Below are 54804 nucleotides of genomic sequence, written 5' to 3' on the forward strand. Positions count from 1 at the left end.
AAAAAACCAGTCATGTGACTGGTTACTCTGCGGAAAGAGGGACTTGAACCCTCACGACCTAAAGCGGTCACAGGATCCTTAGTCCTGCGCGTCTGCCAATTCCGCCATTTCCGCTAACAACATTAGTTATTATATCAAGATTGACAACTCGTGTCAATACTTTTTTGAAAGTTTTTTAATAACTTTCTCTTGTCTCTTTCGAAACAACTATTATATAATACCATTTATTGTTTGCTGACGTCAATACTTTTTTGACTTTTTTTAAATTTTTTAGCAAAAACTATCTATCATATCTCTTGTCAAAGGTTAAGCTAAACTCTTATTCAGCCTATCTAATTTCTCTCTAAGGGGAGCTAAGTAAACTTCTTCTCCAAAACCACGCAATTTTAAGCCATCCTCAGCACAAGACAATAACGATTCTGTCAAAGGTAAAATCATTTTGAGGTCTGTAGCAGAAATATCTTTTTTCGAAAATAAACGACGAATTCTAGGGTAATCACAGTCAAATGCTTCAAAAAAAGGTGAGTCATTCAAAATATTTTCTAGATTTACCAAATTGACTAAAAGACCAAGGTGAAAGGATGCTGGCGCAAAGGTTGATGAGAAAGGTTGGGTACATACACTACGAAACTCAATAGTCCCTCGTGTCGTTAAATCTTGGAATTGATAAGAACGATGAGTCTTAAAATCTTCCTCACTTGGTTCAATAGTGACTACTTCGCCACGAATAGAGTGTGCTTTAATAGATGGCGTACTTAGATAGTCTTTAGCACGTATTGGTTCAAAATAGTAGGTTTCGTCACCACGCTTAGCAGTAAAAATGGCTGTCTCAGACAAGTAAGAAAAATAGTCATCTTCATTCTTAAATACCTTAGGAAATACTCCTGCATTTTCCTCAAACACACCATGCATGGAATTCTCCCAGAAAACATCACGGGAAAGCGCTAAATCCCAATCAGAACCCCAAAACTCAGAGTTTGCCAATAATACTGCCTTGGGTCCCTCTATTTGGTTAAAAGCATTTAAGACTCTTAAATAGGACGTTTTTGAAACATCTAATTGTACCTGACTCCCACAGATGAAAGAAGCATATTCTGGATAATCATGAAAGAAAGGATCGTTCTTTGCTTTAGATAGCTCGAGAAAATCCATAAGCATTTCATAACGAGGAGATTTAACAGGTCTGTTGTCATTTTTTGCCCAGTTTGGATTCACTCCCCAACCTTGCAACTCATGATTATGATTCTGAAGATAGGGTTGGATTATACTGAGGTAAGTATCCAGACGTTCCTCAACCTCAGAAATTCTCTCAGCCTTCGTAAAAGCAAACTCGATCGTATTGTACGAAACTTCAAAAAGAATCATGTCTCCAGAAGCTTTATCGATAAGCTGAATAGGATTATTATCAGAATCATACTTATCAGCTTGAAAATCAAAATTATCCAAAAGATAGACTAGTAACTGTTTTGTAAGAGAGACATCTGTAGCATTACCACTCAAATTAACAACTGGGTATTCCAACTCAATCCCCACAAATAATTCGGGTTGCTCCTTAATTGGCTCATAGTACCTTTGCTTAAGCAATTCCTTGGCTGTTGTCAAAATAATGTCCCCCTTTTTAAAATAAGCTTATTCCATTATATCAAAATATTCAGACGATTTATAGACAAAAAAACGCCTGCTTACGAAAAATAACCGTATTACCTTTCGTAAACAAGCGTTACATGCTTATTTATTCCCATTTTTATGATGAGTGTTCCCGCTAGGCGTATGCCCAGCGGTAGACCAGAGCTAGACTAAGAAAAGCTAAGCTATTCCATCATCATAACACTCAACAAAATTGATAAAAATTAAACAAGTTCGATGATTGCCATTGGGGCAGCATCGCCACGACGTGGTTCTGTTTTAAGGATACGAGTGTATCCACCGTTACGTTCAGCATAACGAGGTGCAATTTCTGAGAAAAGTTTTTGAAGAGCAGTTGTTGATGTATATTTATCAGTTGCTTCATCATAGCTTTCAGTTGCAATTTCGTTACGTACAAATGCAGCTGCTTGACGACGTGCGTGCAAATCACCACGTTTACCAAGAGTGATCATTTTTTCAACTGTTTTACGGATTTCTTTAGCACGTGCTTCAGTTGTAACGATTGCTTCGTTAATGATAAGATCTGTAGTCAAATCACGAAGAACCGCTTTACGTTGTGAGCTTGTGCGTCCAAGTTTACGGTAAGCCATGTTATCCTCCTATATTATTATTTATCGTTTTTGAGTCCAAGTCCAAGATCAGCCAACTTAACTTTGACTTCTTCAAGAGATTTGCGACCTAGGTTACGGACTTTCATCATTTCAGGCTCAGTTTTTTCTGTCAAATCATGAACGGTATTAATACCGGCACGTTTCAAACAGTTATATGAGCGTACAGACAAATCAAGTTCTTCGATGGTACGGTCAAGCACCTTTTCACCGTTCACTTTTTCAGTTTCTTTCATTACATCAGTAGCTTTAGCAACATCAGTAAGGTCAGTAAACAAGTTCAAGTGTTCAATCAAAACGCGAGCCGAGAGACCGAGGGCATCTTCAGGGATGATTGTTCCGTTTGTCATGATTTCGATTGTCAATTTATCAAAACCATCATTGCTACCTACACGGGCAGGTTCAACTTGATAATTGACTTTTTTCACTGGTGTGTAGATTGAATCTACAGCCAATGTTCCCACTGGTGCATCGTCTTTCTTGTTTTCATCTGCTGGAACATAACCACGGTTTGTAGCTACTGTCATAGTCGCTTTCAAAGAAGCGCCGTCAGCGATAGTGAAAAGATAATGATCAGGGTTAACAATTTCAATGTCGCTATCAGTCAAGATGTCTCCAGCAGTAACTTCAGCTGGACCTTGGACATCAAGTTCAATTGTCTTTTCGTCTTCGACGTAAGATTTTACAGCAAGTCCTTTAATATTAAGGATGATTTGCATCACGTCTTCACGGACGCCTGGTACGGTATCAAATTCGTGGAGTACTCCATCAATCTTAATTGATGTTACGGCAGCACCTGGAAGTGATGACAAAAGTACACGACGAAGAGAGTTACCCAAAGTTGTACCATAACCACGTTCTAGTGGTTCGATGACAAATTTGCCGTAATCTTTATTTTCATCAATTTTTGTTATTATTGGTTTTTCAAACTCAATCATTTATTATACTCCCTCGAAACGAACCTTGTGTACTATTGTTATTAAAGATTACACACGACGACGTTTTGGAGGACGACAACCATTATGTGGTACAGGTGTTACATCACGGATTGCTGTTACTTCAAGACCTGCAGCAGCAAGAGCACGGATAGCAGACTCACGACCTGAACCAGGACCTTTAACAGTTACTTCAACTGTTTTAAGACCATGTTCTTGTGCAGATTTAGCAGCAGCTTCTGAAGCCATTTGTGCAGCAAATGGTGTAGATTTACGAGAACCTTTGAAACCAAGAGCACCAGCTGATGACCATGCTACAGCGTTACCATGCACATCTGTAATCATAACAATAGTGTTATTGAAAGTAGCGTGAATGTGAGCAATACCAGATTCGATATTCTTTTTCACACGACGTTTACGTGTTGGTTTAGCCAATGTTTTTACCTCCTATTTTATTTTAGTTATTTTTTCTTACCTGCAATCGCAACAGCTTTACCTTTACGAGTGCGGGCATTGTTTTTAGTGTTTTGTCCACGGACAGGAAGTCCACGACGGTGACGGATACCACGGTATGAACCGATTTCCATCAAACGTTTGATGTTAAGGTTAACTTCACGACGAAGGTCACCTTCAACTTTGATTGCATCCACTTCGCGACGGATAGCGTCTTCTTGATCATTTGTCAAATCTTTAACGCGGATGTCTTCAGAAACGCCTGCAGCAGCCAAGATTTTCTTAGATGTTGCAAGTCCGATACCGTATACGTAAGTAAGTGAAATTACTACACGTTTATCGTTTGGAATGTCAACTCCAGCAATACGAGCCATGATTTCTCCTTTCTATATTATCCTTGACGTTGTTTGTGTTTTGGATTTGTTGGACAAATTACCATAACACGACCGTTACGACGAATAACTTTACAGTATTCGCAAATTGGTTTAACCGATGGTCTTACCTTCATGTTTCAATCCCTCCAATTATTTCGATTATTTAAAGCGGTATGTGATGCGTCCACGTGTCAAATCATAAGGACTCATTTCAACAGTCACACGGTCACCGACCAAAATACGAATGTAGTTTTTACGGATTTTACCAGAAACTGTCGCCAAAATTTGGTGTCCATTTTCCAATTCAACAGTAAACATAGCATTAGGCATAGTTTCTACAACTTTACCTTCAATTTCAATCACGTCTTCTTTTGCCACGCAAAAGTACCCCCTAAAATTTCGATTTGATTTCCTCTGAGCACAGAGGTAACAATTATAAGTCAGACTAAAGTATTATAACATGCTTAAGTCTGATACGCAAGTAAGATTATATAATTATTTAATTGCTGCAATCGCTTTTTTAACATCAGCGAATACATCGTCGATATCTTGGTTACCTTGAATATCAGATACAAGACCAAGCTCACGGTAATGTGCAATAATTGGCTCACCTTGAGCAATATTCACATCCAAGCGGCGTTTCACTGTTTCTGGTTTGTCATCTTCACGTTGGTAATAGTCTTCTTCCTTGTAGTCAGCTGGTGGGTTGAATACTTTATGGTAAGTTTCACCTGTTTCGCGGTGAATAATACGACCACTCAAGCGTTCAAGAAGGCAAGATGGATCCACTTCGATATTGATTACTCCATCAAGCTCCAAACCAAGATCAACCAAGATTTGATCCAAGGCATGAGCTTGTTCGATTGTGCGAGGAAAACCATCCAAAAGGAATCCTTTTTCCTTAATGTCGTCTTGAGCCAAACGCTCTTTAACGATTCCGTTTGTTACTTCATCTGGTACCAATTCACCTTTATCGATGAATGATTTGGCCAAAACACCCATTTCAGTTTGGTTAGCCATAGCAGCACGGAACATATCACCAGTTGAGATGTGAGCTACACCAAATTCTTCAACAATTTTTGCAGCTTGAGTCCCTTTACCAGCACCTGGTAGACCCATAATTAAAAGATTCATCTTACGAACTCCTTATTTTTGTTTTCAAATAACTCTATCAAGGTTTTAACACATTGGTAGAGTTATCAAAAAACAAAAGAGAAGGGACAGAAAGTAACCTTTCTTTCCCTCTCAATTGTTCATGAGAAGACTTAGTCTTCAAGATTCATAAATCCAACGTACTGACGTTTCAATAGGTAACCTTCGAGTTGTTTCATACCTTCGATACCAGTTGAAATCAAGATCAAGAGAGATGTACCACCAAGCGCGATTGAGCTTGTAAGGTGCATAAACTGTTGAGCCGCAATTGGAGCCAATGAAATAAACGCGAGAAATACAGCCCCGATTGTTGCCAATCTCTTAAGCAATGAAGACATGTACTTTTCAGTCTCACGACCTGGACGAACACTAGGAATGTAAGACCCATTCTTTTGAAGATTTTCAGCAGTTTTTTCAGGATTTACTTGGACAAATGTGTAGAAGAATGAGAATAAGATAATCAATATCGCATAAGTAATCATTCCACTAGGTGTATTATACGAGAGTAGTCCTTGTAAGTGTGATAACCATGTAACCTTCGAGAAGAATGGAAGAATAGTACTAGGAATTGTTGTAATCGAGCTAGCAAAGATAACGGGAATAACACCAGCTGGATTTACTTTCAATGGAAGGTAAGAACTCGTTGGAGCCCCTTGAACCAATTTAGTATATTGAATTGGAATTTGATATTCTGCCTGTTGAACAAATGTCGTAAAGAAGACAATCGCCAAACCTACCACAATTAACAAAGCAACTATGATATATGAACGAGTCAATTCTCCTGTACGAACATTGACAAAGAAATCCTCGTAAATCGTTGAGAACATTTTTGGAATAGAAGCGATGATCCCTGAAAAGATAATCATTGACACACCATTACCAAAACCTTTATCTGTGATTTGTTCACCAAGCCATGTCACAATTATACTACCAGCAGTTAGAATTGTCCCAATCAATAGGTAGGTTGAAACATTTGGTGTTTTAACCAATGAAATTGATGAGAGAGTATTAAAACTTGCTGTAATACCAATCGATTGAACAAAGGCTAAAACAAGAGTAATATAGCGAGTCGCTTGGTTCAATTTACGACGACCAACTTCCCCTTGTTTGCCCCACTCCACAAATTTCGGATAGATATCCATCTGCAAAAGTTGGACGATGATTGATGCTGTAATGTAAGGACTAACCCCCATCGAGAAGATTGAAAAGTTATTCATGGCATTACCAGACACCAAGTTAAGCATGTTCAAGAAAGGTAAATCGCTTAATTGTTTCAAACTTTCCGCATTGATACCAGGAACTGTTACATGAGTCCCTACACGAAAAACGAAAATAATGAAGATTGTAAATAAAATCTTATTACGAACGTTTTTGACTTTCAATGCGTCTTTTAATAGTTTAAAGAACATAATGAGTTACCCCTCATTAGATGACTTCGATTGAACCACCTTTAGCAGTGATAGCTGCTTCAGCAGATTTTGAGAATTTAGCTGCTTTAACAGTCAATTTCTTAGTCAATTCGCCGTTACCAAGAACTTTAACGCCTGATTTTTCAGCACGAACGATTCCAGCTTCTTTAAGAACTGCTGGAGTTACTTCTGTACCATCTTCAAAGACGTTCAATTGATCAAGGTTTACAAGTGCGTATTCTTTAGCGTTGATGTTAGTGAATCCGCGTTTTGGAAGACGACGGAACAATGGAGTTTGTCCACCTTCGAATCCTGGACGTACGCCACCACCGCTACGAGCTTTTTGACCTTTTTGACCACGGCCTGAAGTTTTACCGTTACCAGATGAAGTACCACGACCTACACGGTTGCGGACTTTACGAGAACCTTCAGCAGGTTTCAATTCATGAAGTTTCATTATTATTTTCTCCTCTTTTTGTAAAATGCTAGCGCCTCTAATCAAGTAAGGTAGCTTGATTAGAAACTCGCCTATACATGAAATTCAGTTTAAGTCGCGAGGTAACCCTCACGACTTAAATCAATTTTTATTTAACGTCTTCTACAGTTACCAAGTGAGATACTGCGTTGACCATACCACGGATAGCAGCGTTGTCTTCTTTAACAACTGAGCTATTCAATTTACCAAGTCCAAGAGCAACAACTGTTTTACGTTGTTCTGGTTTGCGTCCGATTGGAGACTTAGTCAAAGTAATTTTAATTTGAGCCATTGTTATCTCCTTTCTTATGCCAAGTCAGATACTGAGATGCCACGAAGAGCCGCAACTTCTTCAGCACGTTTAAGTTGTTTCAATCCTTCAACAGTCGCACGAACGATGTTGATTGGAGTGTTTGAACCGAGTGATTTAGATGTTACATCAGCAACACCAGCCAATTCGATGACGGCACGAACTGCACCACCAGCGGCAACCCCAGCCCCTTCAACAGCTGGTTTCAACAATACTTTCGCTCCACCAAATTCTGAACGAACTTCGTGAGGAATAGTTGTACCAACCATAGGAACTTCGATAAGGTTTTTCTTAGCTGCTTCAACTGCTTTACGGATAGCTTCTGGAACCTCTTGAGATTTACCAGTACCAAATCCTACGCGACCATTACGGTCACCAACAACAACAAGAGCAGCAAAACGCATGTTGCGTCCACCTTTTACAACTTTAGTAACACGGTTGATAGCAACTACGCGTTCTTCAAGTTCTACTGCATTATCTTTAAATGCCATTATTAAGTGTCCTCCCTATTAGAATTTCAATCCGTTTTCACGAGCTGAGTCAGCCAAAGCTTTAACACGTCCGTGATAGAGATATCCACCGCGGTCAAACACCACTTCAGAAATACCTTTAGCTACTGCGCGTTCAGCAACAAGTTTACCGACAACAACGGCTTGTTCTGTTTTAGTTCCTTTAGAAACTTCTTTATCAAGAGTTGATGCACTTGCGAGCGTTACACCCGCTACGTCATCAATAACTTGAGCGTAGATGCCTGTATTAGAACGGAAAATGTTCAAACGTGGGCGATCAGCAGTTCCAGAGAGTTTTCCGCGAACGCGACGGTGGCGTTTTTGGCGGAGTTTGTTTTTATCTGGTTTCGAAATCACAATTTTCACCTCTTAATTATAATGCTAGCTCATGAGAGCTTTTGGTAAAGTGACAATCCACAAAGAATTGCCATAAGGATAGAATCCTATTATTTACCAGTTTTACCTTCTTTACGACGTACGTATTCACCAACGTAACGGATACCTTTACCTTTGTAAGGTTCTGGTGAACGAAGGCTACGGATGTAAGCTGCTGTCTGACCAACAACTTCTTTGTTAATACCACTTACAACGATTGAAGTTGCAGATGGTACTTCAAAAGTAATACCTTCTGGAGCTTCAACTTCGTCTTGGTGAGATTTACCAACTGAAAGAACAAGTTTTGTTCCTTGGAGTTGCGCACGATATCCGACACCGCGCATTTCAAGTTCTTTTTTGAAACCTTCAGAAACACCAACAACCATGTTGTTCAAGTTTGCACGTGAAGTACCGTGGATTGTTTTGTTTTCTTTTGAGTCGTTTGGACGGTGAAGTGTAACTTCATTGCCTTCAACTTTGATTTCAATGTTTTTGTTAAACTCACGAGTGAGTTCGCCTTTAGGTCCTTTAACAGTAACAACGTTATCGTTGTTTGTTACTTCAACACCAGCAGGCAAAGTAATAACTTTATTACCAATACGTGACATAGTATTTAATTCTCCTGTTAGATTATCAAGCCACAAAGTGACTAGTTTTCACGGGGATGAGTTTCATAGAATATAATCAACGAAACTCGCACAAATCATTGAGATAAGTGCTTAGTATCAACTTCTTACCAAACGTAAGCGATAACTTCTCCACCAACGTTCTTTTGACGAGCTTCTTTATCAGTCAAAAGACCTTCTGAAGTAGAGATGATCGCGATTCCAAGTCCGTTAAGAACTTTAGGAACATCTTCACGTTTAGAGTAAACACGAAGACCTGGTTTAGAAATACGTTTCAAGTTAGTGATAACACGTTCACCGTTTTGTCCGTATTTCAAGAATACGCGGATGATACCTTGTTTGTCATCTTCGATAACTTCAACATTTTTTACGAAACCTTCACGTTTAAGGATTTCAGCGATACCTTTTTTAATGTTTGATGCAGGTACTTCAAGTACTTCGTGTTTAGCTTGGTTAGCGTTACGAATACGTGTCAAGAAATCTGCAATTGGGTCAGTCATAACCATTTTATATTTTCTCCTCTTACTAGTAGTTTGAATAATTCACTTGCTAGTTAATGATTGAGCTAGGCTCAGATTGTGTTAAATACATTCAAATTAGGTGAAACTAACTTAAATGTACCATGTTTTTTACCAAGAAGCTTTGGTAACACCTGGAATTTGACCTTTGTAAGCCAATTCACGGAAGCAAACACGGCAAAGTTTAAATTTGCGATAAACTGAGTGTGGACGTCCACAACGTTCGCAACGAGTGTAAGCTTGCGTAGAGAACTTCGCAGGGCGTTTGTTCTTAGCAATCATTGATTTTTTAGCCAATTTATTTACCTCCTAGATTATTTTGCAAAAGGCATTCCAAGGCCTTTAAGCAATTCACGACCTTCTTCGTCAGTGTTAGCAGTAGTTACGATAACGATATCCATACCACGTACTTTATCAACATCGTCGAAGTTGATTTCTGGGAAGATAAGTTGTTCTTTAACACCAAGTGTGTAGTTACCACGTCCATCAAATGATTTAGTTGGAACACCATGGAAGTCACGAACACGTGGAAGTGATACTGATACCAATTTATCCAAGAATTCGTACATGCGTTCACCACGAAGGGTAACTTTAGCACCGATCGCGACACCTTCACGAAGACGGAAGCCAGCGATTGATTTCTTAGCTTTAGTAATCAATGGTTTTTGACCTGAAATAAGTGCCAACTCAGCAGCAGCTTTTTCAAGAGTTTTAGCGTTGTTTACAGCTTCACCAACACCCATGTTGATAACGATTTTATCAACTTTTGGCACAGCCATAACTGAAGAATAATTGAATTTTTCAGTCAAAGCTGGAATTACTTCGTTAGTGTATTTTTCTTTAAGACGGTTAGCCATTTAATACTTTCTCCTTTCCTTCGTGATTAGTCAAGCACTTCGCCTGATTTTTTGTTGTAACGAACTTTTTTGCCGTCAACAACTTTGTAACCTACACGTCCAGCTACACCGTTCTTGTCAAGAACTTGAACGTTTGAAGCGTGGATTGGTGCTTCTTTTTCCACGATAGCACCTTGAGGGTTTTCAGCTGATGGTTTTTGGTGTTTTTTGATGATTGCAACACCTTCAACAACAACTTTGTTTACTTTTGGAAGAGCTTTAAGAACTACTGCTTCAGTTCCTTTGTCTTTACCAGCAATAACGCGAACTTTATCGCCTTTTTTTACAAACATTTGAGTATTTCTCCTATTATTTCTTACGCCCTAATGGGCACCCTGAACATTTCAGGGGACTAAGTTTGTGTTAATTCAGATTAAAGTACTTCTGGCGCCAAAGATACGATACGCATGTATCCACCTTCACGCAATTCACGTGCAACAGGGCCAAAGATACGAGTTCCACGAGGAGTTTTGTCATCGCGGATGATTACTGCAGCGTTATCATCAAACTTGATGTATGAACCGTCTGGACGGCGAGCACCAGTTTTTGTACGAACGATAACAGCTTTAACAACATCACCTTTTTTAACAGCTCCACCTGGTGTAGCTTGTTTAACAGTTGCAACGATAACGTCGCCGATGTTAGCGAATTTACGTCCTGAACCACCAAGAACTTTGATAGTCAAGATTTCACGAGCACCGCTATTATCAGCAACTTTTAAGCGACTTTCTTGTTGAATCATTTCAATTGTCTCCTTTTAGTTTTATTAGATAATAACAGCTTCTTCCACAACTTCTACAAGACGGAAGCGTTTTGTAGCTGAAAGTGGGCGAGTTTCCATGATACGAACGATATCGCCTTCTTTAGCAACGTTGTTTTCATCATGTGCTTTGTATTTTTTAGAATAGTTGATACGTTTACCATAGACTGGGTGGTTACGTTTAGTTTCAACTACAACTGTGATTGTTTTATCCATCTTGTCAGATACTACGCGTCCAACAAGGGTTTTACGTTGATTACGTTCCATTATTAGAATTGCTCCTTTCCCAATCTATTATTTGATTTCAGATTGCACAGTTTTAACACGTGCAATTTGTTTTTTCACTTCGTTCAAACGGGCAGTTTGATCAAGTTGACCTGCTGCAGCTTGGAAACGAAGGTCGAAAAGTTCTTTCTTAAGTTCGTTTTCTTTTTTAGCAAGCTCTTCTTGAGACAAGCCACGAAGCTCAGCAACAAACTTTTTGATTTCTTCAAGTTTCATGTCTTCTCCTTATTCTGCTTCACGTTTCACGAATTTACATTTAACTGGCAATTTGTGGCTAGCAAGACGAAGCGCTTCACGTGCAACTTCTTCAGAAACACCTGCGATTTCGAACATTACTTTACCACGTTTAACTGGTGCTACCCAACCTTCAGGTGCCCCTTTACCAGAACCCATACGTACACCGATAGCTTTAGCAGTGTATGATTTGTGTGGGAAGATCTTAATCCAAACCTTACCACCACGTTTCATGTAACGAGTCATGGCAATACGAGCAGCCTCGATTTGACGGTTTGTAATCCAGTGGCTAGTTGTAGCTTGAAGACCGTATTCACCGAATGATACTTCTTTACCACCTTTAGCCTCACCGCGCATTTTTCCACGGAATTCACGACGGTGTTTAACACGTTTAGGTACTAACATTTGTTATTTGCCTCCTTTAGTGTTTTTACGAGCTGGAAGAACTTCTCCACGGTAGATCCAAACTTTAACACCAAGTTTACCGTAAGTTGTGTCAGCTTCTTCCCAAGCGTAATCGATATCAGCGCGAAGTGTGTGAAGTGGAACTGTACCTTCAGAGTATCCTTCTGCACGGGCGATATCTGCACCGTTCAAACGACCTGATACTTGAGTTTTGATTCCTTTAGCTCCAGCACGCATTGCACGTTGGATAGCTTGTTTTTGTGCACGACGGAAAGCAACACGTTGCTCAAGTTGGCGAGCAATTGTTTCACCAACAAGGTGAGCGTCCAAATCAGGTTTCTTGATTTCAACGATGTTGATGTGTACTTGTTTTCCAGTCAATTTATTAAGTTGAGCGCGAAGAGCGTCAACGTTTGATCCACCTTTACCGATTACCATACCTGGTTTTGCAGTGTGAAGTGAAACAATAACTTTGTTTACAGCACGTTCGATTTCAATAGTTGAAACTGAAGCGTCTGCAAGTTCTTTTTGAATGAATTTGCGGATTGCCAAATCTTCGTGAAGGTAATCTGCGTATTCTTTTTCAGCATACCATTTCGCATCCCAGTCACGGATGATCCCGACACGCATACCAATTGGATGTACTTTTTGACCCACGAGTTTACCTCCTTATTTTTCTGACACAACTACTGTTACGTGAGTTGTGCGTTTGTTGATTGGTGAAGCTGAACCTTTCGCACGTGGACGGAAACGTTTCATTGTTGGTCCTTCGTTTGCGAATGTTTCAGATACTACCAAGTTAGCTTTTTCCAAACCAAAGTTGTTTTCTGCGTTAGCGATAGCAGAGTTAAGAGTTTTCTCAACAATGCGAGCTGCTTTGTTTGGAGTGAATTTCAAGATTGCGATTGCATCAGCAACGTTCTTACCACGGATAAGATCAAGAACAAGACGTGTTTTACGAGGTGAAACACGCACTGTACGAGCCATTGCTTTAGCTGAAGTAATTTCTGCCATTGTGTCCTCCTCCTATTAACGACGTGTTTTCTTATCGTCAGCTGCGTGACCTTTGTAAGTACGAGTTGGTGCAAATTCACCAAGTTTGTGACCTACCATGTCTTCTTGGATGTAAACAGGAACGTGTTTACGTCCATCATAAACTGCGATAGTGTATCCGATGAAACTTGGGAAAATCGTTGAACGACGTGACCAAGTTTTAATTACTTTTTTCTTTTCGTCATTGGCTTGAGCTTCAACTTTTTTCATCAAATGCTCATCGACGAAAGGTCCTTTTTTAAGACTACGTCCCATTTTGTAGTTTTCTCCTTTAAATTGAATGTACCACAGCGGCTTGCACTAAGAAATGCTACCGAGTTGGCGGATGTTATGTGCTAAGCGACTAAATTATTTTTCGTTACGACGACGAACGATAAGTTTGTCAGATTTAGCTTTCTTGTTACGAGTTTTAAGACCAAGCGCAGGTTTACCCCATGGAGTAGATGGCGCTTTACGTCCAACTGGTGCTTTACCTTCACCACCACCGTGTGGGTGATCGTTAGGGTTCATTACAGAACCACGAACTGTTGGGCGAATACCTTTCCAGCGATTACGGCCGGCTTTACCAAGGTTGATAAGTGATTGTTGTTCGTTACCTACAGTACCGATAGTTGCACGACATGTACCAAGAACCATACGAACTTCACCTGATTGAAGACGAACAAGTACGTATTTACCTTCTTGACCCAAAACTTGAGCAGAAGCACCAGCGGCACGGATAAGTTCAGCACCTTTACCTGGTTGAAGCTCGATGTTGTGGATAACTGTACCAACTGGGATGTTTGCAAGTGGAAGAGCGTTACCAATCTTGATATCCGCATCTGGACCTGAAACGATACGTTGACCTACTTCAAGACCTTTAGGTGCGATGATGTAAGCTTTAACCCCGTCAGTGTAGTGTACAAGAGCGATGTTTGCAGTACGGTTTGGATCATACTCAATTGTTTTAACAACTGCTTCAACGCCATCTTTGTTACGTTTGAAGTCAATCAAACGGTAGTGACGTTTGTGTCCGCCACCTTGGTGACGTACAGTGATACGACCGTTGTTGTTACGACCAGCTTTGTTCTTAAGAGAAACAAGCAATGATTTTTCAGGAGTGCTTGTAGTGATTTCTGCGAAATCCAAAGAAGTCATGTTACGACGGCCATTTGTCGTTGGTTTATAAACTTTAATACCCACGTTAATTTCTCCTTTGATTATTCAGCTTCAGCTGCAAACAACTCGATTGCTTTAGAATCAGCTGTAAGAGTGATGATAGCTTTTTTAGTTTTTGAAGTGAAACCAGTGTAACGTCCAACACGTTTTTGTTTTGGTTTAACAGTTACAGTGTTCACGCTAGCAACTTTAACACCTTCAAATGCAGCTTCAACTGCTTGTTTGATCAAGAGTTTGTGTGCACGTGTATCAACTTCGAAAGTGTATTTTCCTGCTTCAAGAGCAATCATAGATTTCTCAGTGATAACAGGTTTTTTGATTACGTCATACAAATTCATTATGCAAGAACCTCCTCGATTGATGAGATAGCTTCTTTAGTAACAAGAAGTTTATCTGCGTTTACGATGTCAAGTACGCTTGCAGTTGCAGGAGTTGCAACAGTTACGTTTGCAAGGTTACGTGCTGAAAGTTCAGCGAATTTGTTTCCTTCTTCAACGATAACAAGTACTTTAGAATCGATGCTAAGAGCTGAAAGAACGTTTGCGAATTCAGCAGTTTTTGGAGCTGCAAATGAAAGAGCTTCAACTGCTACAAATTTATCTTCTGCAACTTTAGCTGAGTAAACAGATTTCAATGCAAGGCGACGAACTTTTTGTGGAAGTTTGTATCCGTAAGAACGTGGAGTTGGTCCGAAGACAACACCACCACCACGCCATTGTGGTGAGCGGATAGAACCTTGACGAGCACGTCCAGTCCCTTTTTGACGCCATGGTTTACGTCCACCACCTGATACTGCTGAACGGTTTTTAACCGCGTGAGTACCTTGGCGAAGGCTAGCACGTTGGCTGATTACGACATCAAATACTACTGATTCGTTTGGTTCGATACCGAAGATAGCGTCGTTAAGTTCAACTGTGCTAACTTCTTTACCAGTTTGGTCAAATAGTTTTACGTTTGCCATTTTTAACTGATTTCTCCTTTCTTATTATTTAGCAGCTTTAACTGCTGATTTGATAGTGATAAGAGATTTCTTAGCACCTGGTACGTTACCTTTGATAAGGATAACGTTTTTCTCTGGGATAACTTGTACAACTTCAAGATTTTGAATTGTCACACGGTTGCCACCCATACGTCCTGCCAAGTGTTTGTTTTTGAAAACACGGTTAGGCGCAACAGGTCCCATTGAACCTGGACGACGGTGGTAACGAGAACCGTGAGCCATAGGTCCGCGTGATTGACCGTGGCGTTTGATAACACCTTGGAAACCTTTACCTTTTGAAGTACCAGTTACGTCAACAACATCTCCAGCTTCGAATGTGTCAACAGTGATTTCTGATCCAACTTCCAAGCCTTCAATGTTTTTGAATTCACGAATGAAGCGCTTAGGAGCTGTGTTAGCTTTCGCTACGTGGCCTTTGGCAGGTTTGTTGCTCAATACTTCGCGTTTGTCGTCAAAACCAACTTGAACTGCTTCGTAACCGTCTGTTTCAACAGTTTTAACTTGAAGCACAACGTTTGGAGTAGCTTCGATGACAGTAACAGGGATAAATTCACCTGCTTCAGTGAAGATTTGAGTCATTCCCACTTTTTTCCCTAAGATTCCTTTTGTCATGAGAAAATATTTCCTTTACTTTATTGTTTTTTCAAAAAGTTTTTTATGAGCGTTTTTTATGCTCAAAAAAGTTTTTAACGAGCGTTTTTTATGCTCATTGAATCAAACTTTAAATTAAAGTTTGATTTCTACGTTCACACCACTTGGAAGATCAAGTTTCATCAAAGCGTCAACTGTTTTTTGAGTTGGGTTGATGATGTCGATAAGACGTTTGTGTGTACGCATTTCAAATTGTTCGCGAGAATCTTTATATTTGTGAGTCGCACGAATAATTGTGTAGAGACTACGTTCAGTTGGAAGTGGAACTGGTCCAGCAACTGTCGCACCTGTGCGAGTTGCAGTTTCTACGATTTTTTCAGCCGCTGTATCAAGCGTACGGTGTTCGTAAGCTTTCAAACGGATACGAATTTTTTTGTTTGCCATTTTTTCTCCTCTTTCGTCTATTTAAGATAATAGGCTAGCTCCTCAAGAAAACCAACACGGATTGCGTGGCAGTGCAACCAGGCGTGTCGCAACCTCTTGTATCATAGCTAAGCGCTGTATTTACAGCACCATAATATAATAACAAAAGAACCCACTCATTGCAAGGGATTTTTAAAGTTTTTTCTTTTTTCTTTATTTTCTTTTTGACTAAACAAAAAAATCCACCTTCGATGGATTTTTTATCAACTTTCTTTAGTGTAGTCGTACCCCATGTGTTCATAGGCTTTAACCGTTGCAACACGTCCTGTTCGTGTTCGCATAATAAATCCTTTTTGAATTAGATAGGGTTCATACATATCTTCTACCGTTTCTCGCTCTTCAGCAATATTAACTGACAAGGTCCCTAGACCAACCGGTCCCCCACCATACATCTCAATCATGGTTCGGAGAATTTTTTGGTCGACATAATCTAGTCCTTCATGGTCCACATCCAACATAGTCAACGCCTTGTCTGCAATCTTATCATCAATGATGCCATCACCCATAATTTGTGCATAGTCTCTCACACGCTTAAGTAGGCGGTTAGCAATACGTGGCGTTCCACGACTACGACGTGCTAACTCTAGGGCAGCCTCAGGTGTTATAGTCATATCAAAGATTTCTGAAGTGCGTTCTATAATTTCCTTCAAATCTGGTAACTCATAATATTCCATATGACCATTAATCCCAAAACGAGCCCTCAATGGATTTGACAACATACCTGCTCGTGTGGTTGCACCCACCAAAGTGAACGGTGGTAACTCTAGGTGAACACTACGACTTGTTTCACCTGCACCAATCATGATATCGATGTAGTAATCTTCCATAGCACTATAAAGTACTTCTTCCACTGCCATAGGCATTCGATGAATCTCATCAATAAATAAGATATCACCCGGCTCCAAGTCATTGAGTATGGCAACCAAATCTCCAGCCTTCTCAATCGCTGGCCCAGACGTCTGCTTTAAATTGACGCCCATCTCATTAGCTATCACAAAAGCCATGGTCGTTTTCCCTAAACCTGGAGGACCAAACAAAAGAGTATGATCCAATGCTTCATCACGAAGTTTAGCTGCCTCTATAAAAATCTTTAATTGGTCCTTAACCTTATCTTGACCAATATATTCCTTAAAGTACTGAGGACGAAGGGTACGCTCAACATACTCTTCATCTCCTAGTAAATCATTATCTAATATTCTTGCCATAGGCTTATTTTAGCACAAAACAAAAAATGCAGTCAAAATTTGTCCATAAAAAAGAAGACAAGACTTGCCTTCTCTTTTGATTATTTCTTACCACCCTTAACTGGTGCCTTATCAGCTTTCTCTATAGCTTCTTTAATTGTCTTAGTATAGAGTTTAGCACCACGGTTAATAGAGTCGCTATCAGATCCAAAGTGAACCCCATCTGTACCATTCCAGATAGAAATATTTTCTTTAGCCACTTGATACCAGTCAGCAACCGTCACAAAGTCGTATTTCTTAGCCATCTCTAACTCATACTTACGTAACTGAATCAAAGACTGGGCCTCATTACCAGATTTACTACCATTATATGGTGTCACAAAGATAATATGGTGACCCTTAGGTAAATTCTTGATGATTTTATTAATAACGCCTTTATAGTCGTCAATCTCATTAACACCACCAGCAATGACAACATCCTTAGCAAGAGCATTACTATCCGCGTAATCTTTAAGCAAATCATTGATTGTTGATAGGTTACGACTGACAACTGCATCTATAGCGACATTATCAATACTTGATTCCAGCTGATCTTTTGATCTAAGAGCTACGGAGTCCCCTAAAACTGTCACTCCCTTATTCACACCAAATGAAGTAGCCTGACTGTTTTCCGCATTGGTACGCGTTAATTTCATCTTAGTCTGAGCTTGCGACAAACCATTAGCTTCTAAATCTTTCTCGAAGTTTCCTACAGCTGGCGCAAAGAGAGAAATAAGCACTGTAATTAAAGTAAGACCACTAAAAACATAAAGCACAATATGTCGGTACGGCGTCAAGTCTAAATCTATTCCAAAGAGACTGGCCTTTCTTCCTGCAATAAATGGCTCTATTATATAGTAGGAAAGTGTTGCGAAAACAATTGACAGAATCGTTGTCAGAATGACTGCAATAATATTATTGGTCAATTGACTAAAGATAATATATAGTGGCCAGTGAAAAAGATAAACACTATAGCTAATCTCTGCCAAATAACTAATAAGAGCAGGCTCTGATTTTCCAGGCAATTTCTCATGGAGGACACGGGCAGAGTAAATCATAACAGCCGTGAACAAACTAGCTAAAACAAAACCAAATAGATAGGTAATGCGTTCCTCAAAATGGAGAACTAGGCCCAACAATACGAGCAAGGCAAAACTTCCTACCATATAAAGGACCGTCTTTTTCAGAGTCCAAAGGCGTATATTTTTCTTGAACCTAGCGGTCGTTTCATACACACCTGAAAGTGTCGCAAAGAGCGAACCTAGGAAAAACGGATAGGCATGCGTAATTGACGAGAAATATAAGCGAGAAAAACTATCAACAAAGAAAGCACTAATAAACATTGATAGGAAACTCACCATAAAGCAGGCAAGAGATACCATAAAGACTAGACTTCTAAATTGATTTTGATGTTTAACACGCTTAGCTAGGAACCAAAGCAAGGCACCCCAAAGAATATAATAGTGAACCTCAATAGCCAGACTCCATGTATGGAGGTAAATATGCTGGTTAAACTGGTTCTCATAATTTCCCCCGGTCAAAATCTCATAATAGTTAGTTACAAAACCGATAACAGAGGTAATTTGACGCCCAATACCTGCAATAAAATCATTTCGAACCAAGAGTGCCAAAGGGGTACAGATAAGAACCATCAACACAAGTGGTGGTACTATCCGGTAGAAGCGTCGTCGCATAAAACCAAGGTAATCAATACGATGCGTCCGAGATACCTCATCAATCAAAAGTGCTGTAATCAAATACCCTGAGAAGGTAAAGAAGACATCAACACCGATGAAGCCCCCAGGAAGAATACTTGGGAAGAAATGATAGATCAGAACCAAAAGAAGTCCTGTCACACGAATATAAGAAAACCAGTTAATTCTCATCCTTTAAAAATCCCCTGTTTAAATTTTCCTTTGTAGGTAACCTTATTTTCAGTAGTCAATTTTCCTTGGCCATCGGCTTGACCAGACTTGAACTCACCTTGATAAATCCAACCCTCATGAGATTTGAAGGTCCCTTGACCATTAAAGGAACCATTCTTAAATTCTCCCGTGTAGGTATCACCATTATCATAGGTCAAAGTTCCTTGACCATTCAAACGATGGTTCTGCATCTGACCTTTGTAGGTAATCTTAGTCCCATCAATCTTGATAGAATGTTGCGTTTTTATAGTCACCAAAAACAAGGACAGGGCGCATAAAATAATAACCCCTACTGTGATACGTTCAAATTGATTTCGGTCAATATCAATATTTTTAAAATCAAAATCCTTTAGTTGTTTAAAATTCATTGTCTATCCTTAATCCACTGTAACCAGTCTCGACAACCTGCAGTTACCAATTTATATGTTTCTTCAAAGTCACCTGTGTACCATGGGTCCGGAACTCCGCCAGGTCTGAAAAGCTTGATTTTATCATCATAACGCCCCGCAGACACCTGCAGAAGGTCCTCAACATTTGACTCATCCATTCCCACAACTAAATCAAAGAACTCAAAATCAGCCTGACTAATCTGTTGTGAGCCCTTGGAAGAGTCAAAAGAAATAGCATATTTCCTTAAAATCTTTTGGGTCCCTTGATGAACTGGATTTCCATGCTCCCATGAAGACGTCGCGCGACTTTCGATATGTAAAGACTTTTCTTGGTCCAGCTCTTTCATCACAAATTCTGCCATTGGGCTACGACAAATATTCCCCAGACAAACAAATACAATCTTATTCATTATTCACCTCTTGCCCAAAACTATTAAGAGATATGCTCACTTATTTTCTTCGTCAAAATTATGAACACACTTTTAAATCATGAAAGTAGGTTCTCATTAATTTTCATTTAATCAATCCATATTATACCGAAAAACTAATCAAATAGAAAGGTTTCTTTCCTAATCATATCGAAAAATTAGTCACCTTTTTTAACAGTTGCAATATTCATATTAATCTATATGTTTAAGGCGTGAGAAAAGAGAACCTAGTTTCCTAGATTCTCCTTTTGTTGGCTTTAGATATTTGACCAAACACTTTCAAGGATGTTTGTTTGTTCACGTCCTGGTCCTACAGAGAAAGTAGAGATACGTACACCTACCAATTCACCAACACGACGAACATAATTACGAGCATTTTCAGGAAGCTCATCTAAACTACGGCAACCTGTAATGTCTTCTTCCCAACCTGGCAATTCTTCATAGATTGGTTTACAACGTTTCAGTTGCTCAAGACTAGCTGGGTAGTGATCAATACGCTCACCATCAAGGTCATAAGCTACACAAATTTTTACAGTGTCAAGACCTGAGAGAACATCGATACAGTTCAAGCTGAGGTTTGTGATACCTGATACACGACGACTATGGCGCATCACCACTGAGTCAAACCATCCTACACGACGTGGACGTCCTGTTGTTGTTCCATATTCATGACCAACTTCACGGATGCGTTCACCAACTTCATCAAATAACTCAGTTGGGAAAGGACCATCACCAACACGACTCGTATAGGCCTTACATACACCAACTACCTTATTAATTTTAGATGGACCAACACCAGAACCGATTGTAACACCACCCGCAACTGGGTTTGATGACGTTACAAATGGGTAAGTACCTTGGTCAATATCAAGCATAACCCCTTGAGCTCCTTCAAAGAGGACACGTTTACCTGCATCAAGAGCGTCATTCAAGATAACGGATGTATCTGTGACATATTGCTTAATTTGTTGTCCGTAAGCGTAGTATTCTTCAAAAATCTCATCGAATGATAATTCTTCAGCTTCATACATCTTACTGAAAAGACGGTTTTTCTCAGCTAAGTTCGTTTTCAAACGATCAGCAAAGATTTCTTTATCCAAAAGGTCTGCAATACGGATACCTACACGCGCAGCCTTATCCATATAGGCAGGACCAATACCTTTGTTAGTTGTACCAATCTTATTGTCACCTTTGGCGGCTTCTTGCAGTTGATCAAGTTTAATATGGTACGGCAAAATAACGTGTGCGCGGTCAGAAATACGAAGGCTCTCTGTTGACACACCTTCTGCATGAAGATATTCCAACTCTTTGACAAGTGATTTAGGATTGACCACTACACCGTTCCCGATAACAGAGATTTTCTCTGGGAAGAAAATACCTGATGGAATCAAGTGCAATTTAAATTTCTTACCATCGATAACAATCGTGTGACCTGCATTGTCTCCACCTTGATAACGTGCAATCACTTCGGCATCTTGACTTAGGAAATCTGTAATTTTCCCTTTACCTTCATCACCCCACTGGGTACCCACAACAACTACTGATGTCATATTATTTTGATAACGGACAGCTCCACCTTTACGAGGCTGTCCCCACCTTTCTTGAAAAACTTCACGGTGGGAATTTCACCCACAAGTTTTGCGTTACAGTTTATTATAGCAGAAAAAAGTCTATTTGTTCAACGTTGAAAGCGCTTCTTACAAAATATTCTGACAGTTATAGCTAAGATTGCAACTAGTTATTTACTATATCTTTTTAACCTTGCTTATTATGTATAACTATCAGCTATTTAACCTGCTTCATATAATCATTTAACTGCCTTTGATTCTTTAAAATAATTGTCTTGTCAGAATAATTTTTAACAACTGCATTATATCTCTCTACATATTTTTGAGAACGTCCGTCTAATAAAATCCATTTCACAAATGTAAAATCAAATTTTTCATTACAGCCTTCTGCCATGCTAGGACGTGTCTTTCCCCTATATGTTAAATAACGCCTAAACGCCCGATAGAGACAATTAACTCTGTTAAAGTTGAAATAGACAATACAGTCAGCTTCCCTCATACGTTCTTCATAAAGACAGGCCGAGTAATTCCCTTCAATAATCCAATCACTTTGTAGCATAAATGTTGATATATCGCCAGTCATTTCATCAACTGTTCGCTCTTGCCAATTTGATGTGAAATGAATTTTATCTAAATGAAGTACCTCACAATCGTAGTGTTGACCTAAAAAATTTGCCAAAGTCGACTTTCCAGAACCACTATAGCCAATGATTGCAATTTTCAACTCATGTCTCCTTTTTCAATTCTGTTTCTTGACTATTATCATAACACAAAGCATATATTTAGAAGAAATTATCATTGGGAACAACTCTCGTTTAGACAAATAAACACGTAAATTTCTGTTTAAAGTGAGTTCTTTCTTAGAAAAATAAAAAAGAGACTTATAAGCAAGTCTCTTTCCGATATTAAGATGCCCCCTACATGGATTTGGAAAGGATTTTCATATTGAGAGTAATTAAAAATATTGAAATATAAGTGATTTTAGGGAAGTACTTTTAGGTATTTCCAATGTCATGATTTAAAAATGGGGCAAAAGTGGGGCAAAAACGAATGACTCTCATTTGGTTTGAAAACCTATAATATCTAATGATTATGCTATACTAGAAATATAGTGTTGTTATCAATAAATATCAGTGCGAGACTAATCGGAGGATAAAATGGAAAAACAAATTAATGAAAAAATTATCGAAATGGATAGGGAATATCCCTTTTTATTTTGCTTTAAATCAGATTTTTGGATGGAATAGTAGATGATAAGACAAAATATCTTTGAAGATACAAAAAGACAAACGCCAAAAATGACGTTTGTCTACGTTCTGAGGTAGCCTTTAGGCTCCCTTTTTTCTTAGAAAATACCGATGAGTAATTGCATGCCAAGACTAGTCAGGATGATAGCAATCCAGCAAAGGGCTCCAAGAAGAATGGATTTTCCACTGGATTTGATCATAGCAACGAGGTTAGTTTTGAGACCAATAGCACTCATAGCCATGATGATGAGGAATTTGGAGAGCTGTTTGAGAGGTGAAAAGAAGCTATTGCTAACACCAAAAGAAGTAAGGACGGTAGTTAGCAGAGAAGCTAGGATGAAGTAGAGAATGAAAACGGGGAAGATTTTTTTAAGCTTTACTCCTTGGTTGTTGTCTTGTTGACGGCTTTGCCAATAGGAGAGGAAGAGAGTAATAGGGATAATAGCTAAGGTACGAGTCAGTTTGACAATGGTTGCAGATTCTAGAGTATTGGTATGATACAGACTATCCCAGGCGCTAGCTGTGGCTGTTACAGAGGAAGTATCGTTGACCGCAGTACCCGCAAAGAGAGCAAAACCTTCGTTGGAGAGATGGAGCCAAGAACCTAGAGTTGGAAAGATAAGAGCTGCCAAGACATTGAAGAAAAAGATAACAGAAATGGCTTGGGCTACTTCTTTTTCCTTGGCGTGAATAACAGGAGCAGTCGCTGCAATGGCAGAACCGCCACAGATAGAAGAGCCTACCCCAATCAAGGTAGCTAGCTTTGTATCCATGTTAAAAAATCGTTGGAAAAAGAAAGCAATAATTAAAGCGATAGAAATAGTCGAAAGGATGACAGGAAGGGAAGATTTTCCAACTGCGAAAACTTGAGAGATATTGAGTCCAAAACCAAGTAAGATAACAGCATACTGAAGCAATTTTTTGGAGCTATAAGTCAAACCAGCATCCAGTTGTTTATAGGGAGTGAGAAAGGGGTAGAGAATCATTCCGATAAAAATGGCGAAAACAGGTGCTCCCACAACAGGCAGAAAGCCTCCTAAAACCCAAGAGATGATAGAAATGATCAGACAGACTAACAGTCCTGCCCAATTTTTTGATAGAAATGACATAAAAACCTCCGAAAATAAATACTTCTTATTATAATCTTATCTGTCAGAAAAGTAAAATAGAAAGTAGGAATAAGGTTGTAAATTAACGGAATTTTGCGGTCAGAGAGCTTTTGTAGTTTAATAGATATATGTTCTTTGATCAATAAGGATGCAAATGTGGCATATGTTATTGAAAAAAATGAATTTGATGAGCCTGGATATGTGAAGTAATTATGTGAGATAAGAAAATAAATAAGAGAGTTGAAAATGTACTGCACCCCAAAAGTTAGACAGAAAAAATCTAACTTTTGGGATCAGTACATATCCTCGCTTTTTTTAATCTAATAGGTCCTTATTTTCAATTAAGAGTTCTAGTGGGGATTTATCTCTTGCTACAATAAAACCAGGTTCATATTGGTTATGAAATGTTCTTTTCTGAGAAGTTGGATCAATATACAACTCATCTCCATCTTCTGTGTATAGCTGGTTGCCTCTTGTTAGGTAAAGTAAATCCTCTAAGTACTGTCCATCAGTTTGTAGAAAATGTTCGATGTATTTGACAGCCTTTAAGATCTCACTTACTTTATCAGAGTATTCATTCGATTCAAGAACACTCTTTTCTAATTCAATCTCCTTACTCGTTCCAAAAAGTTGAGTTGGAGTTGCATTAAAATATTCTGCTATCTTATCTAAATTTGCAAAGGTAGGATAGCTTTTTTGTTTTTCATAATCAGAGATGGACTGTTTACCAATTCCTAAGTCTTCAGCTAGTTGAGTTTGACTTACTCCTTTTTCTATGCGTAGTCGTGCCAAATTGGGTCCAAAATTTTGAATAATAAAGGTCATGGGAAACTCCTGTTTTTATTTTTAACTTATTTTATCACCTGTAAACTTACAAATCAAGTTTTTAGTTGACTACCCCAAATATTTTTTGTAAAATATATTTATAACTTATAAATAAGTTATAAATGATACAAAATAGCTCATATGTTTAGGAATAGTGAGTGAGGAGGAAGTTGAAGACGAGACTATGACTTATGACTATTCGAAGCCTTGGAGCTAGAAATTGTGTGGACAAGGACAAGGGACGAGCCTGACGGGAAGTCAGGCGAAGTCCTGCGGACTGCCGTCCAGACAATTTCTAGCCAAGCAAAAGCTGGCTATTCTAACAGCCAGCAAAAAGGGACACTTAGGACAACGTCCAAAGAACGACGGAACGAGCAAACGTTGATTTTACGGTGTTTCTGAGGCCTAAAAAATCTAAAAGAAGGGGGGACAATTTTGTTGGTTTCTATACAAGATTTAAGAAGCATTCAAGAACGATGTGATGTAGGAGAATTAGTACAGAGGTTAGATGTCAGTATCGATAGACTAACGGTTATCTGGGATACTGATACTGGTTCTCTAAGACGGATTTTCAAAAATCTGAAACAGGCAATAAGTACAAGAGTTGACTCATTTGAAATACATGATAACGTGCGAGATGATGTCTTTACTTTAGCTAAAGATTTTAATGAGTATGATTCAATCAATATTATATTTTTTCAATTATCCACTTATGGAGGTGAACAATTGATTCGGATTGATTTCAATCCTAACACTTTAAAAGAATTTGATGGAATGAAAGTATGGAGGCAATTAATGTACTTTGCCAGATTGAATTCATTGACGGTACGATTGTCTCGTTTTGATTTGGCATTTGACATTCTCAACAGGCCTGAGATCGTTAATTTGCAACATATTAAAGGTGGTGTTACCCATAAGGTCTTCTATGGTCGAGGGGGCGAATTAGAGACGAAATATTGGGGTTCTAGCGGTAGTAATGTACAAGTTAGGTTATATGATAAGAATAAAGAAATCATTGCTCACAAGCGTGAAGAGAAGCTAGATTTGGCTGTAAATCCGTTTTGGTGGAGACTAGAGTTCCAACTCAGAACCAAAGCGATTGGGGAGGAGATGGTCCAAGATATTATGAATCGACTTGATAATTTCGGATTTTATAAGCTAGATCATATTCGAGTGGAGCAAAGAGCATTTACAATTATCTTTCTCAACAATCCTGAACTGTTGTCATTGGCTTTTCCAAATTTAAAATCAGACAGCATCAAAAAGAAAAAAACAAGAGTCCGCAAACTATTGAGAGAAGAAACGAACCAATTTGCGGAAGAATTAAAAGAAGTATTAATACAGAATCTCCCTAAATTAAATACAGAATTACAACTACTTGTAGGTGAGTTTCTGACTTTAGAAAATCAATAAGGAGGATAACTATGGATAATAATTTAATTAGCAACAAAGAATTAATTGAAATGGGCTATCGCCCTCACACTGCAAATGATATCATCCATCAGGCAAGAGAATTACTTGTATCACGAGGCTATACATTTTATAATCGCAAACGTTTGATGGTTGTTCCAAAAAGTGTTGTAAATGAGATTCTAGGAACAGAGGTGGCGTAATATGGCAAGTGTTCGTTATCGAAAGCGAGGAGATAGTAACTTATGGACCTATGAAATTCGTAACGAAGGAAAAACTGTTGCTCATAATAGCGGTTTTAAAACAAAAAAACTTGCAGAGTCAGAAGCTGAGCCGATTCTGCAAGAACTTCGTTTAGGGAAAAGAATTTCTAGAGATATTTCTCTTATCGATCTATATCAAGAATGGCTTGAACTAAAAATTCTACCGAGTAGTAGGTCGGAAGAGACAAAGAAAAAATATCTTCTCCGTAAAAACACAATTGAAAGATTATTTGGAAATAAAAAAGTCACTCAAATTCGTGCGAGTGAATACCAAAGAATAATGAATAAGTATGGTCAAACAGTTGGTAGAAATTTTCTTGGTAGATTGAATACTGGAATTCATCAGAGCATCCAAATGGCAATTGCTGACAAAGTTCTAATAGATGATTTTACACAACATGTCGAGTTGTTTTCATCCAAAGAACAACAGATGACAGAAGAGAAATATTTACATACAGAAAAGGACTATCTGGATTTACTTTTAGCAGTAAAGAGAAAATTCGATTACCAACGTTCAATTGTTCCTTATATCGTCTATTTTCTATTAAAAACAGGCATGAGGTTTGGAGAGTTAGTAGCGTTAACTTGGAATGAGGTTGATTTTGACAGAGGATTGTTAAAAACATACAGGAGGTATAATACTCTCTCTCATAAGTTTGTTCCACCAAAAAATAAAACGTCTATTCGGATGGTTCCGATAGACGAAGAGTGTATCAAAATTTTGCGCCTTTTACAAACGGAGCAAGAAAGATCAAACATGGAGTTAGGAATCAAAAATCGATATCGAATGATCTTTCAACATTTTGGATATATTCATTCAGTTCCAGATATTGCAAGCGTCAATAAAGCTTTGAGTGTTCTCTTAAATGAGTTGGACATTTATCCAATTATCACGACAAAAGGAGCACGTCACACCTATGGAAGCTACCTCTGGCACAAAGGTTTTGACCTTGGAGTTATTGCAAAAATTCTAGGGCATAGAGATATTTCAATGTTAGTAGAAGTATATGGACACACTTTAGAAGAGAAAATTTTTGAGGAATTTAATCAAATCAGAGATATCTGGAGAGATTGCTCATAAAAAAATGTGGGGCAAATGATGGGGCAAATGCTCTTAAGACAAGCAAAAAAGCCTTGGTTATCAAGGCTTTTACTGTTGAAGTTTGATGCCCCCTACAGGGCTCGAACCTGTGACCCATGGATTAAGAGTCCACTGCTCTACCAACTGAGCTAAGGAGGCTGGATGCTGTATTGGTACCGATGATCCACGGTTTGTATTGAACCCGCGACGTAAAAAAGCAGGTGGGCGACTCGCTACTAACTTCAGTTGCTTCTGGGTGAGCCAGCCTGCACACTGTTAATAGACCTCTGTCTCCCGATAATACAAAAATTAGTCGGTCAACACTTATATGTGGATTCGTATACCACAGCAATTTCTATGTTTTTATAATACCACTTTTGAAAATTATTGCAAGAGGAAAAATCAAATTTTTTGCAATCGTTTTCGTCGATTCCTCTCGTATTACCTAGATAACTTATCAATCCGTTCTTTATTAGCTCCAAGAGCTCTTTCATATTTCCCGGTTTCATTGGCTTGGAAATAATTCACACCTCTTAATTTATCTGGAAGGTATTGTTGCTTGACCCACTTTTCGGGATAAGCATGGGGATACTTGTAATCTTGTGCATTACCCAGTTCCTTGCTTCCAGCATAGTGTCCATCTCTCAAATGACGAGGAATCGGTAAATTTCCTGATTTTCTAAGGTCTGCCAAGGCAGCATCCATAGCCATATAAGCAGAATTCGACTTAGGAGATAAAGCTAAGTCAACAACTACATTGGCTATCAAAATACGCGCCTCTGGGAAACCTACTTTCTGTGCAGCTTCCAAAGCTGTAACCGTGTGAACTTGCGCATCAGGATTAGCTAAACCAATATCCTCGTATGCAATCACAGTCAAGCGCCGCGCTAGACTAGGGAGATCTCCTGCTTCAACCAAACGCGCTGCATAATGAAGACTGGCATTAACATCAGAGCCTCGAATAGATTTTTGCAAAGCAGAGAGCACATCATAGTGTCCATCACCGTCTTTATCCATGGTGATATAGCTACGTTGTAAACTATTTTCCACTGTATCTAAAGTAATATGGCGAAGCCCATCTTCTGAAGCTGGCGTCGACATGACAGCTAGATCCAACGAATTATAAGCTGAACGTAAATCACCATTAGTAGCCGTAGCAATAAAATCTAGAGCATCATCATCTAACTGGACATCAAAGTCAAAACCACGCTCCTTGTCCTCTAAAACACCTAGGATAGCTTCCTTAATATCCTCGTTAGAGAGTGGTTCCAACTCAAATATTTGTACACGACTACGGATGGCTGGTGTTACAGAAAAAAACGGATTCTCCGTTGTAGCCCCAATCATGATAATATTACCATTCTCTAAGAGTGGTAATAAAAAGTCTTGTTTAGCTTTATCTAAACGATGAATCTCGTCTAGGAGCAGAACTAAGCCACCTGAAAATTTAGCCTCTTCCGCAATTTCCTGCAGGCGTTTCTTGCTATCAACTGTAGCATTAAAGGTTCTAAAAGCAAATTTTGTTGTTCCTGCAATAGCACTAGCTATTGAGGTCTTCCCGATTCCTGGTGGCCCGTAGAGAATCATTGACGATAGCATATTAGCTTCTACCATACGGCGAATAATTTTACCTTCACCAACCAGATGCTTCTGACCAATCACCTCTGAAATTGTACGTGGACGCATGCGTAGAGCAAGATTATCTGGCATCTTCTCTCCTTTTTTAACTGATTTTTTCTTATTATAATAAGCATATACTATTTTGTTACAAAAAGAAATCATAAATAGTTCTTGTCAAACCTAAATTCTTATGATAGAATGTTTTGGTATGTGGTGCTAGCACATCCGTAATAAATTCTACCTAGGAGGAAAACACGAAATGGCTAAAGTATGTTACTTTACAGGACGTAAAACTGTTTCTGGAAACAACCGTTCACACGCTATGAACAAAACTAAACGTGCCGTTAAACCTAACCTTCAAAAAGTTACTATCCTTGTTGATGGTAAACCTAAAAAAGTTTGGGCTTCAGCTCGTGCGCTTAAATCTGGTAAAGTTGAACGCGTTTAATCTTATTGGATATTAAGAGAGATGACTTCAGTCGTCTCTTTTTTTATTTATCATCTTTCCCTTTTGGGTATACTTATGTTATAATAAAGAACTAACAGATAATTCTTATAGAAAGAAGGTGTCAGTATGGGATTTACAGATGAAACTGTTCGTTTCAACCTAGACGACGGTAGCAAAGATGAAATCAGTAATACTTTGACAAATGTCTACCGTTCGTTGGCTGAGAAAGGTTATAATCCTATCAACCAAATCGTCGGTTATGTTCTGAGCGGTGACCCTGCTTATGTTCCGCGTTATAATGACGCCCGTAACCAGATTCGTAAATACGAACGTGATGAAATCGTTGAAGAACTCGTTCGCTATTATCTTAAAGGAAATGGAATTGACCTCTAATGCGAGTAATGGGACTTGATGTTGGCTCAAAAACAGTAGGAGTTGCGATTAGTGACCCCCTCGGTTTTACAGCCCAAGGCGTTGAAATTATCAAAATTGACGAGGAGGCTAAAGAGTTTGGTTTCGACCGACTAGGCGAGCTCGTTAAAGAATATAAGGTAGAAAAATTTGTTGTTGGTCTTCCTAAAAACATGAATAACACTGAAGGACCACGTGTTGAGGCAAGCAAAGCCTATGGTGACAAAATCAAGGAAATCTTTGGAATTCCTGTAGATTACCAAGACGAGCGCTTGACAACTGTTCAAGCCGAGCGTATGTTAGTTGAACAAGCAGATGTCAGCCGTGGAAAACGTAAAAAAGTTATTGATAAATTAGCTGCCCAACTTATTCTACAAAACTACCTCGATCGAATGTTTTAAGAAAGTGTAATAGAGACCTAATAGTCAAGTGACAATCTAGTAAACTGACAAGCAAATATACTAGATTTTCCTCACTATTCAGCGCTCTCTTCAAAAAGGAGAACAATATGTCACACAATCACGACCACAACCATGATCATGAAGTCATCACTTTAGTAGACGAACAAGGAAATGAAACACTTTTTGAAATCTTGTTGACTATTGATGGACGCGAAGAATTTGGTAAAAACTATGTTCTTTTAGTACCAGCTGGTGCTGAAGAAGATGCTAATGGAGAAATCGAAATACAAGCATATTCATTCACTGAAAATGAAGACGGTACTGAAGGCGACCTTCAACCAATCCCTGAAGATTCAGATGCTGAATGGGATATGATCGAAGAAGTTTTCAATAGCTTTATCGACGAAAACTAAAAATATTCAATGCCATAGGCAAAAAATTGGCTTGTTAAAAAGAGATTGGGATATTGTATTTCAGTCTCTTTTTTAGATATTTTTTATTAAATGTAAGAAATTAGAGGAAAATTGACTAAATGGTATTATCTGATATACTTTAAATAAGACAATTAGGAGGCAAGACCCTTCTATTTATAACTTTCCAAATGTCAACAAAGGAGTTTAATTGTGAGTCCATACAACGAAGACAATACTGTAGATTCAAGTGGCTACCAAGGTTATCATCGAAGCCACCATCGATCTCATACACAAGATAGTCAATCCGAAAAGATTGAAGTGACAATTCAAGGACATACCGAAGAATCAGATTCTTCTCAAATAGAGAAAAAAACTAAGATCTCACTTCCATGGAAGCATAAAGGTCATATCCTGATTTTCAGTTTGATCTTAAGTATTTTTAGTATATCAGTTCCCTGCTTTACAGACTTTGCCAATAATATACAGTCTCAAAACCTTTATATTGCAAAAATGTTTGCCAATGGTAGCTTACCTTACTCTGACTTTTTTGCGACAGGTGGATTCTTTTATTACCTCCTGGTTTCTCTGGCTTTCCGTTTAGGATCAACGCTTTGGCTAATTCCTATACAATTCCTCGCCTACTATCTTTCTGGTAGTTACCTTTACAAGACTGTCATGCACATGACAAGTAAGAAGGAAATTGCCACTCTAATTAGTATTATTTTCTATGTCACTAATGGAACACTTGGTTTTGGTGGGCTTTACCCTATCCAATTTGCTATGCCTTTTGTCCTAGGTGCAATCTTCTTCTTAACTCGTTACTTTGCGGGTCATAGTCGTGACGAAGCCTTTATTCTTTACGGCTTTGCTGGAACTGCCGGGGCCCTCTTTGAAGCTCGAACTCTTATTTTCTGGATATTGTCACTTGTGACAATATTCGTTTACAACCTTGTCAACAAACACTTTGCTCGTGGTTTTTATCAAGTTCTTTGTATTGTTTTTGGTAATATTCTAGTATTGTATCTATGTCTTTACTTTATCCTTAATTTACAAATTACATCGGACTACATTAACCAAGTTTTGGTTTACAACTTTACACAACTCGCTGTAGAAAAAAATGACTTTCTACTTACATTAGCCTATCAAAGCTTTGCTGTTTTAGGCTCTGGGTTACTTATTGGTGCACTTACTACAAGCAACCACCTTCTTGGCGAGGCTAAAGATAAGAGCATCAAGTGGGTGCTGCTCCTTAGTTTTATCTTTACAGTGGTTTACAGCTTATTCTCTCAAAGCTTTGGACTTTACAGTATGCTCAATATCGTACCTTATGGTCTAGTCTTAACAGCACTTTCTTTAGATGATGCTATTAAAAAGAGAGCAGAGCGAACTTCTCACCGACGTCGTAATGGTAACCAGATTCACACACTTAAAGTTTTTGGTATCTTCCTTAGTCGTAATTACTTCTTACCTATTGCAGTCTTTGCATTCGCTTTTGCGATGCCAATCATTATGTTCCTATTTAATTTAGGAAATAATACTGAACGTAGTACTGTTGCAAATTACCTCTCTAAAAATACCAAGAAAGATGAAACGATTTACGTTTACGATTCCTCAGCAAAGATTTATTTGGAAAGCAGTCGTAAAGCAGCCTCACAATTTGTTCTTCCAGAACTTAACACAGCTAAATCTAGTCATCAGAAAGCTCTTTCGGATACTATTATCCAAGATTCAGCACAATATATCGTTGTCCAACAGGATACACAACTACCTTCTGAGGTTAAATCTACACTTTCAAAAAACTATAAAAAGGCCCCTGTAAAAGGCGTTAAACGATACACTGTTTATGTCCTAAAATAGGTCAAAAAATCAATATATAGTGGTTGGAATAAAAATATACCACAATATATTGATTTTTTTTTGCCTAGTGCTATAATTAGTAACGAGGTGATTTTAGATGATTACATTAGAAAAAGAAAAGGTTACAATCAACCCTGATATCAAAGTCATCAAACGTGATGGTCGTATGGTTGTCTTTGATTCAAGTAAAATATATGAAGCTATTCTCAAAGCGAGTGAAGCTATTACACCTATCACACCCTTAATTGAAGCAAAGTTGGAGGGAATTGCCAACCGTATTGTTGCTGAAATCAATGACCGCTTCACTCAAAATATCAAAATATATGAAATCCAAAGCATTGTAGAGCACGAGTTACTCGAAGCTAACGAATATACTATCGCTCAAGAATATATTAACTATCGTACCAAACGTGATTTTGAGCGTTCTCAGGCTACTGACATCAATTTCACCATCAGTAAACTTGTTAATAAAGATCAAGCTGTTGTTCATGAAAATGCTAATAAAGATAGCGACCTTTACAATACACAACGTGATTTAACCGCAGGAATTGTCGGAAAATCTGTAGGACTTAAGATGCTTCCTCCACACGTGGCAAATGCTCATCAAAAGGGAGATATCCATTTCCACGATTTAGACTATAGCCCCTACACACCTATGACCAACTGTTGTTTGATTGACTTCAAAGGCATGTTGGCAAATGGTTTTAAAATTGGTAACGCTGAAGTTGAAAGTCCTAAATCCATTCAAACTGCAACAGCACAAATTTCACAAATCATCGCAAATGTTGCCTCTAGTCAATATGGTGGCTGTACTGCTGACCGTATCGATGAGTTTTTAGCTCCTTACGCAAAACTTAACTACAAAAAACACTTAGCTGATGCTAAAGAGTGGGTAGCTGAAGAAAAACGTGAAGATTATGCACGCGCCAAAACGCGCAAAGATATCTACGATGCTATGCAATCTCTTGAATATGAGATTAATACGCTTTTCACTTCAAATGGACAGACTCCCTTTACCTCTCTAGGTTTCGGTTTGGGAACAAGCTGGTTTGAGCGTGAAATCCAAAAGGCTATCCTACAAGTTCGTATTTTAGGACTTGGCTCCGAACACCGTACAGCTATTTTCCCTAAACTGATTTTTACCTTAAAACGTGGACTTAACTTAGAGCCTAGCTCACCTAACTACGATATTAAGCAACTAGCTCTTGAATGTGCAACAAAGCGTATGTACCCGGATGTCCTATCATATGACAAAGTCATTGAATTGACGGGTTCCTTCAAGGCTCCTATGGGATGTCGTTCCTTCCTACAGGGGTGGAAGGATGAAAATGGTGTTGAAGTTAATTCTGGACGAATGAATCTGGGGGTTGTAACCCTTAATCTTCCTCGAATTGCCCTAGAATCTAAGGGAGACCAAGATAAATTTTGGGAAATTTTTGAAGAAAGAATGGGAATTGCCAAAGATGCACTCGTCTATCGAGTTGAACGTGTCAAAGAAGCTACACCTGCTAATGCGCCTATACTTTATCAGTATGGGGCCTTTGGCCAACGTCTAGGTAAATTCGACAATGTAGATCAACTCTTCAAACATCGTCGTGCAACCGTATCACTTGGTTATATTGGGCTTTATGAAGTAGCATCTGTTTTTTATGGTAGTGACTGGGAGACAAATCTAGAAGCCAAGGCATTTACTTTAAATATCGTAAAAGCTATGAAAAATGCTTGTGAAGGTTGGTCTGACGAATATGATTATCATTTCTCTGTTTATTCAACACCATCAGAAAGTTTGACTGATCGCTTCTGTCGTTTGGATACTGAAAAATTCGGTGTCGTGACTGATATCACAGATAAAGAATATTACACCAACTCTTTCCACTACGATGTTCGTAAAAATCCAACACCATTTGAAAAATTAGAATTCGAAAAAGCTTACCCAGAAGCTGGCGCAACTGGTGGATTCATCCATTATTGTGAATATCCAGTCCTCCAGCAAAACCCTAAAGCACTCGAAGCTGTCTGGGACTTTGCTTATGACCGTGTCGGTTATCTTGGAACGAATACTCCAATAGATAAATGCTACAAGTGTGACTTTGAAGGGGACTTCACCCCAACAGAACGTGGATTCATGTGTCCTAACTGTGGCAACACAGATCCTAAAACAGTTGATGTTGTCAAACGTACTTGCGGTTATCTAGGAAATCCACAGGCACGCCCAATGGTTAAAGGACGCCACAAAGAAATATCAGCTCGAGTCAAACACATGAACGGTTCAACCATAAAATATGAAGGTAAACACCTTTAATAAGGCCTAGAATACATTATAATAAACTAGAAGCAGCTGGATGATACCTTCCAACTGCTTTGCTTATTTCATTTTTAGAAAGGAATATTATGGGAAAATATCAATTAGATTATAAAGGTATGCAACAAGTGGAACGTTACCACGAAAAAAATGCAACCGTCAAAAATGATAAAAAAGCACGTGTCCAAGCCCTTTTGAAAAAAGCTGGAAAGAAGAAGTAATATGATTTTACGCCGTCGAAGTCAAACAGATAAAGAAGCTATCTTAGAGATGATGGCTGAATTTGAAAGGGAGCAAACTGCTCATGATGGTGGATTTTGGAACGCCAACAATTTTGTTTATGAAGAGTGGCTAGAAGAAAATCTTCAAGCGGAAGCGGGACTCAATATTCCTGAAAACTGGGTTCCTGCTATCCAGCTGATTAGTTTTGACGTAGCAGGCCAGGCTCTTGGCTTTCTCAACCTTCGTCTCCGATTAAATGACTACTTACTAGAAAAAGGGGGCCATATCGGCTACTCTATCCGTCCATCCGAACGAGGAAAGGGTTATGCGAAAGAATCTCTCCGTCAAGGCTTACAAATAGCTAAAGAAAAGAATATTCATCGTGTTCTGGTCACTTGTAGTATCAAGAATCCTGCTAGCCAAGCTGTTATATTAGCCAACGGTGGTCAGTTGGAGGACATTCGCCATGAAACTGAGCGCTATTGGATAGATTTGGAGTAAAATCATGACATGGAATACACCAAAACCACAAGAATGGAAGTCCGAAGAACTTAGCCAAGGTCGCATTATTGACTACAAAGCTTTTAACTTCGTTGATGGTGAAGGCGTACGTAATTCGCTTTACGTCTCTGGTTGCATGTTTCATTGCAAGGGATGCTATAATGCTGCTACCTGGTCATTTAAGGCAGGAATTCCCTATACTAAAGAACTTGAAGAACAAATCATGAGGGATCTAGCTCAACCTTACGTACAAGGTCTCACGCTACTTGGTGGTGAACCCTTCCTAAACACAGGAATTCTCATTCCCTTAGTCAAACGCATTCGTAAGGAACTCCCGGAAAAAGATATCTGGTCTTGGACTGGGTATGCTTGGGAGGAGTTGATGCTTGAAACCCCTGATAAACTAGAACTTCTTCAACTCGTTGATATTCTCGTTGACGGCCGCTTTGACATCACTAAAAAGAATCTTATGCTCCAGTTTCGAGGATCATCTAATCAACGTATTATTGATGTCAAAAAATCTCTTGATCAAGGAGCAGTCATTATTTGGGACAAGCTAAATGACGGTCAAACGAACTATGAACAAGTCGATCGTAAAGATATGCTATAAAAAAAGTCTGAGTTGTTAACTCAGACTTTTTTAAACGATTTTAACAAAAACCAGCTCATTGTTAGAGGATAAATCCTCACGATAGTTAAAATCATCAAAAGACAATTTTCGTAAAGCATTAATCGTTTGACAATTCTCCTCCATAACAGCTGTCAAAAAAGCCCCTCTTGCCTTTTTGGATATCGTAGAGTGAGTCTTAAGAACCCCATTGCGGTCTTCCATAAAGCTAACCGTCAATAACTGCTTACGAAGAGTTGGACTAAAAACATCCTCAAATTCACTTGAAAGTAAAGAAACAACTGGAGCTTGACTCTCCTCTAGAAATTGGTCATATTCAGCACGCCAATAGTTTTTTAAGGACTGACCATTAACCTTGATCTTCGTATGAAAATCATGACGATGTTCTTGAATCGGATAAAAAGCGGGAATAATCCCATAAAAGGAAGATGTGATGAATACTTGTTGGCCTAAGAAATCTTTTTCACATGTGGATAAGTCACTACGTTTGATGTGACGATACATCAGTCCATTAAAAAGCTCGACAGCTGGATAGTTCTTCGCTTCTCCAGACAAAATCGCAGCCCAGCGCTGCTTCTCTTTCTCAGCCTGCTCAGGCTTTATTTTATAAGCTGTGGACAATTCATCTGTGGATAATTTTGCCATTTCAGTTAGGATAGCCGCACTCTTTTCAGATAATTTTTGAGACGGAACTTCCTTACTGGCCTTCATTTCTTTTGCGGTTGGAATTAAAAATCTAATCATACTGATATTGTAAAGTCAAGCAAGCATTTCGTCAAGAATTCTATCCAACAAAAAAGAAGCTAACGTTCGTCAACTTCCTTTTTTTGTTAGTCATCTAAATCAACAAAACGACCTAGAATATGTACATTTTCTGCAATAGAGACAAAGGCTTTAGGGTCTGCTTTTCTCATATAATGCTTGAAGTCAGTATACTCTTCACGCGTAATAATCGCCAATAATACGGCTTTCTTTTCGTGATTATATGTTCCTTCCGCATCATTAATCAACGTTACTCCACGGTGGAGTTTCTTCTGGATCATTCGTACAACTGGATCTGGATTACTTGTAACAATCATAGCCTGCATTTTCTTTTGTTTAGTGAAAATCGCATCCGTTACTCGACTAGAAACAAAAATCGTAACCATTGAATAGAGAGCGTATTTCCAACCAAAAAGAATGCCCGCAAAAACCATGATAATCCCATTGACAATCAAGGAGATATTACCAACATCACGGCCTGTTTTCTTACGAATAGTGAGGCTAACGATATCCGTCCCTCCGCTAGAGATACGAGATTTTAAACCGAAACCAATCCCTGTGCCCATGACCAAACCACCAAAGATAGCATTGATCAAAGGATCCTCTGTCAAGGTTACATGTGGCATCACCTGAATAAAAAGGGAACTCATCGTTACTGTAATGAAGGTAAAGATAGTAAATTTATGGCCAATCTTATACCAAGCCAAAATCAAGAGAGGGATATTAATCGCGTAGAAAGTCAATGATACTGGTATCTCAAAGCCCAAAGTTCTAACACTCAATGCCGATAAAACCTGTGCCAAACCTGTCGCTCCACTGGAGTAAACATGTCCAGGTTGAAAAAAGAAATTAACAGCGATTGACGATAAGAGCCCATAAAGTAAAGACGCTGAGACTTTTTCAGTATACTTTTCACGGGAAATACTACGAACAGCCTGCAAAACGCCCATTCTCTTCGCAGACTTTTTCGCTACAAATTTAACATGTTTATGAAGAGGTGCTTTATTCATTTTCTAAATCTACATGAAGGGCAAGTTCTTCCAACTGTTTATCAGCCACAAGACTTGGAGCCTGAGTCATAGGATCTGATGCCTTATTATTTTTAGGGAAGGCAATCACTTCACGGATATTATCTTTACCTGCAAGAAGCATAACAAAACGGTCAAGACCGATAGCCAAACCACCATGTGGTGGGAAACCATAGTCCATAGCTTCAAGAAGGAATCCAAATTGCTCGTAGGCTGATTCTTCAGAGAAGCCAAGGGCTTTCAACATACGTTCCTGTAGGTCTTTATGATTGATACGTAGACTACCCCCACCAAGCTCATAGCCATTCAAGACAATATCATAAGCCACAGCACGAACCTTGGAAAGATCACCTTCAAGCTCTGCTACAGAATCTTCTGTTGGCAAAGTAAATGGGTGGTGAGCAGACATATAGCGTCCTTCTTCTTCAGACCACTCAAACATTGGCCAATCGACAACCCAAAGGAAGTTGAACTTAGTATTGTCAATCATGTCAAGTTCTTTAGCAATCTGATTACGCAAAGCACCAAGTGTGTTATTAGCAATTTCAAGAGTATCTGCTACAAAAAGAACTAGATCATTCTCTTCAAGGTGTAAAGCACCTGTCAATTTTTCTTCAATACTTGTCAAGAATTTAGCAACTGGACCAGCTAGAGCTCCGTCAGTCATCTTAACCCAAGCAAGACCTTTAGCGCCAAATTGTTTGGCAAACTCTGTCAACTTGTCAATGCTTTTACGTGAGTATTTGTCTGCATTTCCTTTGACAACAATTGCCTTAACAGCTGGTGCCTCAGCAAACACTTTGAAGTCCACCCCCTTGACAACCTCTGTCAAGTCTTGTAAAAGCATGTCAAAGCGTGTATCTGGCTTGTCAGAACCATAGTTATTCATGGCATCATCATAAGACATACGTGGAAATGGTAGTGTAACTTCAATACCTTTAGTTTCTTTCATGACCTTAGCAATCAATCCTTCAGTAATATCTTGGATTTCTTGCTCATTAAGGAATGAGGTTTCCAAGTCAACTTGTGTAAACTCAGGTTGACGATCTCCACGCAAATCTTCATCACGGAAACACTTAACAATTTGATAGTAACGGTCAAAACCAGCATTCATTAATAATTGTTTAGTGATTTGGGGACTTTGCGGAAGAGCATAAAAGTGGCCTTGGCTAACACGGCTTGGAACCAAGTAATCACGAGCACCTTCTGGTGTAGATTTTGTCAACATTGGTGTTTCAACATCGATAAATTCCAAGTCATCAAGATAATTACGGATGGCGTGAGTTACCTTTGCACGGAGCTTAAAGTTTTCCAACATCTCTGGACGACGAAGATCCAAGTAGCGGTAACGCATACGTGTATCATCACTAGCCTCAACACCATCTTTGATTTCAAATGGTGTTGTTTTGGCAGTATTAAGGACTTTAAGGTCTTCAACTTTAAGTTCGACAGCACCTGTAGGCAAGTTATCATTAGCTTGTTCACGCGCTTCAACAGTTCCTGTTACTTCAATAACAAATTCGCTACGCAAGCTCTCAGCTGTTTCAACCACAGTTGCATCCGCATTCTCAGGGTTAACAACCAACTGCATCAAACCTTCACGGTCACGAAGATCGATGAAAATCAAACCTCCAAGGTTACGACGGCGAGATACCCAACCTTTCAAAGTAATAGTAGTTCCGATGTGTTCACTACGAACACGTCCGGCATACATAGAACGTTCCATAAATACACTTCTTTCGTTAATTTTTTAGTCTTAACTATTATAGCAAAAAGCCCATCAAAACCCCACCCATTTCAGGTTAGAATTTTAATAGACTTTCTTTTTTATCAAACTATTTGCCAAATTGTTTCAACAAATCACTAGTATCCACGTAATCTTCAGCAAACTCTTCAAACTCTTCAAAACGATAATCAGCTGTTTCTAAGTCAAGTAAACTATTCCAGCGGAAACCGTAAACATCTTCAATGATAACACTAAGTTCATCAGTTTCCTCGTCTACCTGCCATCCCAAATAACGTTCCTGAGTTTCAAAACTCAAGACTACATCTTGACAATCTTGACGCCAAACTTGACCAAGTAATTGCTGACACATCGCATGATCACTTGCAGGCTCATCATTAAACCAAGTAATTTCATGCTTATCAAGAAAAGCAATCAACTGCCAAAACTGTTGTTGGAAACGAATAGGCATACTACGATCAAAAGCCAAACTAAACTTTTCACTCCGTTTGAGCATATCAACTATACTAATCATATGCCCCCTACTTTTCTAACTGTTTGAGGACTGCTGCAAAGTTCTTAGTTAGCTCTTCGAAACTTACAGTAACTTCCTCACGAGTAGCATTATTTTTGACATTAACTTGACCTGACTCCACTTCACTCTCACCTAAAGTGATAACAGTCTTGGCCTTGAAGGTATCTGCTGACTTGAATTGTGCCTTAATCTTCCGTCCAAGGTAATCACGTTCAGCTTTAAATCCTTGATAGCGGATAGCTTGAACTAACTCAAGAGCTTTACCATTAGCACCTGAACCAAGTACTGCAATGTAAACATCTAGACTTTCTTCCACCGGAAGTTCAATACCTTGTTTATCAAGAACCAAAAGCAAGCGTTCTAAACCAAGTCCAAAACCAAAACCAGCTGTTTCTGGACCACCGAAGTATTCAACCAAACTATCGTAACGACCGCCCGCACAGATTGTCAATTCAGACTTATCAATAGTGGTAATAAATTCAAAAATCGTATGGTTGTAGTAATCAAGACCACGTACCATATTAGTATCAATCACATAAGGAATGTTAAGGCTATCGAGCATAGCACGCACTTCGTCAAAGTGCGCTTGACTTTCGTCATCTAAATAATCAAGAATAGAGGGTGCATTTTCAACTGCAACCTTATCTTCTTTTTCTTTTGAATCGAGTACTCGCAAAGGATTTTCATCCAAACGGCGTTGACTATCTTTTGATAAAGTATCACGCATTGGTGTCAAGTAGTCAATCAAGGCCTGACGATAAGCCAGACGACTCTCAGTATTTCCAAGGCTATTCAAATGAAGGGTAACTTCCTTGATGCCAAGCGTATTAAAGAGTTGGTAGGCCATAGCAATGGTTTCAACATCTGTGGCTGGATTTTTTGATCCAAAGCACTCTACACCAAGTTGGTGGAACTCACGCAAGCGTCCTGCTTGAGGACGTTCATAACGGAACATTGATCCAATATAATAAACTTTAACGGGTTTTTGAACCTCTGGCGCAAAGAGTTTATTTTCTACATAAGAGCGTACAACCGGTGCTGTTCCTTCTGGACGAAGTGTAATATGACGGTCTCCCTTATCATGAAAATCGTACATTTCCTTAGTAACGATGTCAGTTGTATCACCTACTGAACGTGAAATGACCTCGTAATGTTCAAACATAGGTGTACGAATTTCACCATAATTGTATTTCTTAAATGTTTCACGTGCAACATTTTCTACGTACTGCCATTTAGCACTATCAGCAGGTAAAATATCCTGCGTTCCCTTAGGTTTTTGAAGTTTCATAATGATGATACAGGTCTCAAATAGACCTGCCCTCCTTTTCCGTTATTACAGATATAATCACTCTATTCTATCATAATTTACATAGCTTTTGGGAAATGGTAGAGGTTTTTTCAACGTAAGAAAGAAACAGACCTCTCGACCTGCCACAATCATTAATCTTCTTTATAAAGAACGAAGGTCACAATAAAAGAAATCACAACAGAAATTACAAGACCTGCAATAGCTATGTAAAAATATTTAAGTGTATCTTCACCGATATAGGCTGCAATCGTCAAGAGACCTGGGGGACCACCTGTAAAATTTCTCGCACCTAAAATACCAAGGAAGAAGCCACCTACTCCCCCTGCAACAATAGATCCTATGAAGGCAGCTTTATTTTGCAAAGTTACCCCATAAAGAGCCGGTTCCGTAATCCCACAAATTGCAGTAATTCCAGCAGATGAAGCCAGAGCTTTTTTATTGGTATCCTTAGTTTTTAAAGCAATAGCAAGGGCTACTCCCCCCTGAGCCACATTCGAAGCTAAAGTACCTGGACCTAAAATCAAAAGTGTTACGTTTGCAGTGATCAAGGTCGTAATCATAGGCACCAAGAAAAATTTAACAGTCTTTGATGAAATTTTAATTGCAAAGCGCTCCACATAACTCATAAACCAAACTGCCAAAATAACAGGAATAACCGTTGATGAGTAAGAAGTTAATGTAAGGGGAATACTAAAGAAAGAGACGCCATGACCTGATTCCTTGGCAGTTGTCACAATCTACGTAAAAGTTGGGTGTAATAAAATAGCACCAATCAACATCCCCAATTGAGCGGTTGTCTTAAACTATCGAGCTTCTGAAGCACCTAAAAATACAGGTAAAAAATAAAATCCAGCATCACTAATAAAATTAAGAACTTGATCGTTAACATCATCTACAGCTACTACCTTAAAGACAACCAAAAGAGACAAAACGGCTTTGATCATCCCTGCTGCTGTAATTACCGGTAAGATTGGTGTGAAAATCCCAGAAATAAGGGCTAAAAAGCTTTGAAGAGGAGTTCTGTCTTGTTTTTCCGATGATTCCTTAGACACTTCATCTAGGTCTAATAAGCCTTCCAAGGCACGGTATACATTTGGTACATCACTCCCAACAACAACTTGATACTGGCCACCACTCTTAGCCAAACTCACAATACCTTAGATAGTTTGAACAACTTTATCATCCGCTAAGGTCAAACATAAACGTTTAGCACAGTTTACAAGATTCTGAACTTTCTCCTTTCCTCCTACAGCATCTAAAATCTTCTGTCCTGTCTCTTTATAGTTCATGACACTTCCTTTCTATACTCATAAAAAGAGAGAACAAGCTGAGCCTGTCCTCTACATTTTTCTATTATGACCAAACTTTATCAGTAATTGTTTTAATCAATTGTAATTTATTCCACTCGTCTTGCTCAGTCAAGATATTGCCTTCTTCAGTTGATGCAAAACCACATTGAGTTGATATACCAAGGTTCTTAAGTGGTACAAGCTCAGCCGCTTCATGGATACGAGCGATGACAGCATCTACATCTTCCAAAGCTGGATCCTTAGAAGTAATCACACCAAGCACCAATTCAACATGATCACGGTTATTCCAAATCGTTGGAAGTGGTGCGAAGCTACCTGAACGCGCATCATCGTATTCCAAGAAGAAGATATCATAATTCAATTTCCCAAGATATTGAGCTACTGAATCATAGCCACCTTCAAAAAGATAAGTTGATTTAAAGTTTCCACGACAAATATGAGTAGCCAAAGTCAAATCTTCTGGAAGACCTTCCAAAGCTTTATTGATAGTGTATACATCATCCTCAGCAATTTTTACCAACTCAGCTGTTTTCTCAGGATTATTTTTTTCATTCTCAAACTGTTGAATCAAATAACCCCAAGTCGTATCATCCAACTGTACATAACGTGCACCCAAATCGTAGAAATGTTGGATGGTATCATGGTAAGCTTTTGCCAAATCATCAAGAAAATCTGTCCACGAATCATAGTAATCTGCATAAAGATCACTACGGTGGTCACGGTTAATGATGAGTGATGGACTTGGAATAGTTACTTTTGGAGTAATTCCTTCAGGAGTCACTGATTTAAGATATTCAAAGTCACGATAGAAAGGATGATTAGGATTTTCGGCAATCTTACCATTGATACGAACGTTGGTTGTACGTGTCTTAGCTCCATGGAATTTATATGAATCTTCTTGTTGGTAAGCTTCAAAACCAGTTAGGTTCCATAGGAAATCAAGGTGCCACCAAGAACGACCAAATTCACCATCAGAAACTACTTGAAGACCATTTTCTACCTCATGATGAACCAATTCCTTAACCAATTCATCTTGTACTTTCAACAATTCTTCTTGCGAAATCTCACCATTGGCAAATTTTTCACGTGCTTCTTTTAAAGCTTGTGGACGAAGGTAAGAACCAACATGATCAAAATGATAATGAACTTTACTCATAGTTATTTACTCCTTTTATGCTTTCACTTAATGTAATAATAAGCCTATTCTAGCACTTGCTGTTATAGCTGTGAAATATATATATGTTATCACATGGTATAGTTTTTAACTATACCATTTCTTGGAAAGTTTTTTGTCAAGTAACTTTACTTTACAAAAAAGATATGTTATTCTGTTATAGTTGATTTAAAATCAAGAACATAAATATTAACTCGGAGGAAATAAAGAAATGGCAGTACCTGCACGTCACACTTCAAAAGCGAAGAAAAACAAACGTCGTACACACTACAAATTGACTGCTCCATCAGTACAATTTGACGAAACAACTGGAGATTACTCACGTTCACACCGTGTATCACTTAAAGGATACTACAAAGGACGTAAAATCGCTAAAGCTAACGCAACTAAATAATAGAAGGGAGATACCATGCGCGTAAATATTACACTTGAACACAAAGAATCTGGTGAACGCTTGTACCTTACTTCAAAAAACAAACGTAACACTCCAGACCGTCTTCAATTGAAAAAATACTCACCAAAATTGCGTAAACACGTAATCTTTACTGAAGTTAAATAAGGTTTCATTACATTTCAGTGCACGCTGAAAAAGCTTGATTTCATAGGGTTTTTGAAACATTGAATTTCACTATAAATCATTTGAAATCAGTTCTATGGCAACCTTTTTGGCAACCTTTTTTGAAAATATAAAAAGAAAGTCATCAATCGAAGAATAGAAAGTCCTAGATTTTTTCTAGGATTTTTTGGTAAGTGTCTAGAGTTTCGGGAAAAGTAAAATTAAATACTTTATGACTTAAGAGAACGAAAAATCGTTCTCTTTTTTCGTTGCCTAAAACTAAAGAAAGGACACAGCAGGGATGTCAGATAATCTAGAAATTATCATGGATATTGAGACTTTAGAAGTCTTTGAAGTGATTGATTTGGATAAAAAAGATAAGTCAGAAGACAAGAAAGAGAAAACTCCTAAGGAAAACAAAGCGACTCCTTATGATGACTTGGGACGGGTTTGGCTAGGAAATGGATATTATTACAAATCCTCTAGTCTTCTAGGGAAAGTTGTGAGAGATGGCATTATTCATGAGCTAAGCCTTCGAAATAAACACGGAACATATCCCTACTATGAACATTCCAGAGATGGAACATGGGGACATGTTAAGCAACTAACACAGGAAGAAGCGTTATGGCTAACATTTGACTTTGCTAAAGAGATGAAAGAAGAGCATGAGAAAATGGCACATAAAAATAGTAAAAAATTATGATGTTTAAAGCAGAAAAAAGTTATAAAATTATAGATATGAAAAACAAAAAAATTATTATACTTGTAAGTGTTATCTTAGTTGTTATTGTTCCTATCTTTATCAACCTTTCCTTTAAAGTGTATTTAGCTCCATTATTTACTGCTGAGTGGGGAGCAGGTGACTTACTTTCTTATTATGGTTCATTGTTAGGTGGTATTATTACCTTGGTTGGTGTTGTTATGACTCTGAATTATCAGACTAAACAATCAGAAGCGGATGACGCAATTAAATATAAACCAATCATAAAACTTGCTTCAGTAGAAAATGAATATTCCGATTTTATTGCAAATCGAGAATTAAGTGTTCGTTTCCCAGTATGGTATTTTAATGATGACTCTTTAAGAGTGCAAAAAGAAAAAACTTTTGAAGAACAAATGAAATGTATAACTTCTTTTCATGTACTTTTAAAAAATAAGGGAAGAGGCGAAGCAGTTGATGTCTCATTGGATAGTGTAAAAATCGAAGAAGTAAGCTGGGATGATGATAGCAAACTTTATATTGCTTCAAATATGCCATTGTCTATGGGAGATATTTTGGTTGATGAAAAAGCAGATGTCATCATCAATTTTCCTAATTATTTGTTTTTAAAAGATGAAAATACTAGTCAAAATCTTATTCGGATAGAATTAAAGCTATCTTATAATGATATGTTTCGAAGAAATAAAAAAGAGTTTGGCATGCTTCTAGATTTTCAAGTTCTTAGAGAGGCATCAGCGCCAGCTCCATGTCCGTACAAGGATGGATTTTCATATTATTTTGTAAGAATTGGTTTTGTGAGTGCATTGCATTTGTAAAATAAAAAAGGACAATTAAGTATACCTTATTGTCCTCTTTCCTTTTTCTTGCAAATGCTAACATAGTTTGCACCACTTCAAATGCGGTCAACCTAGGCCACCTCCTTTCTGTCAGATTTTGATGAATTGCCCATAGGCATCAACTCACTTTCAGAAACAGTAGCCACCGTCTTCACTTTTCTACATTGGACATTATAACATATTGCAAAAACTCTTCCTACACTTTAATGTAAGAAGAGTTTCTTTTTAGTTGTTTCTATTTTTTAAGTATTGTATTAAATACTTAATTAAATGGTAACCTAAAATAGATACTACTATAATTCCTATTATCCAGATTACAACTGTCATTAGTCCACCTAAGAAAGAGATAAGGCCAGTAATAATAGCATCTCTATTAAAATAAATAATCGTTAAAGGTATCAGCGCAAGTACGCACCCACAACCTGCACATCCTGGTTCATCACTGACTTCCTGAATTAATATCGCCACGAGTTATCTCCTAATTCTTCCTTTTACGTTTCCCTACGTATCTTACCCCTAGTCCAGCTATCATGCTTGCACCAAGTAATCCAAGTAACGATTCTTGTGATCCAGTATTTGGTAACGAATTTGCACGTTCAACACGTGAATAAGTGGTTTTACCGTCAACTTGTGTCACTCCTGCCTGCTTCACAACACCAGTAGCCAATACCCCCTTTTCTGCAGTTGGAACAACTACCTTAGATACAGTCCCATCGTTGTTAAGAGTGTATTGAGTACCCTCGATAGAGATAGAGCCATCAGCGTTCTTAACTGCTTTCGTACCATCAACGATATCTACAACATTACCATCAGCGTCAACTACCTGTACTACAACACCACCTTGTGCAACGATTGCATCCGCCTTATCTTTAAGAGCCTGCAAACGTGCAACTTCAGCTTCAGCCTTATCTTGTTCAGCTTTCACAGTTGCCAAACGGAGGTATTCTACGTTCTTAGCGTTTGAGTCTTTCTTAAGAGTTTCATAACGCTCTTTAGCAGTATTAAGTTCATCAGCGAGTTTGACAGACTTAGCTTTAGCGTCAGCAAGCTTAGAGTTCAAATCAGCCAATACTTTTTCTTTGTTAGCCAATTTATCTGCAAGGTCTGATGCTTTAACACTAGCAGTAATGAATTTTGTTTTAGCAACGTCTTGTTTAGTACGAGCGTCTGTAAGAGCTGTTTGAGCAACTGCTACAGCTTTAGCAAGAATTTCAAGAGTTTCTTTTTCTTTAGCGAGTACCCCTTTGGCTGTTTCGCTAGATTTCGTAGCTTCAGCAAGTTCAGTCTTAGCTACTTCCAAAGCCTTAGACTTGTCTGCTGCACTAGCCTTAGCCAAAGCAAGAGTCTCCTTAGCAGTTTGAAGAGAGGCTTGATCTGATTCAAGTTGAGTTTGAGCTTCAGCCAAGGCTTTTTCAAGAGCTGGAATATCTACAGTACCCCCTACCAAATCAGCCAAACGTTTCTGAGCACTAGCAAGAGCTTCCTTAGCAGTGTTATAAGCAGTCTCTGCAGTAGCTACCTTAGATTTAGCGTCTTGGTTAGCTTTTACTGCTGCATTATAGTTTGTTTGAGCCTTAGCAACTGCTGCATCATCTACAATAGTACGTTCTACGTCTTTATAGACTGGAGTTACAGTTTCTTTAGGGTTTTCAAGTGTTTGGTAAGGATTGTTGATAGCTTTACCATAAGAATTACCTAGTACAGTGTAAGTGCTTGGTGCACGGTCAATCATACCATTGTAAGTGTTTGTGAATCCAAAATCAATACCTGCTGTTGTAGAAGTACCCTTAAGACCAAGAACTTCCAAAGCTAGATCAAAGTTGTCAGAGCGTTTGCCATCAACACCACCGTAAGCTTCACCAAGATACCCCATACCTGAAGTACCATAGAGTTGGTTACCCAAGTTAGCAAAGATCTTAGCTTTCAAGTCGAACATAGTCTGTTTACGTCCGTCATTGTTTGTATAGCTGACATTATTAGCAGGTTTTTGACCAATAACAGTTGTATCTTCAGAGTCGATACCCTTAACTGTATCTTGCAAGCTTACACCAGTGTACTTCAAAGGATTCTTAGGGTCTGACATAGAATTCCAAAAACCATTAGCTTCAAGTTGAGCTCCATCCATGCCTTTGTAAGCTGGGAACAACTTGTCAAAGATAGATGTTACTGTCTTCTTAGCTTCAGCGACACTTTGATCGGTTACAGTTACCAAGTTAGTACCCACTTTGAAACGAAGGTCGTTAAGCAAAGCAGTGTAGAACAATGCCAAGTCAGTCAACTGGCTGTCAGACAAATTGTTAACATCCAACTTAGTTGCTGAATCTGTGTTAGCAAAGTTGAAATCCATGTTTTTAACCCATGAATTATATGCAGATGAAGTAGGAGCTGACACGATAGCTAGGTTGTTACCATTTTCGTCACCCTTCTTGATTGCATCCTTAACGGCTTGGACAGACCCTGTACCTTTAGCAAGGGCTTTGATTGCATCCAAATAAGCTTGGCTTGTAACGATACCATTAGTTTCTGTAAAGTTTGAATAAGCAACACCTTTGTTCAAATATACCCCATCGGCTGTTACAGTTGTAACTTCACCTGCTTTAACAGTTTCTGTTACAACTTTACCTTTCTTAGCTTCGTCAAGAGCAGATTTAGTTGAATTTTCAGCTGTTTGAGTACCTTCTTGGTTGCCTTTAGCAGTATCATACGCTTTAGAAGAGCTTTCAACAGTACCCTCAGCAGTAGTTACAACAGATTTTTGATCCTTGATTGCTTGGTCTTTGTTACTTACAGACAACTTAGCTGCCTCAAGAGAGTCCTTAGCAGATTTTACATTAGTAGTATCTTCTGCGACTTTTGCAGTCAAATCTTTAACGTCTTGATCCAATTTAGCAGTATCTGTTGTAGCTGAAAGAGCTTCTACTTTCTTCTCAGCATCTGCAACTGCACTTGCAGTCTTTTCAACATTTGACTCAGCTTTGGCAACTACACCTTTTTGAGTTGCTTCTTTGCTAGTAGCATCAGTAAGACTATTCTCAGCACTTGCCGTAGCTTTCGTAGCCTGATCTAGAGTTTCCTTAGCTTTAGCCTGATCTGATTTAGCTTCGGCAACTACCTCAGGAGTAATCTTTTCAACTTCTGTGATTTGATTACCCAAATCAGATACAGTGTTGTTGTTTTCTGTTACCGCTGTTTCAGCACTAGCAACAACATCAGCTTGAGCGTTCAATGCTTGATTAGCTTGGTTTGCTACGACTTTAGCGTTAGCAACTTGATCTGCGGTTACTGTTGGAGCAACAGGTGTTTCTGCTACCGTTTCAGCCTTAACTTCTGTAGGCTGTGCTACCGGTGTTGTTTCAGCTGCAGTATCTTTTGCAACTACTTCAACATTACTTACAGTAGCATCAGTTGAGGTTGTTTCATCTGCGTTTACAACAGATACCCCACCTAGTACTGATAGAGTCAATACAGATACAACTGCACCCGTACGCAACTTCTTAATTGTTCCATGACCTTTAACTTCGTTCTTAAACATAAACGTTCTCCTTATTTAGTTAACTGTCTTAAAAGACTGTTTCAATATGATTGTATCATAAAAAACAGACTTTTGTGATATGTTTTAAAAATAAATTCAGTCTTTTGTAGGTGGTAACTCTCACAGAAAAATCTGTATGATAGTTAGTGAGGTGACACCATGACTAACAATAACAGCTTAAAAGAATTTGTAGCTAAGCAAATCAGACACCTAAGACTGGAAAAAGGATTCACACAGGAGTATCTAGCAGAAAAAGCTGAGCTTGGTTTTAATTATATTTACCGTTTAGAAAGCAAACAGCTAAACGTCAAGGTAGACACTATAGAGAAGATTATGCAGGCATTAGATGTTGATGTTAACACCTTTTTTAACGTAGAAATGCAACAACGAGAGACAGAATTTAACCAACTTATCGAAGACATCGAACATCTTCCCAAAGAAAAAAGAGAGCCGATAATAAAAGCTCTCAGAAGTATCATAAAACAAGTAGAGTAAGCCAAGTCATTTCGACTTGGCTTTTTGTGTGTATTATTCTAGATAGTTGTCAAATCCATTTCGTGTTTGAACTGACTTTATGTATTGTTCTAAATTATCCCAATCCTCATATTCATCAACCATTTTAAAGAAATCCAATCGTTCAGCTACGTTGCCAAAAACTCTAAGATTATCTTCTGTCTCAAAAATCTTCTCAACTAGTGGGAGATAGTCTAAAGACTTCGATATAGTGTCAAACTTAGAAAAGATTTGATACAGGTCATCTCTTTCAGAAATATAGTTGTAAAAGAAACTATTCCAGACACTCCAAGAATAATCTGAAACTTGTGTTCCTTTACTTGGTTTATTTAGTCTATTTAAACTACTTTGAATAGATTTTTCCATTGATTCATAAAATAGTTCCCTCGATAACACTCTCATGTCAAGCTTATCTAGCTTATTAGACAAGATTTCATCGACTTCTTTTATAGTCGCTTCATTTCCCTCTTCAATTTCTTTAGTAATTTGTTCAGCCAGATTTTCCAACAGTGTATTAGCTTCATTTGAAGTTTCAGAATCAAATGATGGAAAAATACTTAAGTAATTTGCCCTTGATACATATTTTCCAGATAACAAATTTTCTACTGTTTTATCAGATACATGAAAATATCGAACAATATAAAGTATTTTAGCATTATAGTCGCCACTAATATTTTCTTTTTCCTTAAAAGCTTGAAAATCTTCTAATCGGTGCATTAGGTTTAAAGTAACAGTTACTAACATACGTTCTTCCATTTTTGTTTTCATAAAAATATCTCCTAGTCAAATATATGGCTTCATCTTAACATACAAAGTCAAAATAATTCAATAGATGTTACACAGCTTAGGGTAAAACGCTTTCATTTTCTTTTAAAATAAGTTAGTCCCTTTCATTTAGTTATTATAGCAAGATGTATTAGTCAAAGGCATAAGTTAGGTAACAAAATATCGTCTAATTTTCTACAATAATATTGTGAGATAGCTATCACACATTATTATTTACCCAAACGGGTTAGAAAGAGGTGGCTTATGGAGGCTACACAAACTACAATTCAGGGGCGTCTAATCGGTGCATCAGAAGTAAAGGATTTTACTTCTGGTCTCAACACTGGACAAACCCAACTAACTATTGGAGCACGTACCCCAGAGGGACGCTTTAGTCAAACCAATATCAAAGTTGATACAGTTAATGTATCGGACTTTACATCTTTATTTGATGAGAAAGTAGAAATTGTTCTTGAGAATGTTTCTATCAACGCCTATACCAATGGAAATCGTGCTGCGCTTTCAGTAAAAGCTAAGTCTGCTTTTATTGAACTGGTTTAAGAAATGGGGAAAATTTTCCCCTTTCTTTAGAAAGGAACTTTTATGAGTATTATTTCTTTGTTAATTATCTTATTTGCTGAATTTCTCTATCTGATGCTAAAGATTAGCGACATTCAGGAGAAGCAAAAACAAGCCACAATCCTGCGGTTAAACCTGCCTGTAATCATAGAAGACCTTGAACAAGTAATTGAGATGACAAGTAGTGTATCAAAAAATAAATTACTTTTTGACAGCCGTTATGTCAAGTATTTAACTAGCTCACCAAATCAAGACAGTCATCTAGTACGCTTCCCTATTATGATCGGGAAGAAACTTGAAGCCGAGGATATGAATTATCTTAGTCAGGTTTTTTTAGCACAGTTTAGTAAATACTTAGCAGAGTCTGCTACCTATGGAACTTGGTCAGATAAAGGGCAAATGCTAATTGTAAGCCCTCAATTCGGAAAACGATTACGGTATAACAATCAGTATTACTTGAATTTAGAAATCTACTTTTCTTATAACTCAAATTAGAGGGACTAACAGATGAAATGTTTTCTTGATAAAAATCTAGCTGATTATGGGAACCATTTCTTCTGGGATATACCTGTTGAGCGTGTACCCCACGCTCTTTTGGTAGGTTCCAGTGGGTCAGGTAAGACTTTTGCGACTAAAATATTATTGGCTCGCTTTGCTCACACCTACCCAAGAGCCACGTTCCTAATCGGCGACTACAAGGCTGACTCGGATTTTGCCTTTTTAGACGGATGTAAAGGTTTTAAGCGTTTTGAAGAAGTCTCTGAGCTCCTTACTTTAGCATTATCAATTCTTGAAAACCGACAAAAGGGGATTGATAAGTCCAGAGAATTTGTCGTGATTTGCTTTGATGAGTTCAATGCGTGGCAAAATAGCCTCGATAAAAAAGAACGTGAACAAGCCATTAAAGACTATACTCGCCTTATCCAACTAGGACGCTCCTTTTTGATTTACGTCATTATTTCCCAACAAGATGCCCATAAAGCAAGTTTGGGATTATCTCGTGATTCCATAGGTACAGTTATCGCACTAGGCAAATTATCTAAAGAGACAGTTGCCATGCTCTTCTCTGATGAAAAAGATTATGTTCTGCGAAACAACTCCAGAGGTGTCGGTTACATGAAGATTGACGGTCAAGAAAGTCGCCATATACTTGTGCCAAGTTACAACATGCCCCCCTTAGAAAAACTAATTCGGGAAGCCGTTGAACGTTCAGACCGCTATTTTCTTGACGAAGAGGCTGTTGCCCCGTAGCCCTCAAAGCGGAGGAACAGGCTTACAGCCTCGCCAGCTTTAGCTGGCTGTTATACGGGGGACATGTAATAACCCCCGTTCCATTGTCACCTAAATTCTTTGCTTTAGAAATCCCACTTTAGGGAAAGAACTTCTCTCTACTTTAAAAAGCTCTCAAATCAAGTCTTTTCGTACTTGATAAAACTTAGGGTGCTTATTCCTTGAAATAGTGGAATAATTAAAATATAGGAATTTCGCTATTCAGTATAACAAAAGTTAGCTAAAACAAAAACTGATCGCCCAGTTAACTATCACACTTTAGACGGATAGAAAGAGGTAAATTATGATTTATCAAAATGCCATTGAAAAATATCTTCAAAAAGACAATGACCATAATCCAGTTATTATGACTAGTGTTGATGAAGTAACGTTTGTTATTAAACCTACAGAAGACACTGTAGGAGAGTACCCAGATAATTGGCAGCAGATAGCTTTATCACTTGCTGAGACAATAGCAGAAAAATTATCTTTACCAGCTCTTTTTGGAGAATATGCTCCCTTAAAAACGCCACCAGCAGGCTATACAGACGGCTTTACCTTTCAGCATCTCCCCTATTATTTTGCGATTGCATGGCATCAAACTAATTTTATTATGGGTATCATCTTAAAATTTTCAGCATCAGCTTTATCTCACTATAAAGCCACCTATCAAGACTATTATAGTGAACTGATTGACGTCCACAATATAGCACAACTGCTGTATGTTGACTACTATGATCTGCGTCTATCACGTATCGACCTTGCTGTTGATTACTTTAATTATCCAATGTCAGTAAATAGTCTTTATCAAGGACTAAAAGACAAGCAATATATCATTACCAATCACAAAGGACGTAAAAATGTTTCCAATGTCAGCGCTCAAGAAGTAAACGGCGAGGCTCAGACCGTCTACGTAGGAAGTAAGAAAAAGAATGTAAGTGCTCTTTTGCGTATCTATAACAAGTATCAGGAACAATTAGATAATCAAGGTCGCTATATGCACTTAACTAAGTATTGCAATTCTTGGATCCGTATGGAAGCTTCTTACAAAGGAACTTATAGCAATCAAATACTAGCCTTACTTCTTGATATTGATAGCCCTCAAGATTTGAGCAAGCTCATTGTTAATAAAATGATTGACAAGTATTGTTTTCATGACACCAAGACTGGTCAGTCTTTACCATTCACTAGTGACTTGCTTAAAGGATTCGGGAGCTTTCCAGAACTTGAATCTTTGAACTCTCGAAACAACGACCTACTCGCAACGATTTCATATTTGATGAAAGGTAGCGGTTTCTACCCTCTTTTGAAGAAAATTGAAGAAGTCTGGGGAACACAAGCCCGTAATCACTTTATCATTAGACTAATTCAAGAGTATGAGACCAACTACACTCCCAACCCAGATGTAAGGATATGGTTAAATAAATTTGGTAGGAAACTTGAGAAACTTAATTATGAAGATTTTTTTGAAGATGCCTTCCAAATCTTTTACCAAAAAAACAACATCACTCCTAAAGATTCCGCCAAGAAGCAAAAGAGTGATGTTGCAGATTAGAAGAGATAGGCAGTAGCTTACCCCTATTGCCATTATCTCATATTCCATGCAGTAAAGAAAGTGAGACTAGTATGTCCAAAAATTATTTTGAATTAAAGCAAATTGAACAC

74 protein-coding genes, 2 tRNA genes and 1 other RNA gene (1 of these 77 running past the window's edge) are annotated in these 54804 nt (G+C 38.3%); 23 read left to right on the top strand and 54 right to left on the bottom strand.

Annotation, left to right across the window (positions count from 1 at the left end; genetic code table 11):
* Nucleotides 1-28: 28 nt before the first annotated feature.
* From HMPREF2867_RS04335 to HMPREF2867_RS04520, 39 genes are all read right to left on the bottom strand, one after another.
* A tRNA-Leu gene (locus tag HMPREF2867_RS04335) sits at nt 29-114 on the bottom strand.
* A 192-nt stretch (nt 115-306) separates the two neighbouring features.
* Nucleotides 307-1602, bottom strand: coding sequence for a glutamate-cysteine ligase family protein (locus tag HMPREF2867_RS04340; protein WP_070576056.1), 1296 nt, complete (start codon nt 1600-1602; stop codon nt 307-309).
* A 248-nt stretch (nt 1603-1850) separates the two neighbouring features.
* On the bottom strand, nt 1851-2237 hold the full coding sequence (gene rplQ / locus HMPREF2867_RS04345) for a 50S ribosomal protein L17 (protein ID WP_070576059.1): 387 nt from the start codon (nt 2235-2237) through the stop codon (nt 1851-1853).
* A gap of 17 nt (nt 2238-2254) precedes the next feature.
* The gene (locus tag HMPREF2867_RS04350) at nt 2255-3193 is read right to left on the bottom strand and encodes a DNA-directed RNA polymerase subunit alpha (RefSeq protein WP_070576062.1); all 939 of its coding nucleotides are present in this window, start codon (nt 3191-3193) and stop codon (nt 2255-2257) included.
* 48 nt (nt 3194-3241) lie between these two features.
* On the bottom strand, nt 3242-3625 hold the full coding sequence (gene rpsK / locus HMPREF2867_RS04355; RefSeq protein ID WP_002885718.1) for a 30S ribosomal protein S11: 384 nt from the start codon (nt 3623-3625) through the stop codon (nt 3242-3244).
* A 26-nt stretch (nt 3626-3651) separates the two neighbouring features.
* A complete protein-coding gene (gene rpsM / locus HMPREF2867_RS04360; RefSeq protein ID WP_002885820.1) occupies nt 3652-4017 on the bottom strand; it encodes a 30S ribosomal protein S13 in 366 nt (121 codons plus the stop codon).
* A gap of 17 nt (nt 4018-4034) precedes the next feature.
* Entirely contained in the window at nt 4035-4151 is a 117-nt protein-coding gene (gene rpmJ / locus HMPREF2867_RS10910; protein ID WP_000868345.1) for a 50S ribosomal protein L36, read from the bottom strand.
* A gap of 25 nt (nt 4152-4176) precedes the next feature.
* Complete coding sequence (gene infA / locus HMPREF2867_RS04365) at nt 4177-4395, bottom strand: translation initiation factor IF-1 (RefSeq protein WP_001040189.1); 219 nt, start codon at nt 4393-4395, stop codon at nt 4177-4179.
* A gap of 117 nt (nt 4396-4512) precedes the next feature.
* Complete coding sequence (locus HMPREF2867_RS04370; protein ID WP_021144709.1) at nt 4513-5151, bottom strand: adenylate kinase; 639 nt, start codon at nt 5149-5151, stop codon at nt 4513-4515.
* 131 nt (nt 5152-5282) lie between these two features.
* Complete coding sequence (secY, locus tag HMPREF2867_RS04375) at nt 5283-6578, bottom strand: preprotein translocase subunit SecY (protein WP_021144710.1); 1296 nt, start codon at nt 6576-6578, stop codon at nt 5283-5285.
* Nucleotides 6579-6594: 16 nt separating this feature from the next.
* Nucleotides 6595-7035: a 50S ribosomal protein L15 gene (gene rplO, locus HMPREF2867_RS04380; protein ID WP_002885849.1), complete on the bottom strand. Its 441-nt coding sequence runs from the start codon at nt 7033-7035 to the stop codon at nt 6595-6597.
* A 127-nt stretch (nt 7036-7162) separates the two neighbouring features.
* Nucleotides 7163-7345 (bottom strand): 50S ribosomal protein L30, encoded by a 183-nt coding sequence (rpmD, locus tag HMPREF2867_RS04385; protein ID WP_002885773.1) that lies wholly within the window; start codon nt 7343-7345, stop codon nt 7163-7165.
* Between the two features lie 14 nt (nt 7346-7359).
* Nucleotides 7360-7854, bottom strand: coding sequence for a 30S ribosomal protein S5 (gene rpsE, locus HMPREF2867_RS04390; RefSeq protein ID WP_002885626.1), 495 nt, complete (start codon nt 7852-7854; stop codon nt 7360-7362).
* An 18-nt stretch (nt 7855-7872) separates the two neighbouring features.
* A complete protein-coding gene (gene rplR / locus HMPREF2867_RS04395) occupies nt 7873-8229 on the bottom strand; it encodes a 50S ribosomal protein L18 (protein WP_002885810.1) in 357 nt (118 codons plus the stop codon).
* A gap of 89 nt (nt 8230-8318) precedes the next feature.
* On the bottom strand, nt 8319-8855 hold the full coding sequence (rplF, locus tag HMPREF2867_RS04400) for a 50S ribosomal protein L6 (protein ID WP_002887056.1): 537 nt from the start codon (nt 8853-8855) through the stop codon (nt 8319-8321).
* Between the two features lie 125 nt (nt 8856-8980).
* Nucleotides 8981-9379 carry a 30S ribosomal protein S8 gene (gene rpsH, locus HMPREF2867_RS04405; RefSeq protein ID WP_002885642.1) on the bottom strand — a complete coding sequence of 133 codons (399 nt, stop codon included), beginning with the start codon at nt 9377-9379 and terminating at the stop codon, nt 8981-8983.
* 123 nt (nt 9380-9502) lie between these two features.
* A complete protein-coding gene (locus HMPREF2867_RS04410; protein WP_001085699.1) occupies nt 9503-9688 on the bottom strand; it encodes a type Z 30S ribosomal protein S14 in 186 nt (61 codons plus the stop codon).
* Between the two features lie 17 nt (nt 9689-9705).
* Nucleotides 9706-10248, bottom strand: a complete 543-nt coding sequence (gene rplE, locus HMPREF2867_RS04415; RefSeq protein ID WP_002887058.1) for a 50S ribosomal protein L5 — start codon at nt 10246-10248, stop codon at nt 9706-9708.
* A gap of 26 nt (nt 10249-10274) precedes the next feature.
* Nucleotides 10275-10580: a 50S ribosomal protein L24 gene (rplX, locus tag HMPREF2867_RS04420; RefSeq protein ID WP_002885874.1), complete on the bottom strand. Its 306-nt coding sequence runs from the start codon at nt 10578-10580 to the stop codon at nt 10275-10277.
* Nucleotides 10581-10660: 80 nt separating this feature from the next.
* Nucleotides 10661-11029 (bottom strand): 50S ribosomal protein L14, encoded by a 369-nt coding sequence (gene rplN / locus HMPREF2867_RS04425; protein WP_002885711.1) that lies wholly within the window; start codon nt 11027-11029, stop codon nt 10661-10663.
* Nucleotides 11030-11053: 24 nt separating this feature from the next.
* Nucleotides 11054-11314 carry a 30S ribosomal protein S17 gene (gene rpsQ, locus HMPREF2867_RS04430; RefSeq protein WP_002885836.1) on the bottom strand — a complete coding sequence of 87 codons (261 nt, stop codon included), beginning with the start codon at nt 11312-11314 and terminating at the stop codon, nt 11054-11056.
* A gap of 27 nt (nt 11315-11341) precedes the next feature.
* Nucleotides 11342-11548, bottom strand: coding sequence for a 50S ribosomal protein L29 (rpmC, locus tag HMPREF2867_RS04435; protein WP_002885754.1), 207 nt, complete (start codon nt 11546-11548; stop codon nt 11342-11344).
* A gap of 9 nt (nt 11549-11557) precedes the next feature.
* On the bottom strand, nt 11558-11971 hold the full coding sequence (rplP, locus tag HMPREF2867_RS04440; RefSeq protein WP_000960950.1) for a 50S ribosomal protein L16: 414 nt from the start codon (nt 11969-11971) through the stop codon (nt 11558-11560).
* 3 nt (nt 11972-11974) lie between these two features.
* Nucleotides 11975-12628, bottom strand: a complete 654-nt coding sequence (gene rpsC / locus HMPREF2867_RS04445) for a 30S ribosomal protein S3 (protein ID WP_002885727.1) — start codon at nt 12626-12628, stop codon at nt 11975-11977.
* A gap of 12 nt (nt 12629-12640) precedes the next feature.
* On the bottom strand, nt 12641-12985 hold the full coding sequence (rplV, locus tag HMPREF2867_RS04450; RefSeq protein ID WP_002887063.1) for a 50S ribosomal protein L22: 345 nt from the start codon (nt 12983-12985) through the stop codon (nt 12641-12643).
* A 15-nt stretch (nt 12986-13000) separates the two neighbouring features.
* Nucleotides 13001-13279, bottom strand: coding sequence for a 30S ribosomal protein S19 (gene rpsS / locus HMPREF2867_RS04455; RefSeq protein WP_000533765.1), 279 nt, complete (start codon nt 13277-13279; stop codon nt 13001-13003).
* Between the two features lie 93 nt (nt 13280-13372).
* The gene (rplB, locus tag HMPREF2867_RS04460) at nt 13373-14206 is read right to left on the bottom strand and encodes a 50S ribosomal protein L2 (RefSeq protein WP_002887065.1); all 834 of its coding nucleotides are present in this window, start codon (nt 14204-14206) and stop codon (nt 13373-13375) included.
* Between the two features lie 17 nt (nt 14207-14223).
* Complete coding sequence (locus HMPREF2867_RS04465; protein ID WP_002887066.1) at nt 14224-14520, bottom strand: 50S ribosomal protein L23; 297 nt, start codon at nt 14518-14520, stop codon at nt 14224-14226.
* On the bottom strand, nt 14520-15143 hold the full coding sequence (gene rplD / locus HMPREF2867_RS04470) for a 50S ribosomal protein L4 (RefSeq protein ID WP_002885795.1): 624 nt from the start codon (nt 15141-15143) through the stop codon (nt 14520-14522). The genes HMPREF2867_RS04465 and rplD overlap by 1 nt, the downstream gene beginning before the upstream one ends.
* 24 nt (nt 15144-15167) lie before the next feature.
* Complete coding sequence (gene rplC, locus HMPREF2867_RS04475; RefSeq protein ID WP_002885755.1) at nt 15168-15794, bottom strand: 50S ribosomal protein L3; 627 nt, start codon at nt 15792-15794, stop codon at nt 15168-15170.
* Nucleotides 15795-15908: 114 nt separating this feature from the next.
* Entirely contained in the window at nt 15909-16217 is a 309-nt protein-coding gene (gene rpsJ, locus HMPREF2867_RS04480; protein ID WP_002885653.1) for a 30S ribosomal protein S10, read from the bottom strand.
* A gap of 242 nt (nt 16218-16459) precedes the next feature.
* Nucleotides 16460-17461, bottom strand: a complete 1002-nt coding sequence (gene ruvB / locus HMPREF2867_RS04485; protein WP_002892095.1) for a Holliday junction branch migration DNA helicase RuvB — start codon at nt 17459-17461, stop codon at nt 16460-16462.
* A gap of 80 nt (nt 17462-17541) precedes the next feature.
* Nucleotides 17542-19365, bottom strand: coding sequence for an acyltransferase family protein (locus tag HMPREF2867_RS04490; protein ID WP_014635144.1), 1824 nt, complete (start codon nt 19363-19365; stop codon nt 17542-17544).
* Nucleotides 19362-19772 (bottom strand): MORN repeat-containing protein, encoded by a 411-nt coding sequence (locus HMPREF2867_RS04495; RefSeq protein WP_002885750.1) that lies wholly within the window; start codon nt 19770-19772, stop codon nt 19362-19364. Before HMPREF2867_RS04495 ends, HMPREF2867_RS04490 begins: the two co-directional genes overlap by 4 nt.
* Nucleotides 19769-20203, bottom strand: a complete 435-nt coding sequence (locus tag HMPREF2867_RS04500; protein ID WP_014632521.1) for a low molecular weight protein-tyrosine-phosphatase — start codon at nt 20201-20203, stop codon at nt 19769-19771. The genes HMPREF2867_RS04495 and HMPREF2867_RS04500 overlap by 4 nt, the downstream gene beginning before the upstream one ends.
* A 275-nt stretch (nt 20204-20478) precedes the next feature.
* Nucleotides 20479-21771 (bottom strand): adenylosuccinate synthase, encoded by a 1293-nt coding sequence (locus HMPREF2867_RS04505; RefSeq protein WP_014632520.1) that lies wholly within the window; start codon nt 21769-21771, stop codon nt 20479-20481.
* A gap of 235 nt (nt 21772-22006) precedes the next feature.
* A complete protein-coding gene (locus tag HMPREF2867_RS04510) occupies nt 22007-22513 on the bottom strand; it encodes a DNA topology modulation protein (protein ID WP_070576064.1) in 507 nt (168 codons plus the stop codon).
* 621 nt (nt 22514-23134) lie between these two features.
* On the bottom strand, nt 23135-24145 hold the full coding sequence (locus tag HMPREF2867_RS04515; RefSeq protein WP_003009857.1) for a YeiH family protein: 1011 nt from the start codon (nt 24143-24145) through the stop codon (nt 23135-23137).
* Between the two features lie 315 nt (nt 24146-24460).
* Nucleotides 24461-24970: a helix-turn-helix domain-containing protein gene (locus HMPREF2867_RS04520; protein ID WP_014712806.1), complete on the bottom strand. Its 510-nt coding sequence runs from the start codon at nt 24968-24970 to the stop codon at nt 24461-24463.
* A 207-nt stretch (nt 24971-25177) separates the two neighbouring features.
* On the opposite strand from HMPREF2867_RS04520, the gene HMPREF2867_RS11755 reads away from it, so the two are divergent.
* Genes HMPREF2867_RS11755 through HMPREF2867_RS04535 form a run of 4 tightly spaced genes read left to right on the top strand, consistent with a single transcriptional unit; the run spans nt 25178 to nt 27724 of the window.
* Nucleotides 25178-25372 carry a hypothetical protein gene (locus HMPREF2867_RS11755; protein ID WP_072903616.1) on the top strand — a complete coding sequence of 65 codons (195 nt, stop codon included), beginning with the start codon at nt 25178-25180 and terminating at the stop codon, nt 25370-25372.
* Between the two features lie 33 nt (nt 25373-25405).
* Nucleotides 25406-26383 (top strand): replication initiation protein, encoded by a 978-nt coding sequence (locus tag HMPREF2867_RS04525; protein WP_070576067.1) that lies wholly within the window; start codon nt 25406-25408, stop codon nt 26381-26383.
* 11 nt (nt 26384-26394) lie between these two features.
* The gene (locus HMPREF2867_RS04530; protein ID WP_000369785.1) at nt 26395-26583 is read left to right on the top strand and encodes a DUF3173 domain-containing protein; all 189 of its coding nucleotides are present in this window, start codon (nt 26395-26397) and stop codon (nt 26581-26583) included.
* Nucleotide 26584: 1 nt separating this feature from the next.
* On the top strand, nt 26585-27724 hold the full coding sequence (locus tag HMPREF2867_RS04535; protein WP_070576070.1) for a site-specific integrase: 1140 nt from the start codon (nt 26585-26587) through the stop codon (nt 27722-27724).
* 86 nt (nt 27725-27810) lie between these two features.
* Here the strand turns inward: HMPREF2867_RS04535 and HMPREF2867_RS04540 are convergent.
* The 3 genes from HMPREF2867_RS04540 to HMPREF2867_RS04550 form a co-directional block, all read right to left on the bottom strand.
* Nucleotides 27811-27883 (bottom strand) — tRNA-Lys (locus tag HMPREF2867_RS04540).
* A non-coding RNA gene (gene ssrS, locus HMPREF2867_RS04545) (6S RNA) lies at nt 27884-28079 on the bottom strand.
* A gap of 86 nt (nt 28080-28165) precedes the next feature.
* Nucleotides 28166-29434 carry a replication-associated recombination protein A gene (locus HMPREF2867_RS04550; protein WP_070576073.1) on the bottom strand — a complete coding sequence of 423 codons (1269 nt, stop codon included), beginning with the start codon at nt 29432-29434 and terminating at the stop codon, nt 28166-28168.
* Between the two features lie 169 nt (nt 29435-29603).
* Between HMPREF2867_RS04550 and rpmB the strand changes: the two genes are divergently transcribed.
* The 9 genes from rpmB (at nt 29604) to nrdG (ending at nt 36509) form a co-directional block, all read left to right on the top strand.
* Nucleotides 29604-29792 (top strand): 50S ribosomal protein L28, encoded by a 189-nt coding sequence (gene rpmB, locus HMPREF2867_RS04555; RefSeq protein ID WP_002885786.1) that lies wholly within the window; start codon nt 29604-29606, stop codon nt 29790-29792.
* Between the two features lie 126 nt (nt 29793-29918).
* A complete protein-coding gene (locus HMPREF2867_RS04560) occupies nt 29919-30185 on the top strand; it encodes an IreB family regulatory phosphoprotein (protein WP_002885737.1) in 267 nt (88 codons plus the stop codon).
* The gene (gene ruvX, locus HMPREF2867_RS04565) at nt 30185-30604 is read left to right on the top strand and encodes a Holliday junction resolvase RuvX (protein WP_070576076.1); all 420 of its coding nucleotides are present in this window, start codon (nt 30185-30187) and stop codon (nt 30602-30604) included. The genes HMPREF2867_RS04560 and ruvX overlap by 1 nt, the downstream gene beginning before the upstream one ends.
* A 107-nt stretch (nt 30605-30711) precedes the next feature.
* The gene (locus HMPREF2867_RS04570) at nt 30712-31017 is read left to right on the top strand and encodes a DUF1292 domain-containing protein (RefSeq protein WP_002887079.1); all 306 of its coding nucleotides are present in this window, start codon (nt 30712-30714) and stop codon (nt 31015-31017) included.
* Nucleotides 31018-31227: 210 nt separating this feature from the next.
* The gene (locus tag HMPREF2867_RS04575) at nt 31228-32874 is read left to right on the top strand and encodes a hypothetical protein (RefSeq protein ID WP_070576077.1); all 1647 of its coding nucleotides are present in this window, start codon (nt 31228-31230) and stop codon (nt 32872-32874) included.
* A gap of 97 nt (nt 32875-32971) precedes the next feature.
* On the top strand, nt 32972-35176 hold the full coding sequence (gene nrdD, locus HMPREF2867_RS04580; protein ID WP_060971612.1) for an anaerobic ribonucleoside-triphosphate reductase: 2205 nt from the start codon (nt 32972-32974) through the stop codon (nt 35174-35176).
* A gap of 89 nt (nt 35177-35265) precedes the next feature.
* Nucleotides 35266-35397, top strand: coding sequence for a hypothetical protein (locus HMPREF2867_RS11535; protein ID WP_002885877.1), 132 nt, complete (start codon nt 35266-35268; stop codon nt 35395-35397).
* Between the two features lies 1 nt (nt 35398).
* A complete protein-coding gene (locus HMPREF2867_RS04585; protein WP_070576080.1) occupies nt 35399-35899 on the top strand; it encodes a GNAT family N-acetyltransferase in 501 nt (166 codons plus the stop codon).
* Between the two features lie 4 nt (nt 35900-35903).
* Nucleotides 35904-36509 (top strand): anaerobic ribonucleoside-triphosphate reductase activating protein, encoded by a 606-nt coding sequence (gene nrdG / locus HMPREF2867_RS04590; protein ID WP_070576083.1) that lies wholly within the window; start codon nt 35904-35906, stop codon nt 36507-36509.
* A 30-nt stretch (nt 36510-36539) separates the two neighbouring features.
* Here nrdG and yaaA read toward each other — a convergent pair whose 3' ends face one another.
* From yaaA to HMPREF2867_RS04635, 9 genes are all read right to left on the bottom strand, one after another.
* Nucleotides 36540-37271, bottom strand: a complete 732-nt coding sequence (gene yaaA / locus HMPREF2867_RS04595; RefSeq protein WP_070576086.1) for a peroxide stress protein YaaA — start codon at nt 37269-37271, stop codon at nt 36540-36542.
* Nucleotides 37272-37357: 86 nt separating this feature from the next.
* Entirely contained in the window at nt 37358-38299 is a 942-nt protein-coding gene (locus tag HMPREF2867_RS04600) for a YitT family protein (RefSeq protein WP_002892117.1), read from the bottom strand.
* A complete protein-coding gene (gene aspS / locus HMPREF2867_RS04605; RefSeq protein WP_070576088.1) occupies nt 38292-40043 on the bottom strand; it encodes an aspartate--tRNA ligase in 1752 nt (583 codons plus the stop codon). The genes HMPREF2867_RS04600 and aspS overlap by 8 nt, the downstream gene beginning before the upstream one ends.
* A gap of 109 nt (nt 40044-40152) precedes the next feature.
* A complete protein-coding gene (locus tag HMPREF2867_RS04610; RefSeq protein ID WP_070576091.1) occupies nt 40153-40575 on the bottom strand; it encodes a hypothetical protein in 423 nt (140 codons plus the stop codon).
* Between the two features lie 7 nt (nt 40576-40582).
* On the bottom strand, nt 40583-41863 hold the full coding sequence (gene hisS / locus HMPREF2867_RS04615) for a histidine--tRNA ligase (protein WP_070576093.1): 1281 nt from the start codon (nt 41861-41863) through the stop codon (nt 40583-40585).
* 152 nt (nt 41864-42015) lie between these two features.
* Nucleotides 42016-42618, bottom strand: coding sequence for a PTS transporter subunit (locus tag HMPREF2867_RS11540; RefSeq protein WP_225791452.1), 603 nt, complete (start codon nt 42616-42618; stop codon nt 42016-42018).
* 69 nt (nt 42619-42687) lie between these two features.
* A complete protein-coding gene (locus HMPREF2867_RS11545) occupies nt 42688-43035 on the bottom strand; it encodes a PTS beta-glucoside transporter subunit IIABC (protein ID WP_070576098.1) in 348 nt (115 codons plus the stop codon).
* Nucleotides 43036-43041: 6 nt separating this feature from the next.
* On the bottom strand, nt 43042-43173 hold the full coding sequence (locus tag HMPREF2867_RS11550) for a PTS transporter subunit EIIB (RefSeq protein ID WP_070576102.1): 132 nt from the start codon (nt 43171-43173) through the stop codon (nt 43042-43044).
* Between the two features lie 64 nt (nt 43174-43237).
* Nucleotides 43238-44350 (bottom strand): vitamin B12 independent methionine synthase, encoded by a 1113-nt coding sequence (locus HMPREF2867_RS04635; protein ID WP_070576105.1) that lies wholly within the window; start codon nt 44348-44350, stop codon nt 43238-43240.
* A gap of 229 nt (nt 44351-44579) precedes the next feature.
* Between HMPREF2867_RS04635 and rpmF the strand changes: the two genes are divergently transcribed.
* The 4 genes from rpmF to HMPREF2867_RS04655 all read left to right on the top strand — a co-directional run bounded on the left by rpmF (nt 44580) and on the right by HMPREF2867_RS04655 (nt 46460).
* Nucleotides 44580-44762 (top strand): 50S ribosomal protein L32, encoded by a 183-nt coding sequence (rpmF, locus tag HMPREF2867_RS04640; RefSeq protein WP_002892130.1) that lies wholly within the window; start codon nt 44580-44582, stop codon nt 44760-44762.
* A gap of 15 nt (nt 44763-44777) precedes the next feature.
* Nucleotides 44778-44927, top strand: a complete 150-nt coding sequence (rpmG, locus tag HMPREF2867_RS04645) for a 50S ribosomal protein L33 (protein WP_002262412.1) — start codon at nt 44778-44780, stop codon at nt 44925-44927.
* Nucleotides 44928-45225: 298 nt separating this feature from the next.
* Nucleotides 45226-45627 carry a hypothetical protein gene (locus HMPREF2867_RS04650; protein ID WP_049528242.1) on the top strand — a complete coding sequence of 134 codons (402 nt, stop codon included), beginning with the start codon at nt 45226-45228 and terminating at the stop codon, nt 45625-45627.
* 35 nt (nt 45628-45662) lie between these two features.
* A complete protein-coding gene (locus HMPREF2867_RS04655; protein WP_049528245.1) occupies nt 45663-46460 on the top strand; it encodes a hypothetical protein in 798 nt (265 codons plus the stop codon).
* Nucleotides 46461-46706: 246 nt separating this feature from the next.
* On the opposite strand, the gene HMPREF2867_RS04660 is transcribed toward HMPREF2867_RS04655, so the two are convergent.
* Entirely contained in the window at nt 46707-46949 is a 243-nt protein-coding gene (locus tag HMPREF2867_RS04660) for a hypothetical protein (RefSeq protein ID WP_049528239.1), read from the bottom strand.
* A 10-nt stretch (nt 46950-46959) separates the two neighbouring features.
* Nucleotides 46960-50013: an LPXTG cell wall anchor domain-containing protein gene (locus tag HMPREF2867_RS04665; protein ID WP_049528235.1), complete on the bottom strand. Its 3054-nt coding sequence runs from the start codon at nt 50011-50013 to the stop codon at nt 46960-46962.
* Between the two features lie 159 nt (nt 50014-50172).
* Between HMPREF2867_RS04665 and HMPREF2867_RS04670 the strand changes: the two genes are divergently transcribed.
* Complete coding sequence (locus HMPREF2867_RS04670) at nt 50173-50508, top strand: helix-turn-helix domain-containing protein (protein WP_049528233.1); 336 nt, start codon at nt 50173-50175, stop codon at nt 50506-50508.
* A 33-nt stretch (nt 50509-50541) separates the two neighbouring features.
* Here the strand turns inward: HMPREF2867_RS04670 and HMPREF2867_RS04675 are convergent, their stop codons facing one another.
* Nucleotides 50542-51294 carry a hypothetical protein gene (locus tag HMPREF2867_RS04675; RefSeq protein ID WP_049528231.1) on the bottom strand — a complete coding sequence of 251 codons (753 nt, stop codon included), beginning with the start codon at nt 51292-51294 and terminating at the stop codon, nt 50542-50544.
* 261 nt (nt 51295-51555) lie between these two features.
* Between HMPREF2867_RS04675 and HMPREF2867_RS04680 the strand changes: the two genes are divergently transcribed.
* The 5 genes from HMPREF2867_RS04680 to HMPREF2867_RS04700 all read left to right on the top strand — a co-directional run.
* Complete coding sequence (locus HMPREF2867_RS04680) at nt 51556-51852, top strand: hypothetical protein (RefSeq protein WP_049528228.1); 297 nt, start codon at nt 51556-51558, stop codon at nt 51850-51852.
* 42 nt (nt 51853-51894) lie between these two features.
* Nucleotides 51895-52365, top strand: coding sequence for an RNA-binding protein (locus HMPREF2867_RS04685; protein WP_070576107.1), 471 nt, complete (start codon nt 51895-51897; stop codon nt 52363-52365).
* Nucleotides 52366-52377: 12 nt separating this feature from the next.
* Nucleotides 52378-53121 carry a type IV secretory system conjugative DNA transfer family protein gene (locus HMPREF2867_RS04690; RefSeq protein WP_070576110.1) on the top strand — a complete coding sequence of 248 codons (744 nt, stop codon included), beginning with the start codon at nt 52378-52380 and terminating at the stop codon, nt 53119-53121.
* Between the two features lie 322 nt (nt 53122-53443).
* Entirely contained in the window at nt 53444-54694 is a 1251-nt protein-coding gene (locus tag HMPREF2867_RS04695; RefSeq protein WP_049528218.1) for a replication initiation factor domain-containing protein, read from the top strand.
* 71 nt (nt 54695-54765) lie between these two features.
* On the top strand, nt 54766-54804 hold the start of the coding sequence (locus HMPREF2867_RS04700; protein WP_049528216.1) for a helix-turn-helix transcriptional regulator. 222 nt of this gene lie beyond the right edge of the window; only the first 39 of its 261 coding nucleotides appear in the window; the start codon lies at nt 54766-54768; its stop codon lies off the right edge, out of view.

Source organism: Streptococcus sp. HMSC064H09 (assembly GCF_001812625.1).
Classification (GTDB): Bacteria; Bacillota; Bacilli; order Lactobacillales; family Streptococcaceae; genus Streptococcus.

Coding starts and splice junctions, on each gene's coding strand:
- rplQ (WP_070576059.1), bottom strand. CDS start 2,237: ATGGCTTACCGTAAACTTGGACGCACAAGCTCACAACGTAAAGCGGTT.
- HMPREF2867_RS04350 (WP_070576062.1), bottom strand. CDS start 3,193: ATGATTGAGTTTGAAAAACCAATAATAACAAAAATTGATGAAAATAAA.
- rpsM (WP_002885820.1), bottom strand. CDS start 4,017: ATGGCTCGTATTGCTGGAGTTGACATTCCAAACGATAAACGTGTAGTA.
- rpmJ (WP_000868345.1), bottom strand. CDS start 4,151: ATGAAGGTAAGACCATCGGTTAAACCAATTTGCGAATACTGTAAAGTT.
- HMPREF2867_RS04370 (WP_021144709.1), bottom strand. CDS start 5,151: ATGAATCTTTTAATTATGGGTCTACCAGGTGCTGGTAAAGGGACTCAA.
- secY (WP_021144710.1), bottom strand. CDS start 6,578: ATGTTCTTTAAACTATTAAAAGACGCATTGAAAGTCAAAAACGTTCGT.
- rplO (WP_002885849.1), bottom strand. CDS start 7,035: ATGAAACTTCATGAATTGAAACCTGCTGAAGGTTCTCGTAAAGTCCGC.
- rpmD (WP_002885773.1), bottom strand. CDS start 7,345: ATGGCTCAAATTAAAATTACTTTGACTAAGTCTCCAATCGGACGCAAA.
- rpsE (WP_002885626.1), bottom strand. CDS start 7,854: ATGGCATTTAAAGATAATGCAGTAGAACTTGAAGAACGCGTAGTTGCT.
- rplF (WP_002887056.1), bottom strand. CDS start 8,855: ATGTCACGTATTGGTAATAAAGTTATTACTTTGCCTGCTGGTGTTGAA.
- rpsH (WP_002885642.1), bottom strand. CDS start 9,379: ATGGTTATGACTGACCCAATTGCAGATTTCTTGACACGTATTCGTAAC.
- rplE (WP_002887058.1), bottom strand. CDS start 10,248: ATGGCTAACCGTCTTAAAGAAAAATACACTAACGAAGTAATTCCAGCT.
- rplX (WP_002885874.1), bottom strand. CDS start 10,580: ATGTTTGTAAAAAAAGGCGATAAAGTTCGCGTTATTGCTGGTAAAGAC.
- rplN (WP_002885711.1), bottom strand. CDS start 11,029: ATGATTCAACAAGAAAGTCGCTTAAAAGTTGCTGATAATAGCGGTGCT.
- rpsQ (WP_002885836.1), bottom strand. CDS start 11,314: ATGGAACGTAATCAACGTAAAACCCTTGTTGGACGCGTAGTATCTGAC.
- rpmC (WP_002885754.1), bottom strand. CDS start 11,548: ATGAAACTTGAAGAAATCAAAAAGTTTGTTGCTGAGCTTCGTGGCTTG.
- rplP (WP_000960950.1), bottom strand. CDS start 11,971: ATGTTAGTACCTAAACGTGTTAAACACCGTCGTGAATTCCGTGGAAAA.
- rplV (WP_002887063.1), bottom strand. CDS start 12,985: ATGGCAGAAATTACTTCAGCTAAAGCAATGGCTCGTACAGTGCGTGTT.
- rpsS (WP_000533765.1), bottom strand. CDS start 13,279: ATGGGACGTAGTCTTAAAAAAGGACCTTTCGTCGATGAGCATTTGATG.
- HMPREF2867_RS04465 (WP_002887066.1), bottom strand. CDS start 14,520: ATGAATTTGTATGACGTAATCAAAAAACCTGTTATCACTGAGAAATCT.
- rplD (WP_002885795.1), bottom strand. CDS start 15,143: ATGGCAAACGTAAAACTATTTGACCAAACTGGTAAAGAAGTTAGCACA.
- rplC (WP_002885755.1), bottom strand. CDS start 15,794: ATGACAAAAGGAATCTTAGGGAAAAAAGTGGGAATGACTCAAATCTTC.
- rpsJ (WP_002885653.1), bottom strand. CDS start 16,217: ATGGCAAACAAAAAAATTCGTATCCGTTTGAAAGCTTACGAACACCGT.
- ruvB (WP_002892095.1), bottom strand. CDS start 17,461: ATGGCAAGAATATTAGATAATGATTTACTAGGAGATGAAGAGTATGTT.
- HMPREF2867_RS04490 (WP_014635144.1), bottom strand. CDS start 19,365: ATGAGAATTAACTGGTTTTCTTATATTCGTGTGACAGGACTTCTTTTG.
- HMPREF2867_RS04495 (WP_002885750.1), bottom strand. CDS start 19,772: ATGAATTTTAAACAACTAAAGGATTTTGATTTTAAAAATATTGATATT.
- HMPREF2867_RS04500 (WP_014632521.1), bottom strand. CDS start 20,203: ATGAATAAGATTGTATTTGTTTGTCTGGGGAATATTTGTCGTAGCCCA.
- HMPREF2867_RS04505 (WP_014632520.1), bottom strand. CDS start 21,771: ATGACATCAGTAGTTGTTGTGGGTACCCAGTGGGGTGATGAAGGTAAA.
- HMPREF2867_RS04515 (WP_003009857.1), bottom strand. CDS start 24,145: ATGTCATTTCTATCAAAAAATTGGGCAGGACTGTTAGTCTGTCTGATC.
- HMPREF2867_RS04520 (WP_014712806.1), bottom strand. CDS start 24,970: ATGACCTTTATTATTCAAAATTTTGGACCCAATTTGGCACGACTACGC.
- HMPREF2867_RS04530 (WP_000369785.1), top strand. CDS start 26,395: ATGGATAATAATTTAATTAGCAACAAAGAATTAATTGAAATGGGCTAT.
- HMPREF2867_RS04535 (WP_070576070.1), top strand. CDS start 26,585: ATGGCAAGTGTTCGTTATCGAAAGCGAGGAGATAGTAACTTATGGACC.
- HMPREF2867_RS04550 (WP_070576073.1), bottom strand. CDS start 29,434: ATGCCAGATAATCTTGCTCTACGCATGCGTCCACGTACAATTTCAGAG.
- rpmB (WP_002885786.1), top strand. CDS start 29,604: ATGGCTAAAGTATGTTACTTTACAGGACGTAAAACTGTTTCTGGAAAC.
- HMPREF2867_RS04560 (WP_002885737.1), top strand. CDS start 29,919: ATGGGATTTACAGATGAAACTGTTCGTTTCAACCTAGACGACGGTAGC.
- ruvX (WP_070576076.1), top strand. CDS start 30,185: ATGCGAGTAATGGGACTTGATGTTGGCTCAAAAACAGTAGGAGTTGCG.
- HMPREF2867_RS04570 (WP_002887079.1), top strand. CDS start 30,712: ATGTCACACAATCACGACCACAACCATGATCATGAAGTCATCACTTTA.
- nrdD (WP_060971612.1), top strand. CDS start 32,972: ATGATTACATTAGAAAAAGAAAAGGTTACAATCAACCCTGATATCAAA.
- HMPREF2867_RS11535 (WP_002885877.1), top strand. CDS start 35,266: ATGGGAAAATATCAATTAGATTATAAAGGTATGCAACAAGTGGAACGT.
- HMPREF2867_RS04585 (WP_070576080.1), top strand. CDS start 35,399: ATGATTTTACGCCGTCGAAGTCAAACAGATAAAGAAGCTATCTTAGAG.
- nrdG (WP_070576083.1), top strand. CDS start 35,904: ATGACATGGAATACACCAAAACCACAAGAATGGAAGTCCGAAGAACTT.
- yaaA (WP_070576086.1), bottom strand. CDS start 37,271: ATGATTAGATTTTTAATTCCAACCGCAAAAGAAATGAAGGCCAGTAAG.
- HMPREF2867_RS04600 (WP_002892117.1), bottom strand. CDS start 38,299: ATGAATAAAGCACCTCTTCATAAACATGTTAAATTTGTAGCGAAAAAG.
- aspS (WP_070576088.1), bottom strand. CDS start 40,043: ATGGAACGTTCTATGTATGCCGGACGTGTTCGTAGTGAACACATCGGA.
- HMPREF2867_RS04610 (WP_070576091.1), bottom strand. CDS start 40,575: ATGATTAGTATAGTTGATATGCTCAAACGGAGTGAAAAGTTTAGTTTG.
- hisS (WP_070576093.1), bottom strand. CDS start 41,863: ATGAAACTTCAAAAACCTAAGGGAACGCAGGATATTTTACCTGCTGAT.
- HMPREF2867_RS11550 (WP_070576102.1), bottom strand. CDS start 43,173: ATGAACTATAAAGAGACAGGACAGAAGATTTTAGATGCTGTAGGAGGA.
- HMPREF2867_RS04635 (WP_070576105.1), bottom strand. CDS start 44,350: ATGAGTAAAGTTCATTATCATTTTGATCATGTTGGTTCTTACCTTCGT.
- rpmF (WP_002892130.1), top strand. CDS start 44,580: ATGGCAGTACCTGCACGTCACACTTCAAAAGCGAAGAAAAACAAACGT.
- rpmG (WP_002262412.1), top strand. CDS start 44,778: ATGCGCGTAAATATTACACTTGAACACAAAGAATCTGGTGAACGCTTG.
- HMPREF2867_RS04650 (WP_049528242.1), top strand. CDS start 45,226: ATGTCAGATAATCTAGAAATTATCATGGATATTGAGACTTTAGAAGTC.
- HMPREF2867_RS04655 (WP_049528245.1), top strand. CDS start 45,663: ATGAAAAACAAAAAAATTATTATACTTGTAAGTGTTATCTTAGTTGTT.
- HMPREF2867_RS04665 (WP_049528235.1), bottom strand. CDS start 50,013: ATGTTTAAGAACGAAGTTAAAGGTCATGGAACAATTAAGAAGTTGCGT.
- HMPREF2867_RS04670 (WP_049528233.1), top strand. CDS start 50,173: ATGACTAACAATAACAGCTTAAAAGAATTTGTAGCTAAGCAAATCAGA.
- HMPREF2867_RS04675 (WP_049528231.1), bottom strand. CDS start 51,294: ATGAAAACAAAAATGGAAGAACGTATGTTAGTAACTGTTACTTTAAAC.
- HMPREF2867_RS04680 (WP_049528228.1), top strand. CDS start 51,556: ATGGAGGCTACACAAACTACAATTCAGGGGCGTCTAATCGGTGCATCA.
- HMPREF2867_RS04685 (WP_070576107.1), top strand. CDS start 51,895: ATGAGTATTATTTCTTTGTTAATTATCTTATTTGCTGAATTTCTCTAT.
- HMPREF2867_RS04690 (WP_070576110.1), top strand. CDS start 52,378: ATGAAATGTTTTCTTGATAAAAATCTAGCTGATTATGGGAACCATTTC.
- HMPREF2867_RS04695 (WP_049528218.1), top strand. CDS start 53,444: ATGATTTATCAAAATGCCATTGAAAAATATCTTCAAAAAGACAATGAC.